Source organism: Virgibacillus sp. LDC1, assembly GCF_025792345.1.
In the GTDB taxonomy this organism is placed as follows: domain Bacteria; phylum Bacillota; class Bacilli; order Paenibacillales; family Paenibacillaceae; genus Paenibacillus_AQ; species Paenibacillus_AQ lautus.
This window is the reverse complement of the sequence record NZ_JAOXLZ010000005.1, coordinates 461371-519041: the sequence shown is the minus strand read 5'-3', so window position 1 is coordinate 519041 and position 57671 is coordinate 461371. Positions and strand designations below refer to the sequence as shown.

Annotated in this window: 43 protein-coding genes and 1 riboswitch (1 of these 44 running past the window's edge); of the genes, 12 read left to right on the top strand and 31 right to left on the bottom strand. The window is 50.8% G+C overall.

What is annotated here, in order from left to right; all coding sequences use genetic code 11:
* Positions 1–118: 118 nt before the first annotated feature.
* From OHJ21_RS26880 to rlmD, 5 genes are all read right to left on the bottom strand, one after another.
* Complete coding sequence (locus tag OHJ21_RS26880; protein WP_394058559.1) at positions 119–244, bottom strand: hypothetical protein; 126 nt, start codon at positions 242–244, stop codon at positions 119–121.
* A 13-nt stretch (positions 245–257) separates the two neighbouring features.
* A complete protein-coding gene (locus OHJ21_RS26875; protein ID WP_100540657.1) occupies positions 258–962 on the bottom strand; it encodes a DNA alkylation repair protein in 705 nt (234 codons plus the stop codon).
* Between the two features lie 205 nt (positions 963–1167).
* Positions 1168–1743, bottom strand: a complete 576-nt coding sequence (locus OHJ21_RS26870; RefSeq protein WP_486021618.1) for a 50S ribosomal protein L25 — start codon at positions 1741–1743, stop codon at positions 1168–1170.
* Positions 1744–2347: 604 nt separating this feature from the next.
* Positions 2348–2905 (bottom strand): DUF4256 domain-containing protein, encoded by a 558-nt coding sequence (locus OHJ21_RS26865; RefSeq protein ID WP_100540853.1) that lies wholly within the window; start codon positions 2903–2905, stop codon positions 2348–2350.
* Between the two features lie 225 nt (positions 2906–3130).
* On the bottom strand, positions 3131–4729 hold the full coding sequence (gene rlmD, locus OHJ21_RS26860; protein ID WP_486021617.1) for a 23S rRNA (uracil(1939)-C(5))-methyltransferase RlmD: 1599 nt from the start codon (positions 4727–4729) through the stop codon (positions 3131–3133).
* A 231-nt stretch (positions 4730–4960) separates the two neighbouring features.
* Between rlmD and OHJ21_RS26855 the strand changes: the two genes are divergently transcribed.
* Positions 4961–5734: a sporulation protein gene (locus OHJ21_RS26855; RefSeq protein ID WP_486021616.1), complete on the top strand. Its 774-nt coding sequence runs from the start codon at positions 4961–4963 to the stop codon at positions 5732–5734.
* A gap of 82 nt (positions 5735–5816) precedes the next feature.
* Here OHJ21_RS26855 and OHJ21_RS26850 read toward each other — a convergent pair whose 3' ends face one another.
* From OHJ21_RS26850 to OHJ21_RS26790, 13 genes are all read right to left on the bottom strand, one after another.
* Positions 5817–6491 carry a GntR family transcriptional regulator gene (locus OHJ21_RS26850; protein WP_100540654.1) on the bottom strand — a complete coding sequence of 225 codons (675 nt, stop codon included), beginning with the start codon at positions 6489–6491 and terminating at the stop codon, positions 5817–5819.
* Between the two features lie 120 nt (positions 6492–6611).
* The gene (locus OHJ21_RS26845) at positions 6612–7412 is read right to left on the bottom strand and encodes a Nif3-like dinuclear metal center hexameric protein (RefSeq protein WP_100540653.1); all 801 of its coding nucleotides are present in this window, start codon (positions 7410–7412) and stop codon (positions 6612–6614) included.
* Positions 7413–7518: 106 nt separating this feature from the next.
* Positions 7519–9144: an ABC transporter substrate-binding protein gene (locus OHJ21_RS26840; protein WP_486021615.1), complete on the bottom strand. Its 1626-nt coding sequence runs from the start codon at positions 9142–9144 to the stop codon at positions 7519–7521.
* Positions 9145–9193: 49 nt separating this feature from the next.
* Positions 9194–10066, bottom strand: a complete 873-nt coding sequence (locus tag OHJ21_RS26835; protein WP_486021614.1) for a carbohydrate ABC transporter permease — start codon at positions 10064–10066, stop codon at positions 9194–9196.
* A 13-nt stretch (positions 10067–10079) separates the two neighbouring features.
* On the bottom strand, positions 10080–11045 hold the full coding sequence (locus OHJ21_RS26830) for an ABC transporter permease (protein ID WP_326115490.1): 966 nt from the start codon (positions 11043–11045) through the stop codon (positions 10080–10082).
* 542 nt (positions 11046–11587) lie between these two features.
* Positions 11588–12589, bottom strand: coding sequence for a hypothetical protein (locus OHJ21_RS26825; protein ID WP_486021702.1), 1002 nt, complete (start codon positions 12587–12589; stop codon positions 11588–11590).
* Positions 12590–12651: 62 nt separating this feature from the next.
* A complete protein-coding gene (locus OHJ21_RS26820; RefSeq protein WP_326095453.1) occupies positions 12652–13194 on the bottom strand; it encodes a sigma-70 family RNA polymerase sigma factor in 543 nt (180 codons plus the stop codon).
* A gap of 207 nt (positions 13195–13401) precedes the next feature.
* Positions 13402–14382 carry a DMT family transporter gene (locus OHJ21_RS26815; RefSeq protein WP_326115492.1) on the bottom strand — a complete coding sequence of 327 codons (981 nt, stop codon included), beginning with the start codon at positions 14380–14382 and terminating at the stop codon, positions 13402–13404.
* A 135-nt stretch (positions 14383–14517) separates the two neighbouring features.
* A riboswitch (FMN riboswitch) is annotated at positions 14518–14684 on the bottom strand.
* 230 nt (positions 14685–14914) lie between these two features.
* The gene (locus tag OHJ21_RS26810; protein ID WP_486021613.1) at positions 14915–15286 is read right to left on the bottom strand and encodes a hypothetical protein; all 372 of its coding nucleotides are present in this window, start codon (positions 15284–15286) and stop codon (positions 14915–14917) included.
* Between the two features lie 163 nt (positions 15287–15449).
* On the bottom strand, positions 15450–20564 hold the full coding sequence (locus tag OHJ21_RS26805; RefSeq protein WP_486021612.1) for a choice-of-anchor I family protein: 5115 nt from the start codon (positions 20562–20564) through the stop codon (positions 15450–15452).
* A 608-nt stretch (positions 20565–21172) separates the two neighbouring features.
* Positions 21173–22792: an extracellular solute-binding protein gene (locus OHJ21_RS26800; RefSeq protein WP_100540643.1), complete on the bottom strand. Its 1620-nt coding sequence runs from the start codon at positions 22790–22792 to the stop codon at positions 21173–21175.
* A 33-nt stretch (positions 22793–22825) separates the two neighbouring features.
* Positions 22826–23707, bottom strand: a complete 882-nt coding sequence (locus OHJ21_RS26795; protein ID WP_100540642.1) for a carbohydrate ABC transporter permease — start codon at positions 23705–23707, stop codon at positions 22826–22828.
* Between the two features lie 16 nt (positions 23708–23723).
* On the bottom strand, positions 23724–24614 hold the full coding sequence (locus OHJ21_RS26790) for an ABC transporter permease (protein WP_243390952.1): 891 nt from the start codon (positions 24612–24614) through the stop codon (positions 23724–23726).
* A 362-nt stretch (positions 24615–24976) separates the two neighbouring features.
* On the opposite strand from OHJ21_RS26790, the gene OHJ21_RS26785 reads away from it, so the two are divergent.
* Complete coding sequence (locus tag OHJ21_RS26785) at positions 24977–27244, top strand: helix-turn-helix domain-containing protein (RefSeq protein WP_326115496.1); 2268 nt, start codon at positions 24977–24979, stop codon at positions 27242–27244.
* Between the two features lie 136 nt (positions 27245–27380).
* Here OHJ21_RS26785 and OHJ21_RS26780 read toward each other — a convergent pair whose 3' ends face one another.
* On the bottom strand, positions 27381–28583 hold the full coding sequence (locus tag OHJ21_RS26780; RefSeq protein WP_486021611.1) for an acyltransferase family protein: 1203 nt from the start codon (positions 28581–28583) through the stop codon (positions 27381–27383).
* 182 nt (positions 28584–28765) lie between these two features.
* Between OHJ21_RS26780 and OHJ21_RS26775 the strand changes: the two genes are divergently transcribed.
* The 5 genes from OHJ21_RS26775 to cpaA all read left to right on the top strand — a co-directional run bounded on the left by OHJ21_RS26775 (position 28766) and on the right by cpaA (position 33714).
* A complete protein-coding gene (locus tag OHJ21_RS26775; RefSeq protein ID WP_100540638.1) occupies positions 28766–29698 on the top strand; it encodes an AraC family transcriptional regulator in 933 nt (310 codons plus the stop codon).
* Positions 29699–29899: 201 nt separating this feature from the next.
* Positions 29900–31210: an ABC transporter substrate-binding protein gene (locus tag OHJ21_RS26770; RefSeq protein ID WP_100540637.1), complete on the top strand. Its 1311-nt coding sequence runs from the start codon at positions 29900–29902 to the stop codon at positions 31208–31210.
* A gap of 89 nt (positions 31211–31299) precedes the next feature.
* Positions 31300–32253: a carbohydrate ABC transporter permease gene (locus tag OHJ21_RS26765; RefSeq protein ID WP_394058587.1), complete on the top strand. Its 954-nt coding sequence runs from the start codon at positions 31300–31302 to the stop codon at positions 32251–32253.
* Between the two features lies 1 nt (position 32254).
* Positions 32255–33079 (top strand): carbohydrate ABC transporter permease, encoded by an 825-nt coding sequence (locus OHJ21_RS26760; RefSeq protein WP_326117216.1) that lies wholly within the window; start codon positions 32255–32257, stop codon positions 33077–33079.
* Positions 33080–33228: 149 nt separating this feature from the next.
* Positions 33229–33714: a capreomycin N-acetyltransferase CpaA gene (gene cpaA / locus OHJ21_RS26755; protein WP_486021700.1), complete on the top strand. Its 486-nt coding sequence runs from the start codon at positions 33229–33231 to the stop codon at positions 33712–33714.
* A gap of 139 nt (positions 33715–33853) precedes the next feature.
* On the opposite strand, the gene OHJ21_RS26750 is transcribed toward cpaA, so the two are convergent.
* Both OHJ21_RS26750 and OHJ21_RS26745 read right to left on the bottom strand, forming a co-directional pair.
* Complete coding sequence (locus OHJ21_RS26750; RefSeq protein WP_486021610.1) at positions 33854–34363, bottom strand: GyrI-like domain-containing protein; 510 nt, start codon at positions 34361–34363, stop codon at positions 33854–33856.
* Between the two features lie 54 nt (positions 34364–34417).
* Positions 34418–35368, bottom strand: coding sequence for a helix-turn-helix transcriptional regulator (locus OHJ21_RS26745; RefSeq protein WP_326115505.1), 951 nt, complete (start codon positions 35366–35368; stop codon positions 34418–34420).
* A 240-nt stretch (positions 35369–35608) separates the two neighbouring features.
* Between OHJ21_RS26745 and OHJ21_RS26740 the strand changes: the two genes are divergently transcribed.
* Both OHJ21_RS26740 and OHJ21_RS26735 read left to right on the top strand, forming a co-directional pair.
* On the top strand, positions 35609–36091 hold the full coding sequence (locus OHJ21_RS26740; RefSeq protein ID WP_076322918.1) for a PH domain-containing protein: 483 nt from the start codon (positions 35609–35611) through the stop codon (positions 36089–36091).
* Positions 36084–37757 carry a PH domain-containing protein gene (locus OHJ21_RS26735; RefSeq protein ID WP_486021609.1) on the top strand — a complete coding sequence of 558 codons (1674 nt, stop codon included), beginning with the start codon at positions 36084–36086 and terminating at the stop codon, positions 37755–37757. Before OHJ21_RS26740 ends, OHJ21_RS26735 begins: the two co-directional genes overlap by 8 nt.
* Here the strand turns inward: OHJ21_RS26735 and OHJ21_RS26730 are convergent.
* The 6 genes from OHJ21_RS26730 to OHJ21_RS26705 form a co-directional block, all read right to left on the bottom strand.
* Positions 37752–38390, bottom strand: a complete 639-nt coding sequence (locus tag OHJ21_RS26730) for a TVP38/TMEM64 family protein (protein WP_486021608.1) — start codon at positions 38388–38390, stop codon at positions 37752–37754. The genes OHJ21_RS26735 and OHJ21_RS26730 overlap by 6 nt on opposite strands.
* 207 nt (positions 38391–38597) lie before the next feature.
* Positions 38598–41537: a family 10 glycosylhydrolase gene (locus OHJ21_RS26725; RefSeq protein ID WP_486021607.1), complete on the bottom strand. Its 2940-nt coding sequence runs from the start codon at positions 41535–41537 to the stop codon at positions 38598–38600.
* Positions 41538–41871: 334 nt separating this feature from the next.
* Positions 41872–42867, bottom strand: a complete 996-nt coding sequence (locus tag OHJ21_RS26720; RefSeq protein ID WP_100540628.1) for a Gfo/Idh/MocA family protein — start codon at positions 42865–42867, stop codon at positions 41872–41874.
* A gap of 39 nt (positions 42868–42906) precedes the next feature.
* Positions 42907–43233 (bottom strand): antibiotic biosynthesis monooxygenase family protein, encoded by a 327-nt coding sequence (locus OHJ21_RS26715; RefSeq protein WP_326117225.1) that lies wholly within the window; start codon positions 43231–43233, stop codon positions 42907–42909.
* Positions 43234–43407: 174 nt separating this feature from the next.
* On the bottom strand, positions 43408–49494 hold the full coding sequence (locus OHJ21_RS26710) for a phosphodiester glycosidase family protein (protein WP_486021606.1): 6087 nt from the start codon (positions 49492–49494) through the stop codon (positions 43408–43410).
* 475 nt (positions 49495–49969) lie between these two features.
* The gene (locus tag OHJ21_RS26705; protein WP_486021605.1) at positions 49970–51064 is read right to left on the bottom strand and encodes a CapA family protein; all 1095 of its coding nucleotides are present in this window, start codon (positions 51062–51064) and stop codon (positions 49970–49972) included.
* A gap of 414 nt (positions 51065–51478) precedes the next feature.
* On the opposite strand from OHJ21_RS26705, the gene chrS reads away from it, so the two are divergent.
* Genes chrS through chrA form a run of 3 tightly spaced genes read left to right on the top strand, consistent with a single transcriptional unit; the run spans position 51479 to position 53124 of the window.
* Positions 51479–51961, top strand: a complete 483-nt coding sequence (chrS, locus tag OHJ21_RS26700) for a chromate efflux transcriptional regulator ChrS (RefSeq protein WP_216534678.1) — start codon at positions 51479–51481, stop codon at positions 51959–51961.
* Between the two features lie 51 nt (positions 51962–52012).
* Positions 52013–52582, top strand: coding sequence for a chromate efflux transporter ChrB (chrB, locus tag OHJ21_RS26695; RefSeq protein ID WP_326115516.1), 570 nt, complete (start codon positions 52013–52015; stop codon positions 52580–52582).
* Complete coding sequence (chrA, locus tag OHJ21_RS26690) at positions 52582–53124, top strand: chromate efflux transporter ChrA (RefSeq protein ID WP_100540624.1); 543 nt, start codon at positions 52582–52584, stop codon at positions 53122–53124. Before chrB ends, chrA begins: the two co-directional genes overlap by 1 nt.
* Positions 53125–53733: 609 nt before the next feature.
* Here the strand turns inward: chrA and OHJ21_RS26685 are convergent.
* The 4 genes from OHJ21_RS26685 to OHJ21_RS26670 all read right to left on the bottom strand — a co-directional run.
* Positions 53734–54105, bottom strand: coding sequence for a Rieske (2Fe-2S) protein (locus tag OHJ21_RS26685; protein ID WP_394058606.1), 372 nt, complete (start codon positions 54103–54105; stop codon positions 53734–53736).
* A gap of 482 nt (positions 54106–54587) precedes the next feature.
* Complete coding sequence (locus OHJ21_RS26680) at positions 54588–55643, bottom strand: amidohydrolase family protein (RefSeq protein WP_326117230.1); 1056 nt, start codon at positions 55641–55643, stop codon at positions 54588–54590.
* A gap of 28 nt (positions 55644–55671) precedes the next feature.
* The gene (locus OHJ21_RS26675) at positions 55672–57222 is read right to left on the bottom strand and encodes an ABC transporter substrate-binding protein (protein WP_486021604.1); all 1551 of its coding nucleotides are present in this window, start codon (positions 57220–57222) and stop codon (positions 55672–55674) included.
* A gap of 59 nt (positions 57223–57281) precedes the next feature.
* Positions 57282–57671: the 3' portion of a carbohydrate ABC transporter permease gene (locus tag OHJ21_RS26670; protein ID WP_486021603.1), read on the bottom strand. The gene runs 471 nt beyond the window's last position; the window shows 390 of its 861 coding nt (coding positions 472–861); the start codon falls outside the window, past its right edge — the gene reads right to left on this strand; the stop codon is at positions 57282–57284.

The following is a 57671-nucleotide window of genomic DNA, read 5'->3' as shown; positions in this document are numbered from 1 at the left end:
TCCCTTAAATGAAACGGATAAAATAACAACCACAGTATAACATGGGCGCCTGTCTGGTTCACGGGAGCGTTCTCGTTAAAGGGTTCTTTACCAAAAAAGGAACTTTAAAAGAAGGCAGTTAAAAACCGCCTTCTCTGCTCTTCCCTATCAGCGCCCCAATCGAAACATTCCGATCCTCTTCGGATGCAAGCTCGGATCGAACCAATTCGTCCACGTCTTCGTCGGGATGGGCTCGATAATTCAAACTAACGAATGGTTTAACACCTTACATACTTACGTTTGAAACCAAGCTTCCCTCTCTCGACTTCTTTTCTAATATTTTCGGAAGCGTTGAGGAACTTGCTCTTTTTGTCCCGTTTCATTTCTACCGGCCCTACGGCATTTGCGGTCTCAACCGCCTTATCATGGAGCGGTAAATAGGATACGGCTGCGGTGTACATGAAATTATTCATCGCGGATTTCGTTCGGTCCGGAGACTCGTGAATGGTCTTTTCCACCAGTTCGAGCATGGCCGAGATTTTGCTTTCCGGGAACTCCCGATCCGGTCTGCTGCCGAGCAGCCAGCAGTAACAGCTCCACCCCGCCGACATTCTAAGCTCCTCGCCGCTTGCGATCCATTGATCGGCAACCTGCTGCGCAATATCCGCCTCTGCCAAGGTTACGGCAACCACATAATCGGACAGCATATAAAAATAGGCCGCATCCATCCAACGATCAAAATCCGCTGCCGTCATCGCTTTAGGGTCTGCAATGATGCCGGCAAAGTACATGGCGTCGTAGTTCCCGGTGGCGTAAAGCTGCTCAGCCAGAGGCTGATTGATTTTAATTTTCTTGGCCATCGGCTTCATGGCGCCTGTCGCCACGCCAAAGAGCGGTTCATGCGCCCCATTGGACAGGTACATTTTCTTGAGCCGTTCCTTGCCGAGTACTTCAAGCTCCGACATAACGGATTCTAGATTCATGGTTCGACACTTCCTTCATTGGCTTAGTATATAACTGCCGGATAATCGGCAGGCCGCACTTCATATGACTTGAGTGTACAATAACAATGACGGCCAAGCCTAGTCTCTCTTGATGGAAAGTTCCGGATTCTGTTCAAGGTTATACGCCAAAAGCCGGCGATCGCGTCCCGATGAATATCGGGTAGGCAATCGCCGGCAGCAGAAGTTACATAGCCTCTGGTTGTTCCGACTGGACTTTCGGTGTCACCACCGACACGAGCAGTTCGTTTGCCGAAGAGATCGGCACGACCCCTTCTGGCAGTTTAAGATCCCCAACATGTAAAGAATTCCCGATCTCCAGTTCGCTGATTTCGACGGGAATGGTGGCGGGAATACGGTCCGGAAAGGACTCAATTTCGATGAACGTGCTTTGGATTTGGACGACGCCTCCAAGTTTGGCTCCCTTGGCGGTGCCGACGTAATCGAGATTCACTCTCGTGCGTACAACTTCATTTATATTGATGCGTAAAAAGTCGATATGAATGTATTCACGAGTGATTGGATCACGCTGAACGGACTCCAGCAAAACCGGAAGCGGCTCCCGATCGTCAAAACGAAGCTCAAGGATTCCGCCTTTGCCGTTCCTTGCCCATTTGCCGAACTCTTTGGCGGACAGTTGAATCATCATATTATCTTCCCTTGTGCCAAATACAATTGCCGGAATTCGTCCCGAAAGACGGAGCTGCTTCAGTCCGGTTTTGTTCATGGCAGCGCGCGTTTCTACTCGTAAATTTACTCTCATCTCAACAACACTCCTCAGATTATCGTTATTTGGGTGCACTCTCCATCGATCGTCCATTATGAACTACGGATTTCTCCCCCCGCAGCGGGGAAATCAGGAGCACCATTGCATCACCTCCAGATAGACATTTAATGTAAAAAGCTTTTATATATGCGAGAAGGCACCTCGTCCCACGGGGAACGAAATGCCTAATTACTTGCTACCATATCATAGAAAAGGGGTGTTGTCGACCGAGTTGTCTAGATCACCTATCCCGTTGCTCGATCGACCAGTTTGGCTTTATCCATCAAACTTGCACCTTCGATTTGCCATCTGAACTTTACATCCGAAGCATCTGAGACTACGCCTTCTTGTTCAAGCTTAATAGTAAATTGCTTCAAATACTCGTACGTAGGTGGTATTGGCATCGCGATCTGTAACTTGGAGGCAATTTCGCTCGAACCGTGTTACAATTGTTAAACAATGATATTACAGAAAACCTCCCGTCAGGTAGGTTATTTTGTTTTTATACGAAAAAGAGGAGCTTTCCGCTCCTCTGTGTTATTTCCCTCAAAACTTCTCATCTATTTGTCCTTCCGTGCTCTATCTAAAACCCCTTTAAAATTCAGACCCTTAGCGAGCCACGGAATCCCCTCGCAGCATAGTATGATTCCGCTCCATTGTGGTACACAAAGACAGTGTCGTAGCGGCGATCACAGAAGATTGCCCCGCCGAGGTTTCTAATACTGGCAGGTGTTACCACCCAGCTCGATGTTTTCACATCGAAATTTCCAAACTTCTGCAGGTCCCGGTATTGTTCTTCCGTTAGAAGCTCAATGCCCATGGCGGCTGCCATTTCAACAGCACTATTCTTCGGTTTATGTTCTTTCCTTGATTCCAGCGCTTCACGGTCGTAACAAATACTTCTGCGGCCTTTTGGACTCTCAGCTGAACAATCATAAAAAATGTATTCGCCCGTCTGGTTGCCATGGCCAATAACATCCGGCTCCCCACCAGTTATCTCCATTTCATGAAGTGACCACAGTTTTTCAGGATTTGCTTCAAGCTTTGCTTGTACGTCAGCCCATTCCAGACCTTGATGGCGGTTCATATTTTTCTCAAAACGAGCTTTCAATGTATGGAGCAGCCCTTCACGTTGTTCTGTTGACAATTCTTTAGCCATGTTAGATTCCCCCTCATACCATTACAAACTTAGTTTTAACTTATTAAATAATAAATTGACTGGGCGTTTGTTATATCCTCCATTAATTCTGAGCCTTGAACAGCACCGCACGTTCCCTTCTTTATCATCAACACACAGCACTTTACGTCTACGGGTGCATTTCATTTAATACTAATGATTCTGTGTAACTCTGCTTTTCGCTTTAGCGACACTGACACATCTCATCTATTCTTTCCTCACCAACAACGTTACCGCCTCCACATGGCTTGTCTGGGGAAACATGTCGACCGGCTGCACCCAATCGAGCTCATAACCGCCGTCAAGCAGCACCTTGCAATCTTTCGCCAAGGTCGAAGGGTTGCAGGATACGTACACAAACCGCTTCGGTTTGGTGCGGAGCACCGTCTCCAGGAAGCGCGGATCCAGGCCGGTACGCGGCGGGTCGGCAATGATGACGTCCGGCTTCATGCCTTCCTTGACCCAGCGCGGCAGCAGTTCCTCTGCCTGGCCGACATGAAAGCTTGCGTTGGCCCGTCCGTTTCGCTGCGCATTGGCCTTGGCATCCTCGACGGCTTCAGGGATCGTCTCGATCCCACGCACTTCTTGGGCATAAGGAGCGAGCCACAGCCCGATCGTGCCGGTTCCGCAGTAGGCGTCGATGACGGTTTCCTTCCCCGTCAATCCGGCTGCCGCCCGGACCGACTCGTACAGCTTGACCGTCTGCTGCGGATTCAGTTGGAAGAAGGCTCTTGGCGACAGCGAGAATTGCAGGTCGCTCAGCGATTCCTGCATGCTCTCGGCTCCCCACAGCGAGATCGTCCGGTCTCCGAAGATGAGCGAGGTTTTCTTCGGATTGATATTGAGTGAAATCCCGCTCACCTCCGGAATGGTAAGGCGCAGCATGCGAACGAGATCGTCCTGCCTCGGCAGCTTGCTTCCGGCCGTGACCAGCGTCACCTGAAGTTCCCCGGATTGAAAGCCGTGACGGACCACAATTGTCCGTACGCCGTCCTTGTTTCCATTCTCTTTGTGAAGCGGAATCCGTAATTCTTCGAGGACGGATTTGACCTTCTCCACGGCTTCATTTACCTTCGGATGCTGAATCGGGCAGCCGCTAATGTCCACGATCGTATGGCTGTCCGCTTCATAGAGCCCTGCGATTACTTCATGGCCCTTCCGTTTCAGCTGCAGCTGCGCTTTATTCCGGTAATCCCATGGGTGCTCCATCCCGAGGATCGGCTTAAACTTCACATCATCACGTCCCGCATACCGGCTGAATGCCTCACGCACAATATCCGTCTTGGCCTCCAGTTGTCCCTCATAGGAGATATGCTGAATTTGGCAGCCGCCGCAAATGCCGAATACCGGGCAAGGGGGTTCAATCCGGTTAGGCGAACGCTTCTCCACTTCCAGAAGCTGTGCCTTGATAAATTTAGGCTGAACCTCTTTTACCTCGGCTTTGACCACTTCATTCGTGATCGCTCCGTCAATAAACACCGCCTTACGGCGGTAATAACCGACTCCCTCTCCGTTAATCCCAAGCCGTTTGATTGTAACGACAATCATGTCGCCGGCTTGCAGTTCATCCGCGTGCTCACGTCCGGATGTTGGCCTTGGCCCATGCACTTCTCGCTTATATTTATCAGACGGTTTCGACTTAGAATACGATGAAGCCGATAATGGATCCCTGTTCTTCCTATGTTCACGCTTAAACGCCGGCTTGGCCCCAGCTTGGCTGGCTGCCGCCCGTTCACCCGGCTTCTTTCCGTATGCAGTTGATTTGTTGTTTTTGGTTCCTTGTCCGGAACGTCGTTGTTCACTCATGCCTTGATTTCTCCATCCTTCATGGTATCGTGTCCAATATACCATGCCGAACCTGCGAATGCTAACGAGCCGTGTTCTTTTTCCCGATGTCATCGGTGATCCTCTGCTTCCTTGACGTCAATATCTTCGCCGCGTAAAACCGCAAAAAAATATTTTTGCAATTCGGAAACCAGAGGTGATCTTCCAGCGTATAATTCCATTATCATACATTCACATATGGAGGTATCTTTTATGTCGTTTTTTAACAAAATGCTAGCCAGTGTAGGAATTGGAGCTGCCCAGATCGATACGCATCTCGAAAAATCCTCCTATTATCCGGGTGAAGAAGTACGCGGCGTCATTCACATTAAGGGAGGGAACGTAGAACAGACGGTTGACCGCATTTACTTGAAATTGATGACGGAATATACCAGGGAAAGCGACGACAAGAAGTACATAGAATCCTATACCCTTGCCAAAATCAATGTCTCCAGCCGCCTCACGTTAAAGCCTGGCGATCAGCAGGAAATCCCCTTCTCTTTTCCTCTGCCGCTGGAAACACCGCTCACCATTTCGCGGCAGCCGGTATGGATCCATACCGGCCTCGATATCGATAATGCCATCGATCCGAAGGACCGTGATTTTATCGACGTTGAACCGAATGCAGGCGCATCCGTTGTCTTTGACGCCGTGGAAGGACTTGGCTTCAGCTTCAAAATGGCAACATGCGAATATCACCCGAGATCAGGCCAGGGCGTTCCTTTTGTGCAAGAAATCGAATTTTATCCTGGCTCCTCTTATGCCGGCCATATCAAAGAGCTGGAATTGATCCTCTATCCGGAGCAAGACGGGATTTCGATTCTGGTCGAAGTCGACCGCAGAGGCAGAGGGGTATCAGGCTGGCTCCAGCGATCCCTTGATATGGATGAACAACACTCCTGGGTTACCCTGGATCAGCAGGATCTGGAGCAAGGTCCATCCCATGTGGCCCAAATTATTGACCGTGTCATCCGCAGATCGATCTAATGAAAAATGGCCCGCAAGGCAGGTCGCTTGATCCCAAGTGACTCTCCTGCGGGTCATTGTTTTAGATACATGATATCGCTTGTCAAATAAAATAATGCGGGTACTTCTCGCGTAAAATATCCTGCTCCACAACGACAAGGCGCAGATGACGCTCCATCACTTTCATGGCCTGCTCCGCTTGTTTATTGACGATCAGCTGATACATTTCCTTATGCTGCGAGATGATATGCTCCCAGTTTGAATCCTTGGACAGGCGAAGCAGCCGCAGACGGTTGAAATGAATGTTCAATTGCTGCAGCATCTTCCAGGTCCGTTCTTTGCCCGTACCCTCAAACAGAATTTGATGGAACTCCTCATCCAGCTCAAACAGCTTATAGAAATTATGGTTTCCCGCGCATACGTCCTGGAGCGCAATATTGGTTTCCAGACGGAAACGGAACTCTTCGGGGAAAATTTCGCAGGCAAGCGCCACAATTTCCTTCTCGATCTTCTCCCTGATAAATCGGCCTTCCTCAACATGCCTGAGATTAATACGGGATACGATTGTCCCGCTTTGCGGAATGATGTCGAGCAGTTCCTCCTCGGCAAGCTTCATGAACGCTTCCCGGACCGGCGTTCGGCTGACGTTTAATTCATCCGCAATTTCCTTTTCCGAGATTTTCGTACCCGGTTCCAGCTCCAGATGGAATATCCGGTCTTTCAGCAGCTGATATGAATACTCCCTGGTAGAGCCTTTAATCTTTTGCTCTGTTGACATATATCGTTACCTCTTTCTCCTATGCTCTATGTTCTCTTTGCTTACGTTATAAGCATCGGCTGATATCACCGCTTCATATGCGGATGGCTCTTCCGATCACTGTTGAAGTGATTCCTCACTCTATATTACCTGAATCAATGGCACGGGCGGTATATAATGTACGGGAATCCTCGGAAAAAGCTTGCGGAGCAGCTCGGCCGTGCAGGTCATGCCGGGCTCCTCGCTGGCGGCATGGCCAATCAGGAGCATGGACGGGTTCCGGCCTTGGGTCGCTGCATCGCCGATGTATTCGGGCGTCTCCCATTCCGGGCCTTCGCCGGCGATAAGAAGATCCAGCCGCTCATTCACGCAGAGGGGAATGGCATGCGACCCGCCGCCCCGGTAGCCGACGGCAATGCCGACTTTGGAGCATGTTCCGCTTCGATTCCCGACATAACGAAGATACGGAAGATTCAGCTTTCTTTTTATATCTTCTGCAATATCCTGAACCGTCATTTCTCCGGGCAGCGTGGCAATAGCCGCTGTCGGAAGGTACTTATCGATATATGGTTCCCAGTCCAGCGCCTGAACCAATCCCTGTGTAATCATATCGGGAACATACCTGTGAGGCCCATCATGAAACCGGTAAATCGTCAGATGGCCGGATTCGATCAGGCCTATTTTATCCTGGTATACAGGGCTCGCCTGTATTCCTTCCACCCCATCCTCATGATGGCTGTAAAAGACCCCCTCATGGGTGATCACAAGATTTGCTCCCGCTTGTATGGCTCTCTGCAAAACCGAATGTGAAGCGGCGAACGTGACAGCAATGCCGTGAACGACGGCATCGGCGCTTCCGGCTACAATCCTGTCCACCGTGGATTCAAGGCGTCCCGCTGGTTCTGTTAATCGGTTGATTACGTCTTGAACGATCACGCTCAATTTAGAACAACCTCCTTGTCGTCAACATGGCTGGATCATCGCGACCGTCCGAATCTACAAACAGGCTGCCTTTCCATAAAGAAACGGCAGCCTGTCGATCCGTTGGTTATTGTTGCTCTTTATAATTTTTATACGTTTTATTTGCAATCTCCAGGTATTGTCCCACGCCCTGGCTATCCAGCTCTTTCACGAACTTGTCATACTCTGCGAGATCCCGGTCGCCCAGAATGAACTTCAGCGTGTTCTGATCCGTGTAGTCCTTCAGCGGCGTGCTCAAAAGCGTGACTCGCTCGCGTTCTTCAACCGAATACGGAATCGGCGGCTCCGGCTTCACGACCGTTTTTGTTTCGCTCATGCTCTTCTGGAACTGCTGCTCTTCCTCGCTGAACATGGATTGAAGCAGCTCGGTCGTACCGCCGTAAGCGAACACCCCGCCCGAGAATCCATGCTCGATCCGCAGATCCTTTGTACCCTTCGGATTCAGTCCGTTGTAGTTAATGTCGTCCATCAGCTTGCGTACGCCGCCTTCCTTGGTATACGTCACGCCTTCGACGCCCCACTTCGCGAATTCCTGTCCCTCGTCGCTGTAATAGAGCCAGTCGATAAACTGCAGGATGGCTTTAAAGTGCTCGCTCTCTTTCACTTTGGAAGAGATCATGACCCCGTTCTCAAGTCGGCTGCCGGACATCAACTGGCCTGCCGGGCCGCCGGGAACCGTGATTTTGCTGATCGCATACTTTCCTTCGCCCAGCGTTTTGTCCATATCATTGCGGTGCTGGACCACGGTCTGGGAGTTACCGTTAATGATGAAGGATTTGCCGGTCACGAACTTTTGCACGGCCTGGTCGTCATCTTGGGTAAAGCTCTCTTTGTCCAGCAGTCCTTCGTCCACCAGCTTATGGAAGTAAGCCAGCATGTCCTTATATTCATCCGTTGCCGCTGTATACACAAATTCGTCCGAATCTTCCTTATACGTAAGCCCGCTGCCGAAGCCCCATCCGCCTTTGGTGCCAAACCCCGTAGCCGCGATGTTCAGCGTACTGTTGAATTTGAAGCGATCGGAGAACGGCGTAACGTCCGGGTACTCCTGCTTCAACTGCTTCATGGCCGTGTACAGCTCATCCCAAGTAGTCGGAATCGCGATGTTATGCTTCTCGAAAATATCCGTGCGCACGATCAGCGTATAGTCCGGCCATACCGCCTCATGCAGGCCTGGAAGCACATAATATTTCTTGTCCTCCTGGCGAAGTCCCTCCAGTTCGCTTTCCATATCCCATTTTTCGATCTTGTCCTTGAAATTCGGCATCAGATCAATATAATCGCTAATCGGCAGAATCGCGCCGGAAGCCACGAACGCGGATTCTTCCCCGGGATAAGTCTTCGGAATGACCAGCGGCGCATCGCCGGAGCTGATCAGCAGGCTGCGCTTTTGACTGTAATCGCTCATCGGCACGATCGTCGGCTTCAAGGTCACGTTTGTCATTTCTTTTAGTTTAACAAAAAGCATCCAGTCCTGCTTGTAAGGATAAGCCGGCTGGTCACTGTAGAGGATGGACAGATCGAACGGCTCCGTTGCCTTGAACGTATCGCCTACCGCGTAAGTTTCCATGGCGCCTTTATCCTGAATCTCGGCCTCTTTACCGCCTGTTTTATCGGTACACGCCGCTAATACCGCAACAATCAATGATATCAATAAAGCTTTGCCAGCAAACGAACGAGGACTTTTTTTCATGTTCCTATTCCTCCCAAAATTTCAATAATGGCCAATCGGATGATCCTTCCTATTGCTTGACGGAGCCCAGCATGATGCCGGTTACGAAATAACGCTGCACGAACGGGTAAATCGTCAATATCGGCAAAATGGTCAGCACCATGGTCACCGATTTGATATTGGCGGATATCTGCGTCAGATTATCGGCCGAGGTGGCACCGGCGGAAGTCACGCCTGTCGCGCCCGCTATCATGTTCCGCAAATAGATCGTGACCGGGAAGAGCTCCTTCTGATCCAGGTACAGAAAGGCCGGAAACCAGGAGTTCCAGTGCCCGACGGCATAGAAGAGGATCATGGTCGCGATGACCGCTTTGCTTAAGGGCAGCACGATCCGGAACAGCATGCCGTAGGTGTTCAGGCCGTCAATGGCCGCGGCTTCCTCCAGCTCTTCCGGCATATTTTCAAAAAAGGATTTCATGATGAGCATGTTGTAGATGCTGATGGCTCCCGGGATTACGATGGCCCAGATCGAGTTGCTGAAGCCTAAGCTGTTAATGAGTACATAGTTCGGGATCAGCCCACCGTTAAAGAACATCGTGAATACGGCAAACATCGTTAGAAACTTGCGGCCGACCAGCCTTTTCTTGGATAAGGCATACGCAAAAATCGTCGTTAAGAACATGGAGATCGCGGTGCCGACCACGCTGTAAACGACGGTGTTTTTGTAATTCGTCCAGAACATGGCGTCTTTGGTCACGGTTTTGTAGGTATCGATATTAAAGCCCCTGGGAATCAGGTTGACCTTCCCTGAGTTGATATACGACTCGCTGCTGAAGGATTGAGCGACTACGTTCAGGAAGGGGTACAGCGTGATAAAGACAACGAACAGCAGGATGATGGCATTACACACTTTGAACACCTTATAGGATCTTGATTCCTTCATATACGCTCCCTCCTTACCATAAGCTTCGATCCGTCAGTCTTCGCGAGATCGCATTCACGGAGAAGACCAATATAAGTCCGATCACGGACTCGAACAGTCCGATGGCTGTGGCATAACTGAAGTTGTTGGATACGAGACCGACCCGGTACAAGTAAGTCGAGATAACGTCGGCCGTCTCATAGATGACCGGATTGTACAGCAGCAATATTTTCTCGAACCCTACCGCCAGGAACGCTCCCATATTCAGAATCAGCAGCGTCACAATTGTCGGGAGGATGCCCGGAATCGTGACAAACAGCGTTTGCTTCCAGCGGTTGGCCCCGTCAATCCTGGCCGCCTCGTACAGGGATTCATCAATCGTCGTTAAGGCGGCCAGATACAGAATCGCGCCCCAGCCCATGCCCTGCCAGATTTCCGAAGAGATATAAATCGTCCGGAACCACTCGGCCCGCTGCATGAAATTGATTCGCTCTCCGTTAAAAAACTCCAGCAGCGAGTTAACGGAGCCATTGACCGACGTTAATTGCAGGATCATCCCGGCAACGATAACGATGGACAGAAAGTGCGGGAGATAAGAAGCCGTCTGGACGAATTTCTTGAATCGCTTGCTCTTCACCTCATTCAGCAGCAGTGCAAAGATGATGGGGACCGGGAACGTAAAGAGCAGGGATAACGCACCGAGCAGCAGGGTGTTCTTGAACACATTCCAGAACGCAGGGTCATGGATAAACATGTTGAAATAATGTACTCCTACCCATTTCTCCCCATAGATACTGCCTCCGGGCATAAATCGCCGGAAAGCAATCACATTGCCAATCATCGGTCCGTATTTAAAAATGAGCAGGTACATCACCGGTAATATCAATAGGGAATACAACTGCCAATCCTTCCGGACGAGGACAGCAACGGTTTTAAGTCTGGGTGGTTTCTTGGCCGCTTTGACGGCTGGCAAGGAATGATTTGCAACTTTTGGCTCCATCGACGTTATTCACTCCAATCCGTATGACCTCTTCTCATACCTCTTCATTCTTGGAATACGGCCGTGTTTCATGATCCACTTTCATTCAATAAACCCAGGAAATCGCTTTCATTTATTGTAGCTATAAGCAGGCTGTAACCGTTACGGCAGGGTAATGTCCCGCCTTCTATTAATCCCCCCTCCAATATTAAGCGCTTACAATGTTCGTTTAAAAAATAGACTCCCGTATCTTGAACGTTAGACTAACAAAGTGATCCAGCTGCTTCTCTCACCTATGTAGAGAGTCATATTTCACCATACTAGTATAACTAGTATGGTAGTTGGTTTTATTTTAATGGACGTTTTCCACAATTTCAATACATTTTTCTCTCATTTATAAAATTCCCATCCCAAGCCTCAAAAAAAAGCCGAGAGGGCATTCAGGCTTTGGCCTACTGCTCTCACGGCTTTCGGATTCCTTTCCTACTGAGGTATTTCATCATGCATAAAGGGCAGAAGTCTTCGCTTCTGCCCCTTGAGGTTTCCCCCTGCCACCTCTATATTTACTTCAGCTCCGTCACGTTGCCGTCAATGCTGATGCTTTTGATGTCCATATCTCCCAGAAAAACGAGGTTATTCTTGCTGTCCAAATTATACAGCCACTGAAACCCGCTCTTTGTCGTACTGGTCGAACTAACACGAAGCATCATTTCGGATCCGTCCGCAGCGATCACCTTAACCTCCGGCGTATATTCCGGTAGTTTATCCAGCTCACCGTCGGTACGCTTGCCTTCGATAGCCACACCGATGGAAGAAACACTAATGGTGCTGAGAGATAGTGCCTCCTCATTCTCATTGATCGCCAGATTCAGGCTTTGCTCTCTTTGCTTGCCAGGAGAAATGGTGAATTGAACATCCCATGGCCCTTCAACAGCTTGGGTGTCGTCCGCCGCTGTGATTTGATCGGCTGTGATCCGTGCTTTTAGCCCGTCGAGATCATTCGCCGCATCCATCTCAAATACGCCGACAAGCTTTTTGTTATCGTCAAGAAGCTGCTGTCCCACCATATAACTCACATCATGTTCCATTTTCAACTCAAGTCCGGGTATCGAAACACCCGCGGGGAATGGCGTACCATCCTCTTTCGTAAAGCTGACCACCAAATAACCGCTGTTGCCGACATAAACTCCTTCTTCAACATTCATGGTCACCCCGGATACAGTATCCGTTCCTTGTATAGGTGATCGTTCATCTTCCGCGATGGACGCGGATTGACCGAAGAACTGCTTCAAGCTATCCACATATCGGCTCGCAAAAGCCGTCGTACTAAGTATCATGATCATCGCGGCAGCGATAACAATACTGGCTTTATATTTTTTCACTTTCCTGTTTTTATACACCATAGGTTCCTCCTCTTGAATCTTGCTCATCGCATTGCTCTTGATTCGTTCCATATCGATCCTCTGCGTCAACTCGCGTTCCTCTTCCTCCGTAAGGAGGAGATCCTCCAGCTCCTGATTGTCGATATTGGCCATAATATCTACAATTCGCCGCTTCACTTGCATCCATCCCCTTTCGCTATCGATTTGAAGCTTCATTCCTATAGACACGGTCCATATAGAAAATCCTACGGGTTCTCGGTTTCATAATGAATGCGCAGTCTGTCCCTTGCCCGGCGGATCCGGGCGGTGACGGCTTTCTCCTGCATATTCAGCCTGCTTGCAATATCGCGGACTTTCTCCAAATAGAAGTACCTGCGGATGAAGATTTCACGATCCGGTTCGCCCATCCCCTGCACCATGCCGCTTATCGTTTCCTTCTCCTGACGGAGAATGGCCAATGCCTCCGCAGAGGGACAAGAAACGGCATCATCCTCCAATTCGGATTCAATGACCCGCTGTCTTTTGCGCAAGGCATTCAAGGTATGATTACGCGCGGATATGGCCAAATAAGGCTTGAGACTATCTCCGCGCAGGATGATTTTGTGCCCGTCTGTCCACAGCTTAACGAGGACATCACCGGCTATTTCCTCCACATCGTAGGAATTAAACCGCCCGCCTGCCACCTTAGCGACCACCGCGGCTATGTAGCGTGAATAGCGGTCAACCAATGCTTCAAAACATCGCGGATCTTTCTTCGCAAGCCCATCCAGCAATGTTCGATCCTCCATGGATCCTCCCCCCCCCTTAATAACCGTCTCCTCTGGTTGAACCAAGCCATAGATCAGGCGCTACTATATAAGACACCTATAATTTCGAAAACCCTACACATCTTTCGAAAAAATGATCCTTTCGCCAGGCAGGCCCATTGGAATAACTTTGTAACGACAAAAAAACCGATCCAATTCGGATCGGCTTTTCTGCAAGCACTAATGAAATTACTGTAATTGTGGAGAAGCTTCCGATTGCTGTCTGGATATGATAAACAGCACGATCCAGATCAGCAGGAATCCCAGAAGCTGAGGACCTGTCACGATTTGCTGGAATACAATCCAGTTGATGAGCACGCCAACCATAGGAAAACTCAATTCCGCAAGTGTTGCCACAGAGGCTTTGGTCGTGGTTAATCCTTTATAATAAACCAGCAGGCTCAGGAGACCGGGCAGCAATGCCTGGCCGATCAGGTTCAGCGATACCAAGGCAAATGCCCCGGTATTCCAGGCTGGCATATTCCATGTTGCCCCCTCGCTCCATGTAATGACGGTCAGGAGCGGCAGTGCCAGCACGAAACGCAGTGAGGTTACCGTCTCGTATTTCAGTTTGCCTACCATCAGGCGCCCCATGACGGTTGAACCGCCCCACAGCGCTGCTGCGCCTAAGGACAAGAGGCTGCCAACTTGAATAAACTCGTTCCAATGCCCAATCGGCAAGGTTAAACCGAAGGTCAGTAAATACGTGCCCGCCAAAGCGATGATGAGCAGAATCCCAAAATGGCGCGGAAGCTTCTCTTTCAGAAGCAAGCTGGCCAGAATGATGGCAAACAGCGGCTGCAGCTTCTGAAGCAGCAGGACGGCATTTAGATTGCCGCTCGACAGCCCCATCGTAAACAATACGGTAGCCAATGCCGAGCCGCCCCAGGATATAAACAGCAGCGCGCCGACATGATTCCAGCCAAGGCCTTTTAGTTCCTCGCGGTTCTTCCACAATACAGGGATTGCGATCAGAGAAATGATGATATGTTCCAGCAAAACGATCTGAGCCGAAGTCAGATTTTTAAGCAGAATGACCCGGAATAACGGGTCCACGCCCCACAGGGCGGCTCCCAATACGACGAGCCAAAACCCTCCTTTAAAACGTCGACTTGCCTGTGCGTCGGAACCAAAGGGTTTCACCTTGACTCCAGTATTCATATTACTCATCTTGCCCTCTCCTGTCTTGAATACGGAGGTCTTACTAGCAGAAAGCCCCCGTCATCGACATATGTCGACGTTACGGGGGCTGATCAAATAAGCCTGCGCCCGAATGGAAAATTTCGCATCCACGGCAAACTCATCTTTGATCTTCTCCCATCCGGACTTTACCGTCGGCCTTGGATTTGCACCAAGTCAGTCGCTGCATACTTGTTCGTGCCAGCATGCAGCGAGTCGCGGGCTGAGTTTCGTTCACGCCGGAACGAACCATCACCGCCGGTTAGGAATTTCACCTTACCCCGAAGATCCATATTCATGTTTTATTTTTGTCATGCAATATTCTGATTGACCGATAATTCCTATAAGCTTAGTTGATGTATTGAAATTATAGCATGAATCCTTTCATGTAAATACATCTATTTTCAAAATAATTGAAATTAGACTGGAATACAATGAAAAATCTCACGTTCAACCAAGACTTACTGAGAATTATACGGCAAGTATCAATTTGTTACCAGTATGTTTTTCTGCCATTTTCATTTTAGGTTATATCAAATACCTTGTAGTTAGAACGGGGACCGACCACCCCAGCTTGAAGGCAGAGCAGATCAAGGGCGTCCTTGGTGTTAAGGCCCATTCCTCCGCCTGCCCGAGGCAACGACAACGATAGGTTTGATGAACTGGCTGCAGATTCACTCTCGTACTGCTTCGTCTCGCTTAATAACATTTTGCTTCCATCCGGCCGAACCATATACTGACGCAAATAACCGCCTTCCCTTACGGTTATCAGCTTTCCCTTGCCCTCTTCTTCCTTCTTGCTCTTCTGGAGCAGCTGTTCAAATCCTCCTTGGGCTGATTCAGCGTTCAACCGTTTCACAGGACTCCAGTATGTATATGCAGACTCAATGCGCATGAACTCACATCCTTCTCAATCGTTATTCTATCACTTACAGATATTATCGGGTACCAGAGCACTTCGCTTTAATCGCTCGCCATTTACATTGGTATAAAAAACGCCCTTAAGGTTTTAGCAACCTTAAGGACGGTCTTTTACTTCTAATGGATTCCTGTTTCGCTTAGTTCATAAACTTCAATGCAGCCAAAGTACGTTTCAGAACAAGTGCCGCTTGGGCGCGGGTAACCGAATCGAGTGCTCCGAAATGACCATGATTGTCGCCCTGCACGATGCCTTGCTCCGTAAGACTGGCTACATGGGGAGCCGCCCAGGCAGGGATGGATGCCTGATCCTTGAATCCGGTAGCGGCATTTGCACCCTGATTCGGCAGGTCTGTCGGACTTACCGCCTCCATAGCACGGGTGATCATCACAGCCATTTCTGCCCGCGTCATGCCAGCATTTGGCGAGAAGTCACCGCCGGTGCCACCCTCGACCAAGCCGTAACGCGACGCTGCGCCGATCTCGCCGGCATACGCGGCGTCATCCTGGACATCCTTGAATGCTCCGCTCTCGATGATTGGACTAAGTCCCATTGCGCGGACCAGCATAGCCGTAAACTCGGCGCGTGTGATCACCTTGCCCGGTGCATACGAGTTAGCGTTGACTCCGTTCACGAGCAGCTTGGAGGCCATGGATTCAATTTCCGCTTTCGCCCAGTGGCCGTTCAGATCCGTAAAGGTTTTCTTGTACTGCAGGAGTGCATAAATGGCGTTTCCGGCATGCTTCACTTCGATGGCCGGTTTACCGTTCCATGTCGTCGCGGCAGCCGGTACAAATCGGAAGGTTCCCGCCTCTGCGTCATAGATTACAGCAGTGACCGAATTCGGAGCTTTCCCTGCCGGCAGCGGCAGGATACGGCTGATGACACGCTTCCCGAAATCCTTCAGTTCTTGCTCTGCGCCTGGTGCTCCAACCGCTACGCCAAACTGAATCGCTCCATTCGCTGCCATCGAGGCACCCATGGAAGCTGCCTTGCTGGTCATAGCATCCACCACCCTGCTGCCAACCGGGGTCATGGATATTTTCACTTGGATGCTGCCGGAGCCCTGCGCCGGCTCCAAAGCCTCATCCAAATGTAGAGCCGTTATCGGAAGACGGAAGGCACCAAGTGCAGTCTCCAGCACCAGGGTCGCATTCGAATTCCGCTCCATGGCCTGCTTCAGACCTGCTGCCGAAAGGGATAGCTCGGCGGCACGGTTCAACTCCGGAGCCCGAATAATCAGTTCCTGCTGCCCGTTCGCAGACAATCCGGCAACTGCCTTCTGCCATGCCTCTTCCTTCACCGTAATGTGGTCCACAGCTCCGCCTGCAGCGCCTATCATCAGATCCTTGCCTGTCATTACGTTTGGCAATGATGTGTCTCCGCCCGAGGAAGGAGGGTTAGGCTGAGATACCGGCGGTGTTACAGAACCGCCTCCCGAACCACCTGATCCTGAACCTGATCCCGGTGAGGAGCCGTCGCCAGGATTCGCCGGTTTCTTCTGCTCCGTAATTCTTCCCTCCACCTTCGGCGAAACCTTTCCGCCCAGCTTGGTCACATATTCCATGAAGATTTCATAATCCGGATAACCCAGATCCTCGTTATATTTCCCTTCGGCAATCGCTTCGGCAAAGGATTTATATCCGTCTCCGCCCTTGGCCAAAAAGCTGTTTGTTGCCATCCGGTACGATTCGGTCAATACCAAAGGTTTGTAGCTTCCATCCTTCATAATCTGTACATCGAACACTTTATCACCAGCCGGAGCGTTTGGATCCCATTTAAATTTCATCCCGGCGATTTGCGGGAATTTTCCTGGCAGATCCGCCAATTTGGCACCGCTAATTCCGTTTTCCAGTCCGTCTTTCAACTGCTGTCCTGTGACGTCCATGACAAACAGCGTATTTCCAAAAGGCATCACCGTACGCAGCTCGCCCATCGTGATTTCACCTTCATCAATGGCTGCGCGAATACCTCCTCCATTGGTGAGAGCAATATCGGCGTTTTTCAGCTCTTTGGCTTTTGCCAGCATGCCATCCGAAATCAGATTGCCCAGGTTTGTCTCCTTGGAGCGGACATTCTCGCGTTTCCCATCAAGCGCCACTTCTGCAGTACCGATAACCTGCTTCATTAGCTCTTCCAATTCCGCTTTATAAGGAGCCAGCATATCTTTAGCCTGCGTGTCTTCCGCGACCGTTTGGTCTACCGGAATCAGCTTGCCGCCGAGTTCGCCTTCCCCGACGAGGACATTGCCTTCCTTGTCAAACTGCAAGTCGACTCGGCCGAGATATTTCCCCCATTCATTCGCTTGCACGATGACGGTTGGTGTACCGTGTTCATTGTCCGTCACCACTTCCGGTGCATTGAGCGTTGTGTGGGTATGGCCTCCAACAATGAGGTCGATGCCTTCAACTGCTTCGGCAAGCGCCTGATCTTTGGCGTACCCAAGATGCGACAGACCGATGATGATGTTTAGCCCTTCCTGCTCCATCGCCTCCACGGTTGCACGAGCTGAGGTCACCGCTTCACGGAACACCACATCTTTACCCGGGCTCGACGTCTCTGCCGTATCCTCGGTCGTTAATCCGAATACCCCGACCTTTTGACCGTCCACCAGAAGCGTGACGTAAGGATAAACCCCGTTATTTGCCGTCGTCTTTGGCTGATCGGTATCGATCACCTCCGGCTTACGAATCAGGTGCGAAATGTTAGCATCCTGACTCAGATCCACATTCGCGCTGACAAGCGGGAATTGCGCCTTGCTCACGAAATTTGCAAGCGTCTTGGTGCCTTGATCGAATTCGTGATTACCGAACGTCATCGCGTCATAACCCATATAGTTCATGAAGGCCAGATCGGCCAATCCAAACCATTTGGTAAAATACAGATCGCCTGAGAAGACATCCCCTGCATCCAGCAGCAGGCTGTTTCCGCCCTCGCTGCGGACCTCCTGAACCAGCGTGGCTCGTCTGGCCACTTCCGCCAGATGTGCATGCGTATCGTTGGTATGCATCACCGTTAACTTCCATGGTTCGCCTTCCGACGAACCATCCGTTACCTTAACCTGTACTACCGCCGACCCATAACCATCCTTGCTCAAGACGGTGATCACGGCCTCACCTGCGGAGACTGGCGTGACCTGACCGGTTGGATCCACGGAAGCCACCATTTCATTGGAGGAACTCCAAGTCAGCTCGGTTGAGCCGCCTTGGATCGGCTCCACGCTTGCCTGCAATAGTTCCGGTGCGCCGCCTGGACTCAGCTTCAGCGATGTCTTGTCCAGCGTAATTTTGGTTACCTGGAGCTCCAGCAGGGCCACCGTCCCACTGACCTCATTAGCGACCAGCAGCAGCGGCCGTCCTGTCTTGCTGTCCGCGGCCGGAATAAAGTCCAATCCCTCAGGCCCGGAATCCGACTCAATTCCGCCGTTAAAATCCCGTGTATTGATGTAGTTCAGAAACGCAGGGTCGGATGGATTCGTTACATCATACGTCATAACCCCGCCAATGCGTTCTAAGCCGACAAAAGCCAGCGTCTTCTGTCCTACCTTACCTACCGTTACATATTCGGGTTCTGGACCTTTCTTGGCGCTGCGGCTGTCCAGATCGGTTTTATCATTGCTGGCATTGAAATGATTCGGTAAGCGCTCGGCCGTAATCTTCTCAAAATCACTGCCGCTGTCGTACACCTGGGACATGTCGGCTGCATTCCATATGGAGAATGAACGACCTCCGTACAGATACAATTCCTCATTGCCCATATCGCTGGCAACCTCAACCTTGTCGTAGGCGGTTCCCTTGTCTGCTAGAAATTGAGCAGCCGGAGACAACGGATCCAGATTAGGCTTCATTTTGCCAATGTCGCTTTCATTGCTTCGCTCATCCCAGCCTGTTGCATCGCCTTCGTTCGCAGACAGAATATACTGCTGTCCGTTCACGCTGTAGGTCGCGATTCCGTCCGGCATATACATTCCGTAAAAAGGAACGTTCTCAAACTTGATTTGTCCGTCCTTTAGGAGGTCGAGCTGATTCTCCGGTTGATTGAAGTCCTTATACCCGAGTCCCTTGACCGATTGAATACGCTTCGCGGCGATATCGACCACGGCGACTGCATTATTCTCCTGCAAAGCAACGTAAGCCGTCAACTCGTCCTCGGACAAGGAGATGTATTCGGGCTCCAGATCATGAACAGCATCACCCTTAGTTCCGGTGCTGCGAATTTGCCCGTCCGCTTCCACAGGTCCGCGAATATGTACCTGATCGTCAATGATCGACGGATCATCAAACTTCAAATGACTTACTTCGCCTGATAAGGTGTCGATAATCGTAATGCTTCCTTCTGGATCAGGAGCGATCTCCGTACGAGGCTCGCCTTCATCCGCTGTCAGGATATAACGGCCATCGGACGTATACTTGACCATATCCGGCTGAATGCCGGTTTCATAAGATCTGATCAAGCCGCCGTCATAGTCGAGTACCAGAACCTTGCCTGCTTTTGCATGATCCTGCTCCTGCACAGCGACCACAACCTGCTTCGTCTTGGTGTTGATATCCACGCTGGTGAGGTCCCCATACAGAAAACCGCCCGTGCTTGCCAACGCTTCCACATCGATCTGCTTATCCTTCAGCAAGCTGCCGTCAGCGTCAATAGACACGATTTCGAGACTTGCCGGCTGGGTTGAACCATTGACTAGATAGAGCTTCCCGTTATCTTTGTTGTATTTTACAATTTCCGCAACGCCGCCATCCTTATTGGAGGTACCTACGGAATAATGCCCGATCATTTTCATGGCCAGCTTGTCAGCCACCGGATCAGTGCGTTTTCCCAATACTTGCAATTTCACAAGCGACTGAGCCGTTGCAGGTACGGCTGCACTATCTTGTACCGTTACCTCAACCGTATATTCGCCCTCTTGTCCAGCAGCAGGCGTGCCCGTAATGGATCCTGTATCGGATGTAATGTCCAAGCCTGCCGGTAAACCCGTTGCCGAGAAGGTATACGGTGCTTGTCCGCCATATACATCAACGGTTACTGTATATGTTTCTTCTGCATGTGCATCCGGAAGGATCTTATCGGTAATGCCGAAATCAACGGCAGCGATAGCTGTGTCTTGCGATGCTGTCTCCATGCTGGCCGTCTGAAGTATCTCTTGTCCCTCTTCAGCCATCACGGTGCCTGCCGAAAATAGGGAGGCCATCGTGATTTCCGCCGCCATCAACAGCGAGACTACTTTCATGCTTTTATGCTTCAACTCCATATCCCCTCTTCTATCCTTATTTAATTTCAAGTGTAAGGAAGAAGTGTTAACGCATCCTCAATAAAGCTCGCGGTTTGTGTAAAATGGACGCCAAACAGCAAAAAAGCCGCGACAGCCATGCCGGGCTTCTATAAGCGGCAGCTGTATACTAGCTGCCTGCCAACCTTGAAATCACCTTCATATGTATTGTGATACTCCACTTATCAGAACAAGTACCAGCATCCTCATCGCCTTTAATCAATGATTCCAAAATGCCTCATTGTTGCTATGCTGATCAAAATAACCCAACGTATGAACAGGATGGCCCACATGATCAAAAAGCCCTGAATCAACCGTTCAACCATCCATTCAACCTTGTTATTGGAAGTATATCTCCGTCTCGGCTTCAAAAACCAATGAGTTAACCCTTTAAAGACACCCAATACGATAAACGCGATTCTCACCCGTTTGACACTCCCTCCTCTCAGTGATGTAATTCCCCAAAATTGGTTGTCATTTAATATGATCTTATCACTCATTTTGGGATATTTCACCAATGATTTGGAGTGATTAAAAAACGCGATACGGGATCATCCCCGCACCGCGTCTTTTGACTTTCTTATATCTGTTTACTCCGCCTGGTAGCGCTCATAAGCGGCCTGGTAAACCTCCATGTATCGGTCCAGTCCCATCTTGTTGAGTGTATTCACATACTCATCCCATTGGCTGAACGAGGCCGAGCCGTTCACGAATTTCGCTTCCATTTCCTTAACGTAATCCTCAATATCTTTACCGATCGAGGACATGACGTCCGTCTCTTCCAATGTAAAGTTAAAATTGTAAAGAATCTCTTTTACAGCATACGGCTTTGCTTTTTCGGCAGCGGCCATTGCGTTAGGGCGTGTCTCCGAGGCTTTGAACCATTGCTCCCGCACAAAGCCCGGATAGCTGCCCCCGAGCCAAGTGAAATTTTTGGCCAACGCCTGATCCTGCGTTAATCCGTTTGGATTCTCCGTAATCTCTTTCACATATTCGAGCTGACCGTCAGCGTTTTTCGTATAAGTCTCGCCTTCTTTACCCATGAAATAGAACTGGGCTCCTTCATCCCCATAGAAATAATCCATCCAGCGGATCGTGGCTTCCGGATTCGGGTTCTTATCGGTAATCGCAAATGCACCCACGTGAACCATCGGCACTTTGACGTGAGAATAGAGCTGATCTCCGTGCGGTCCCTTAAGCGCCCCTAGCCCGATGTATTCTTTGCGTCCCATCACCATCTCCGGATTCGGCACAATCGTGGAGCCGAGCAGGCCCTCCTGCCCTTTCGCATTCAATGCTCCGCCTTCAATCGTGAAGATTTCTTTATCGAGCAGTCCTTCTTGATGCAGCTTGTTCACGAACTGCAGCATTTCCTTGTACTCCGGCAAAGCCTTTGTGAAGCGCAGTTTCCCTGTGTCCGGATCTATGTCCACCAATTTATGGCCAAGTCCACTTGTACCAAGTCCCCAAGAGCCTTTCAAGTGATCGATGATCCCGGTAATGCCTGTTGAAGCGAATGGAATCTCATCATGCTGTCCGTTACCGTTCAGATCGGTTTCCTTGACGGCCTTCAAATACGCATAGAATTCTTCGGTCGTCTGCGGTTCTTTCATCCCGAGCTGATCCAGCCATTCCTGATTAATCCATATCGGTGTACCAATCAACATGGAGAGCAGCTCAGGATCGTAGAAAGAAGGCAGGGAATAAATATTGCCGTCCGGCATCGTAAGCCCTTTTCGAATATCCGGGTACTGTTCCATCATTTTTTTGAAATTCGGTGCATATTGATCGATCAGATCGTTCAGCGGTATAAATACCCCTTGCCCCCCATAGCGGGTCAATTCTGCGGAGCTCACCCTTGCCGAGTAGAATACATCCGGATAATCACCGCCTGCCAGCGCCAGGTTCCGTTTCTCGGTCAGTGTATCGAATGGAATGAGGTTCCATGTTACATTCACATTCGACATCTCTTGATAGGTTTTCCATACGAGGGTGTCCTCGAATTTGCTTCCGTTCGATGGCGACTTGCCCGTGAAGAATGTCAGGTTGAGGGGCTCGTTCACAATCGGCATCCCCGTTTCGTTAAAATTAGCCTGAGGCGTTTCCCCCTTATCCGTTGCACCTTCCCCGCTTTTACTACCACAGCCTGCCAGCAATCCGGCTGCCAGCACGGCTGCCAATGTAAGTGAAGCCCATTTTCTCATCACCATAAATTTCATTTCCTCCTCATAAAATATCCGTAATCAACCTTTAATTGCACCAATCATAACACCCTTCACAAAATACTTTTGCAGGAACGGATACAACAGCAGCATCGGCAGATTCGTCACAATGACCGCCGCATATTTGATCGCTTCCGCATCCATTAGACTTCGTGCCAGTGAATCATCACTGATATCCACCATCTCCTGCATTTGTCCCTGAACCAAAATTTCACGCAGGAACAGCTGCATCGGATAATTCGCACGATCTGACAAATAGATCAGCGCACTAAAATACGAGTTCCAGTGGCCCACGGCGTAGAACAGCACCATCACGGCCAGTATCGGACCGGATAACGGCAGGACAATGCGCCAAAGCACCCGCATGTTGGAAGCTCCGTCAATAAACGCCGCCTCCTGCATCTCCTTCGGAATGGAGCTTTGAAAGAAGGTCCGCATGATGATGATGTTCCACACGGATACGGCCGAAGGGATAATGATGGCCCAAATCGTATCCAGCATCCCCAGTTCCTTCACCAGCAAGTAATTGGGGATCATCCCCCCGCTGAAGAACATGGTGAATACAATAATTGCCGTGAAAATGCCGCGACCGTTGAAATCGGCTCTGGAAAGCGGATAAGCAGCTGCGATCGTCATCAGCACATTCAGCGCGGTTCCCGTCGTGGTATAAAGCAGCGTGTTCAGGAATCCCTGCATAAGATCCGAATTGGCAAATAATCGTTCGTAACCGACAAACGACAATTCCTTCGGCCATAACCATACTTCCCCCCGCATCACCGTTTCCGGAGCGCTGATGGAAGCAATCAGAACAAAAAATAAAGGATACAGTACAAGGAGCGTAATAAAAGATAGTATAATGTAAATAAATACGCCGGCTATTCGTTCACTGCGGCTTTGCGGCATATGCCATCATTCCTCCTTACCATAGGCTGTTCTCGCTGACTTTTCGGGCAATCCGGTTTACGGTAATCAGCATGATAAAGTTAACGATGGAGTTAAACAGGCCGACCGCAGCCGAAAAGCTGTACTGGGCACCCAATATACCGCTCCGGTATACGTTCGTGGCGATGACGTCGGACGCTTCCATATTGAGTGAATTTTGCATCAGGAAGATCTTCTCGAAACCGACGCCAAGAACGGAACCGATGTTCAGAATGAGCAGAATCGTCATCGTGGGCGCGATCCCCGGCAGATTAATATGCCAGATTCGCCGGAGCCAGCCCGCACCATCCACCTTGGCCGCCTCATGCAGCTGCGGATCGATCCCGGCGAGCGCCGCCAAATAGATAATGGAGCTCCAGCCCATGCCCTGCCATACGCCAGACCATACGTAGATGCTCTTGAACCAGGAGGGCTCCGTCATGAATGCAATCGGCTCTCCGCCGAAGGAGGTGATAATGTAATTGACTAGGCCGCTTACTGGCGACAGGAACATCATGATCATGCCAACGACGACGACCGTGGACAAGAAATGAGGTGCATAAGTTACCGTTTGTACGAATCGGCGAAACCGGCCCGATCTGGCTTCATTGATCATCAAGGCCAGAATAATCGGAATCGGAAATCCGACCGCCAACTCATATAACCCGATACCCATCGTATTTTTAATAATGCGCCAAAAATAAAAGCTGTCAAAAAAGCGCTCAAAATGTTTGAAGCCCACCCATGGGCTATCCACGATCCCTTTGTTAGCCATAAAATCCTTAAATGCAATTTGGACGCCATACATGGGTACATAATGAAATACAATGAAGTATAACAGAACCGGTGCAAATAAAGCGTATAGCTGCCAGTTTCTGCGCATCTGCATCATTGATCTCCGCCAGACACTTTTCTTTTGAATTTTTGAATGCGCTTCCACATTGCTTAGCTGACGTTGCAAAATCGGCAATCCCCTCTCTTTCGTCTATGCATCTTCGTGTGTCCCAAGGTCCACGTTTGCATCATAAACGACCCGAACGCATAAGGGGTATTGACCATTTTAATGATGTCTTGCCTTTCATTGGATGGATGGGCGAAAGCGCCATTTTCCTAAAGCAATGCTTAAAATCTAAAATATTGACTATCCATTTTTTACGAACGATTAACACGAATCGGGCACAATCCTTAACACTTGTCCTATATAATGTTGTGAAACCTTGGACGTCAGAAAAATACAAAGGGGGGAAGGCTGTGAATTGGATCAGACATAAAAGCCGCAGTGTATTCTTTAAGATTTTTCTGAGCTTTCTAGCCATCATCGTGTTATTCGGATTTTTCTATACGGTCATCTTCCAGCTTTTTAAGACCAGCCTGCAGAAAGAAATCATCGATACCAGCCAGCAGGCGGTTCACGATACGGCAGAGCGGTTCAACAACCAATTCAGCAGACTGCAGGTATTAATGTTCGATATATACAATCAATCCGAATTAATCGGCTTCAATAATCAGCTTCGCCACCAGGCCGGAAACGAAGTCAATTACTTGAAGGCACGTGATGTGATGATGCAGATGCGGAGCGATATCTATAATCCTCTGTTCTTTCTGGAGGACACCCTGATTTATCTCCGGGAGTTTGATTTTGTCCTCAGCAAATCCGGTAGCGGCGATGCTTCCTATATGTTGGGCCGATCCTACATGAGCGCTGAGTATCCCTATACATTCTGGAAAAACTATACCGACCATCATGAATCCTTCAAACTTCTCCCTGCAGCAACCTACCGGATAAACAACGATTGGTCCGAGAAAAAACTGATGCCCTATATCTATAAACAACCGAACAGCCGCTATGAGATCATTGCTCTCATTGATATCGATAAGGCCGCTCAATCCTTCTTCGGCGAGTCGGACGATCGTGCCCTGGCGATTCTGAACGCTGAAGGAAAAGTATTGTACGCATCGAACTCCATTAATCAAGATCAGCTTCCGACGTTTGAAGCTGGACAAAAAGCGGTGCTGAAGGATGGAACCTACTATTTTGCGGAAGCCGGATCCGACGGACTGGCTTATGTCTCGGCCGTACCTTATAGCCATGTCTATTCTCAGTTGAGCCGGTTAACCGGCGGTTTGCTGCTCATCTTCTGCCTGTCGCTTGGCGTGGCTCTCGCCGCTTCCTATTTCCTCAGCCGCAGATTGCACAAGCCGGTAAAGCAGATTCTAACCACCGTTCTGAACAGAGCCAGCAGTTCATCGATGCCGGAACCCGGAAGCATCACGGAATACGATCTGATTCAGAACCGGATCCAGGAGCTGTTCAGGGAAAAGGAAGAAATACGGGATCGCATGAACAAGCATAAATCCGTTCTAACCAGTTACTCTTATATCAGTCAGCTGAAGAGCATCAATACCGATATTAGCGAGTGGGAGGATTTCCTGTCGGATGACGGAAGTTTCATCGTGGTTCTGTATCACATCCGTTTCCGGATGAATCCGGTTTATGAGCTCCCCCTCCAGACCGATCAGGCTGTCCGCCATATGCTGGAGCATATTCATCTGATCACGGCTGAACGCTACCCGGGATCCCATACGTTCCAGATCGAAAAAAATGAGATCGTATCCATCTTCAAACGGGAGGAGGCTGCCCGCCTGGAGGAACTGCTGCTGGAAATCAAGGACATGTTAAATGAAGAAAAGGAATTGTTCCTGGTCACGATTGCAGTCAGTTCCCAGGTGAGCCATTCGTCCGAATTCAATCAAGCCTACCATCAAGTCAAAGGACTGACCGCGCAGGCACAACTCATGGAGGAATCACAGATGGTAACCAAGCAGCGGGTGCTTCCAACCACCGTCAACCTGAGCCCGTCACAGGAAAAAGGACTGCTGGACGCGCTGCAATCCGGCAGCGACAGCCGCTCCCTGCAGATCATCGATCAGGCGCTCGAAGCGATGCAGCGTAAGGAGGCGGGCATTGCGCAATTTCGTTTCTTTGCCGATTCGGTCGCTTCCAAGATTCTAAGTTATATGGAGATGGCCCAGGTTGATAAAACTTCCGTCCAATCCTTGAAGCAATGGAGCGCAAGATTGGCAGAATGCCATTGTTTATCTGATTACCAGGGGGTATTCCGTCAGCTCGTTGAAGCCTCCTGCGCCCTCATTCGCAAGAAAAAGGATACCGGCGAAGAGCCGCTCATCGCCATGTTCATGAACATTATCCATAACCAGTATGCCGATGATCTGTCTCTCGACTATTTGTCAGCCAAGCTTAACCTGTCGAGTGCCTACCTCTCCGTCTATATCAAGGAGAAGACCGGTCTTAACTTCAGTGAACATCTGCTCGGCATCCGTATGAACAAAGCGAAGGAACTACTGGCGTGCACGGACTTAACCGTCAATGAGATCAGCCAACGCGTCGGGTATCTCAACATCACCTCCTTCAACCGGACGTTTAAGAAGGCCACTGGCATGACGCCGGGCGCGTACCGCAGGCAGCATGTGGTGCAGACCCATGCGAGCGGATCATGAATTGCGGCTGTGACATAAGAAAACCTTCTCTTTCCTGGAAGGCCCGGGCATATCCCCGGCCCTCCAGGCGGAAGAGAAGGTTTTTTCGTTTTATTTCGCTCACACGCTGACGGTAAACAAACGGATCTGTTTCGCTCTAATCAGCCTTCATTGTCTTTTCCGTTTGTACTTGCCCACGATGTCCCCGATGTCCCCTTAAATTCTCTGCAGGGAACAACCGCTTGCTCCAGCGTGCCAGCAGGATCAGGATCCGGGCATCCACGAACCTGTAGAACCCATGGGCAATAACAGCGATAACCAAGAACGTAATGATGGTGGTAAACAGTACGTTCAACCCATAGTTCAGGAATTGATTGAGATACAGAAATATAAAGCTCCCTAGGGAACAAATAACGGTAAAGTGCACAAGGTACAACGAAAAAGAGACTTTACCCAAATAAGCAAAAAACCTGCGGCTAAATATCGATTGCATTCGGTTCGAATTCAACAGCACCCCTAGGATCAGGAATGATCCGATAACATGATAGAACACAAAGAAGTCGAAATCGGAAGCCCCCCATTGAAGAAGCGAATATATCGTTCCTTGCGGTGCGACATAGGGATAGGAGCCTGCGTAAATACCGATACAGAGAAGCAGAATATGAATCCAGGGCCGACGGATATAAGCCAGCCAGTCCCTCCCGCTATTCTTTACATCGCTTAACAGCATCCCTAATATAAATCCCAGGTAATAGGAATCGATGAATACGCAGATAAGGACGGCATAAACGGCATAACGAATCCCATGACGGCCACAAGTGACTAGAAAAACAAAAATCAGAAACGATCCAAACAGCTCGTATGTCATCGTCCAGAGCACGGGATTGTATTGCGATCCATACGTGAAAAAGGTATGAACCAAGCTTTCCTTCAGCATGATTAGCAGATTGGCGTCAGCCATAAACGGATCGGGCATCGAAGATAACGTCATTCCACGTATTTTGTCGTAGGCTCCGAGATCCAACACGATGATCAGATAAGCAAGGAAGACGGATAACAAGGCGGGTACGGCCAAACGAAAATAGCGGCGAATGGCAGACGAATAAATGATGCGCCTGTCTCCGGTTTGAAAAAATCGATAGCTGAGCACATATCCGCTCAACACAAAAAACAGACAGACCGAGAAGTTGCCGTTAAACAGCAGATTGAACGGTGTGCGCGCGGCAATCTCCTCAAAAGCGAAATGCTCGATCTCCTTCCTCCCCTCAAAAACCGACGGTGCAAACACCTGGAAAAAATGAGATACGACCACAATCAAGGCAGCTAAACCTCTCAAGCCATCCAAATATACAATTTTCATAACAACCCCACGTTCCCCTAGAAATAGGATGTTTGCGAATGCGAAACATATTTCACAGGGCAGGAAGAGGAATGCTGTACACGATTCGTTTTTCAGGGATAATCATCTTTAAGAAAATGGCTGACTCAGGAAATGAAAGCGTTTTCTTAATCTGAAGGAATTCAATAGGGGAGGGTAAAACATTGAGTATTTATTGGAGTCAGGTTGATATTGAAGAACTAACTGGATCAGGTGTCGTTTATTTTAACTCAAAGATGGAAATGTTGGAAGGTCTTCCGTGCAAAATGTATAAATTGACCTATCAACAGAGCTTATGGACGCATTGTCACGATTATTTTCAGATTTGGTATGTGGCGAAAGGAACATTCCAACACACCGTTAATCAACAGGCGTACGAGATCTCCAAGGGTGATATTTTTGTTATACCACCGTTTACCTTGCACAGCGTCAGCATTTCACCCGATGAGGACATCGAGATTTACGGATGCGAATTTATGCCAGCTTTCGTGAACGAGAGATTTCAGGAAATGCCAGCAGATCATGCTTTTTTCGATGTGGGGTTTCTGGAATACTTTCTGCGCCAGGAAATGAACGCCCAGTCCAAAATAACGCTGGACAGCGTTACCGACGTAACGGTCCAGAATGTCTTGAAGGACATGCTGATCGAATACGAGAGACGAACCCCTTTTTTTCAAATCTCGCTCAAAGCGAAGCTCCTTGTCCTCCTCTCGATTCTGGTACGGCAGGTCAACGGTGAACTGCTCCGGGAAGGATTCGAGAAATCCGAGAAATACCGGGGAATCATGACGAGAGTCGTTGATCACATCCATAACCACTATCAGGAAGATATGAATCTGAATGATCTATGCACCCTATCGAATTTATCAAGGTCCACGTTCTGCATCCTCTTCAAAGAATGGACAGGCAAAACGTTCAACCGGTATCTCACCGACCTGCGGATTCTACAAGCCATGATGATGCTGAAGCAGCCGGAGTTATCCGTGACGGATGTTTGCTACTCCACCGGTTTTAATGAACTCTCCTACTTCTGCAGAATCTTTAAAAAGTACACGGGCATCTCTCCCACCGACTTTCGTAAACAAGCGATCAAATAGAACGTTCATTACCATACGATAATCCTATTTTTGAACACGATAGTGAAATGAAATGATATTTTTACATGCTACGATATCCATAATTCTTACAAATAACTGGATCAGGGCCGGTTGTTTAGTCAACTGTTTTGGGGAGGGAAATTGATAGAACTTCGATTGCGTTACACGATTGTACACGAATGCTCAAGGGGAGGAAGAGGAATGAAGAGGAAGAAGAAATCTTTGATCTGGAGCCTTATTCTATTGATCTCTATCGTAACAGGATGCACAGGCGGCAATCCGCCGCAATCTGGCAGTGATGGTGACAAGCCATCCGAAAACCCGCCTGCGCAGGATGCCGTAACACTCGACTTCTGGTACGGCTGGACCGGACCGGAAGCGGAAGCGCTGGAACGATTGATTGCCAAGTGGAACTCGGCCAATCCCGACATTCAAGTGAAGGGTCTATCCCAAAGCGACTATCAGAAACAGCTTACCGCGATTACGGGGGGCAATCCTCCGGACATCGCATCTCAATTCGGACAAAATGTCGTGCCGTGGGGGCTGCGCGGCGCCATGATGCCGCTTGATGATTATATAGCGGAGGACGGCGTGGATCTTAAGGACTTCGTGCCCGCTGCCTTAAGCTCTTCCCAGCATGAAGGGAAGACGTATGCGATCCCGACGGCCATGCACGTGTCCATGCTGTTCTACAACAAGGATATTTTGCAGGAAGCCGGCTATGACGGTCCACCGGAAACGATAAGCGAGTTAAAAGAATATATCAAGAAGCTGAGCATCGTGGAGGATGGAGGGCGCCTCCAGCGGCTCGGATTGTGGCCCGGAATGGATGCGTATACGTTCAGCTATGCCTTTAACGGATCGTTTTATGATGAAGCAACCCAGCAGGTGACGCCGGACCATCCGGGGATCCAATCGGCCATTAAGCTCTCGAAGGAAATCTGGGATCAATACGGTTCCGATAATCTGGACCGATTCTCATCCGGGCTCGGCCAATACATGTCGGCACAGAATCCGTTCTTCTCGGGCAAGTATGCGATGACGATTGACGGAGAGTGGCTGCCCACCTTCATCAAACAATACGCGCCTGATCTGAATTATGGCATTGCGCCGATTCCTTATGATGAGAACAACCCGGAATTGAAAAACTCCGGAAATGTGTCTACCAGCGTATTCTATATTCCGAAGGGCGTCAAAAACCCGGACGCGTCCTGGAAGTTCATCAAATGGATGACCGAGCCGGAGCAAATGGCCGAATTCACGGCTGCCCTCGGGAATCTCCCAACGAGAAACTCTGCCTTCTCCAATCCACTCTATGAGGATGTGCCAGGGTTCAAGGAATTTCTGGACTACTCGGCAAGCGAAAACCTGAAGTCCTTCCCGGCTTCTTCCTACGCGAACGAGTACATGACGGAATTCAGCGCACAATATGACGCGATTCTCCGAGGCACCGTCAGCATGGAGGAAGGCTTGAACAAGGTGAAGGCCAAGATTCAGCCGCTGGTGAAATGATGACTGAACGAAGCAGGCTCTGTCCAATACAGCGATGTATCGGACAGGGCTGCATACTAAAAACTTAAAGCGGAAGGAGAAGCGCGAAGATGAGAGTCTCTACAGCAGTGAATCAACAGAAACCCGTATCAGGCTGGTCCAGGAAGGAGCGTCATTATGTATATCTTGGCCTGGCGTTCGCCTCTCCTTGGATTATCGGCTTTCTGGCTTTTACGGTCTACCCGTTCTTCGGTTCGCTCTACCTGAGTCTGACCGAATACGATTTATTCAGCCCTCCCAAATGGGTGGGGCTACAGAATTACGAGCAGATCTTTGCGGATGACCGCTTCTATAAGTCGCTCGGCAACACCTTTTTCATGGCGTTCATATCCGTGCCGATCACGCTGGCCGTCTCTTTGCTGATTGCCGTAATGCTCAATTTCAAAGTGAAGGGGATCAATTATTACCGCACGATCTTCTATCTTCCGTCGGTCATACCGATCGTCGCAAGCGCTCTGTTGTGGACATGGATGCTGAACCCCGACTTCGGTTTGGTTAACATGGCACTTCGCACTCTCGGTTTAACGGACCCGGCGTGGCTGCTGGATCCCCGTTATACGAAACCGTCTCTTATCCTGATGAGCCTGTGGGGCTCGGGTGCAGGCGCATTAATCTTTCTCGCCGCTCTCCAAGGCGTGCCGAGACAATATTATGAAGCGGCTCAAGTCGACGGAGCGAACTGGTGGTACCGGTTCTGGAAGATCACGGTTCCCGCCCTGTCCCCCATCATTCTTTTTCAGCTCATCATGGGGTTAATCGGAGCCTTTCAAATCTTTACGGAATCTTACATTTTAGCTGGCGGCAAGGTGGATGGAAGCGGCTCTCTGGGCGGTCCGGAACAGTCTCTGCTGTTCTATGCGGTCAATCTGTATCAGGAAGCATTTGTCTTTCTGAAGATGGGTTATGCCTCGGCGCTTGCCTGGATTCTATTTATCATCGTATTGCTGATTACGTTCATCCTGTTAAAAACGTCAGGCCGTTGGGTCTATTACGGAGGTGAGTAACATGGCTGTCAAATTGCGAGTGATCTTACCGCACTTGGTCCTTATTCTATTCGCAGTGATCTTCCTGTTTCCATTTGTATGGCTGGTGATGACCTCGTTGAAGACGCCGGAAGAAATACTCATGTTTCCGCCGAGTATCCTGCCTGAAACGTTCCAATGGTCGAATTATAAAGAAGCGCTTCAAGCCATTCCTTTTACACGCTATATGATGAACACGTTTCTGATCTGTATAGTGAATATCATCGGTCAGCTTTTCTCTGCACCGCTGGTAGCCTACTCGATTTCCCGCATTCCTTGGAGGGGCCGAAACATTATCTTTACCATCGTGGTGGCGACCATGATTCTGCCGGCTCAAGTGCAGATGATCCCGCAGTACATCATCTTCACCAAGCTCGGCTGGGTCAATACGATCATGCCGCTGACCATCGGCGCATTCTTCGGGGCACCGTTCTTCATCTTTTTGCTTCGGCAGTTCCTGCTTGGCGTACCGACCGAGTTGTCCGAGGCTGCAAAGATTGATGGGGCTTCGGAGCTGCGAATTTATGTGAAGATCATCATGCCGATCCTGAAGCCGGCTCTGGCCACCGTCGCTTTATTTTCTTTTGTATGGTCGTACGTGGATTTCATGGGACCGCTCATTTATTTGAACGATTCGGCAAAATGGACCATCACCGTTGGCCTGCAAAGCTTTCAGCAGGACCACGGGGCGCAGTGGGAGAAACTGATGGCGGCTTCCACCATCATGGCGATTCCCATGATTCTGATCTATTTCTTCGGACAGAAATATTTCATGAAATCGGGATCGGCGTTGACTGGGTTTAAATAAGCGGGACCTTCGGATTGGATGCCTTCTCTTCCATAGTGGCTCGGTCCTGCTACCGGCTATGAACACGGAAGAGAAGGTTTTTTACGTTTCCAAATCGAAATAAAGGGATATGGAAGAAACCCATATCAACAACCCAAAGGATGAGAATCATGCCTCCTCGTATCACGACCATGACCGAATCGTTCGCCGATCAAATTATGGAATGGAACTATGAACCTCCCTATGACTTCTACAACAGCGAGCCGGATGAGGAGTTTCGGAAAGAACTCCTTGAGTGTTCCTATTACGCCATACTCGATGAGGAAGGGCAGCTCTTCGGCTTTTGCTGCACAGGCTCATCTGCCCAAATTCCGATTGCGATCCCGTTAGGTGCATATGACGAGGATCTGCTGGATTTCGGTCTCGGCATGAAACCGGAATCGACCGGACAAGGCCGGGGAAAAGAGTTCCTCTCGTTCGTGCTGTCATCCATCGCTGAAATTCACAATCGCACATCGTATCGGCTGACCGTTGCCAAATTCAACAAACGAGCCATTCGCTTGTATACCCAGCTGGGCTTCTCGGAAGTAACATCGTTTGATTATCGCGGCACTACGTTCATTACGATGGTCAAGATGCCGGTCTCTGAATTGTGAAAAAAAGAGGGTGATCCCGCTGCGGGATCACCCTCTAGTTCATTATTGGCAAATATCGCGAATTCCCGGATTGGGTCATATCACCCGAGGAATAGTCGTTTCCACTCCAAGCAATGGAGCTGTAGCCGATTCTTAACCGCTATTCAATAGCGATGTAAACGTCCACCATGGTATGGGCAGGATCAAACTGCCGCATGTCATACCGTTCGTAATCGCCTGTATACGTCCTTTTTTCGGCTGAATGCTGGAAGTAACTCCAAATTTCATACCACACCTCAGGGACAATTTCCATCAAAGGGCCACGTCTTGTCCGGAATACCATGTACTTGGCTGCTGGGACGGACGCCTGCTTCAATTCCTCCGAAGAAGCTGCAGCAGCCACGTCTTCCACTATCCTGTTGCCGATAATCAAGGTGTATTCCCCGGATGCGTCGCTTTCGTAATCGGTGTACAAAGCATATATGGCTTGATCCTTATCCGATAACCGTGCCTGCAAACCGCCTTGGAAATACTGGTCCCATAACTGCGGTATCTTACCTTGCGGTCCTGCCTCCGCTTCATTTGTCGTTCGAACGCCGACACCCTGAATGGACATGGCGGGTCTTACCTCTATAAATCGTTCACTCTGATTCTGATTGCTATCACGCATATGTATCCTCCTTAAAATGAATATGTCTCTATTCTAAAGAGGTAACGTGGACATCTATCTGTCCTGGTTATCGTAGCGCTGCATAATCCATTGTGCTCTTCGCTTCACTTCCTCGGCCGCTTCGCCCGGCTGCTCAACCAGCACCTGATTACCAAAGCTTAGAATCATGCCGTAAAACCACTCATCTAATTTGTATAACACGTGAACGCGTAAAGAGCCGTCCGGGTTGACGGTTACTTGTTCCGGCGGAAACATATCCGCCACCCGCTGACGCGCGGCTGCTTCGAATAACAGCACCGTCTCCTGCTCCAGCGCGCTCGACCAGGAGGAATCCCATTCCAATCGTTCCTCGCCGGGCCATAGCCTTGGCTCATACGTCTCGCTCAGCATCGTTATATCCTGCATGCGCGACAACCGGAAGAGGCGATGGTCTTCCCGCTCCAGACAAAAGGCTTGTACATACCAAATATTGCCCTTCAGAATCAGGGATGCCGGTTCAATGGTTCTTCGCTCCGCGCTGCCCTCCGCATCGATATACTCCATCACGACCCTGCGCTTTTCTTGAATAGCCTTTTTGAGCAAGCTCACAGCGGATTTCAGTCCTTGACGCTGTCCCCAAGGCTGAAAGTCCATGATCACAGGTTCCCTCCGATATTCATCGTCAAGCCCCTGCTCTACCCTATGCAGCAGCGCTTTTACCTTCTCAAGCAGGATGCCCATCTGCTGATCATCCAGTGCGCTGCTCATCCCTTTGACGGCTGTAACCAGCGCACTCATCTCCTCAGCGGACAGCCAGTACTTGTCGATCATATAATGCTCCATAATTTCAAATCCGCCGGATATTCCCTGGTGGGCAACAATCGGAATCCCGGCTTGGCATAGCGTATCCATATCGCGATATATGGTTTTGCTCGATACTTCAAACCGATCAGCCAACTCTTTGGCGCTCAGTCTCCCCCGGTTCAGAAGCAGGACGGTTATGGCTAATAGCCGGTCTATTTTCATTGCATGCGATCCTTTCGTTCTCGATCATCTTATGTTCTTCCTTAACTCAAGCTTAACAGATTCGGCATGTGTTCATGCAACCGTTAGGTCAGGTTCAGATGCTCGTTAGCCTGTTATGCTACAATGAGAGGCACGGCAATCAAGTCAAAGGACGGGATGAAACGATCCATCCCCAAGAACGTAGACATACATAAAAGATGCAAAATGTACGAATCTGTAACATCAAGGAGGAACATACATATGGACAATCGACTTGACGCCATGCGCAGGTGTCACCCGGACTCCGTAACGATCTCCCGCATAACGGGTTTCATTACGGATGGGGTTATTCTACTCGCTGCAGCAGCCTATCTAATTATGGCTGCTATATTCGGGTGGACTCTGATACCAGGCTGGATCACCATCGGACTTCTGGTACTCGGAGCCTGGTTTACTTGGGCCGTGCCCTCTTTCACCTACAAACAATTCGGCTTCAAGGTAAGCGAGGAAGAATTGGAGCTTCGCTCCGGCTGGATCTGGCTCAGTGACACTCTTGTCCCGATGACGCGGGTACAGCATGTCGAGCTGGAACGGGGACCGCTCCTTCGTAAATATGGCTTAGCCAAGGTTAAGGTCGTTACCGCCGCAACGACACATGTCATCCAGGCGCTCAAGCTGGAAGAAGCAGAGGAACTGAAGAAACAGATCGGCGAGCTGGCCAAAGTGGTGGATCACGATGAATGAACCGACAAGACTTCACCGCCTGTTCATCCTGTTCCCGCTCGTAGGCAGTGTAAAATCACTCATTCCCATCGCCGCTCTGGTATCCATCAAATTCCTTAACGGAAAATCGCTGCGCGACATCCCCTGGTACTGGCTGTCCGCCGCCATCGTCATCCTGGTCTCGCTTCTGCTTCTGTACGGGTATCTGAAGTGGAAACGCTTCGTTTATACGCTGGAAGAAGACAAAATCCTCATCCGTCGCGGCGTTCTGTTCCGTGAGGAACTATCCATCTATACGGGCCGCATTCATTCCATGAATATGGAGCAGCCCTTGCTGCAGCGTATATTGGGGCTTACCCAGGTCCGAATCGAAACGCCGGGCAAAACGGAAGGCGGGGGCATACTGCCTGCCATCACCAATAGCGAAGGCGAACGACTGCAGCGCTGGCTGCGCGAGCAAACCCGAACAAGGCAGACGCAGCGTGAGGTTCACCAATCCCATGAAAGCCCCGACCCATCCGATCAGAGCCTTCCCGTTCAGACGGAGGGGCCATCTGTTCAACCGCCGGAAACCCGAGAGAATTACGAATCCGTTCAACCGTCGAATCATAACATGGGATACGGAAGCGATCTTTTGGAGGATTCCGATTCGGGCGTCGTTGGCAGAAAGAATACAAGCGCTGCAATCACGGCAGAAGAGGAACGCAGCACGCTGCTCCAGCTATCCTCCGGACGCCTGCTCATAGCCGCTCTCTCCTCGCCAAACCTGTCACTGGCTTTAGCCTTTGTAGGTGGTATTTTATCATTTGCCGATGACCTGCTTCCGGATCAAATGTACCAATCGCTGTTTCAGTCGGCAGGGAAGCTGCTGCCCGGCAGTTGGATCAGCATTGCCGCTGTGGCGCTTATCGTATCCTGGCTGCTCTCCGCCGTGCTCTACACGATTAAATATGCGGGATTTACCGTCGAGCGGATCGGGAAACAAATCTCGGTCAGCTGCGGTCTGCTGGAGAGAAAAAGACTGCTCTTCTCTCCCGAGCGAGTGCTGGCCATTACCGTTAAAGAAGGCGTATTCCGGCGCTGGTTCGGTTACGCTGAAGTGAAGGTTCATGTGCTTACTTCTGAGTCCGACAAGCATTTCATGCTTCATCCTCTACTGAAGACCAGAGATATTCCGGCGCTGCTGAATCGGGTTACGCCTCAATTCAGCGCTCAGGCCATTACCGCTTCGCCGCCGCCCCGCGCAAAATGGATGTACCTGCGGTGGAAGCTGGCTTTTGCCGTGGTAGTCAGTGCTGCGTGCATTTGGTATTTTGACAGGCTCGGTTTGTTATCGCTTCTGCTGCTTCCGCTCTCGTTAGCTTGGGGACTCCTTTCGCACCGGGATTCCGGAGTTAATGTCACGGACAAACAGCTTACGATCCGCAGCCGTTTCATTGCAATGTCCACCAGGTATATACGCCGGCCGCAGATTATGGCCATGGAGGTTAGCGGTACCCGCAGACAGCGAAGAAGAGGGCTTCTATCCCTTCAAGTGAAGATGATATTCAGCGAGATCAACGAAAGTTTAAGTGGAATGGATCAGCGAGAGATCGAGGCTGTTCGAGCTTGGTTCCAAAAGAAAAAAGGCGAGAACTCCGCACCTGCAGAACGAAGTGGTCCCGCCTCACCGACCGAACGCTTATAAGCGTTCGGTCTCCGTTCTTCCTGAACGGCCAAAGCCCGACAATCGGTAAACCATAAGGGTTATCGCAAGAAATACGCCATATACGCCGATGGTGATGATGATGTGGGAAGGGTCTGTCATGAGATGATCCCCTACCATCGAGAACAGCAGCATGGCAGGGATTTTGCCTAACGCGGACGCGATGCTGTATGATGCGAACGTTACCTTGCTGAGAGCCGCGTACACATTGATGACAATGGAAGGAATAAACGGGATCAACCGGGTAAACAGGATGGTCAAAAAGGCGTTCCGCTCGAACATCGTTGTCACTTTTCCCAGCCTGTTATAACGGTAAAGCACCCGGTCGCCACATTCCTGATAGCCGTATCGGATGAACATAAACATCAGGATGGAAGCGGCGGTGGAGCCGACCCAAGTGACGATTCCGCCGATGACCGGCCCCAGGGCGGCACCGATAACGCCTCCAACCACCGGATAAGGGATCACCGGAAACAGGGCCATGACGACGGCCATGAGCATCATCAGCATGATACTGTCTGTCGATCGAATCCATACCAATATGACATCGCCATAAAAGTAAACAAGACCACCTACGGCGGCGTAAACCAATGCCATTCCTAATTTCTTGAACATGCACCACACTCCAGGTCATAATGCACCTATTGTACCATGCAGCATGTCCATTGGAACAAGCAGCAAAAGGGACATCCCAAGGCAATAAGCCGGGGATGTCCCTTTTTTCTTGAAGCGGACCGTCCGTTCACTAAAGCGACATCTTGCTAGGGAAGAAGACCCGCCGTTAACCGGTACGGATTATATCCTATCGCTATCATGTAAAACTCACGGTTTGCTCGGTTTCCCCGGAGGGTTCACCGGGGGCTTTCCAGGCTTACCGCTTTGTTTCACTTTCACCGTGACCGGTTTGCTTGCGGTACTCTCGTTATGCAGACGATCGACGGCCGTCACAACATAAGTGTAGGTTTGTCCCTTTACGACGGTATGATCAACAAAGGACTGCGTCGTACCGGCGGTTTTTCGGAGAGTCCCTAACAAATGCGACGGATCTTGAACACTGCCGGTTCCTCTGCCATCAAAACGATAAACCGCATAATACGTCTCATCATCTGTCGACCTCCAGCTTAGCTTCACGCCAACCTGCTCGTGATCAGCCTTTGGCTTCTTGGGCGCAGTCGGCGCTTCCGAATCGATCCAAGGCATCGCCGGGATCAAGGCCGGATATCGATACAGATCGTTCTTCAGTCTGTCCGTAAACCCGAGCGCGTTATCCTTAAACCATTTGGAGCTGAAGTACATGCTGCCCCGGACTTCCTCAAAGTTGCGGTTGTAATGGATCTGGTTTGGCATCTCTTCGGGGTTGGACCAATCGGTATTCGACCCGATTTTGTATACGGCTTGTCCGCTGTATAGATGAACGTTCTTGCCGGACACGATCCCGCTCCACCAATCGATCAGCTTATCGTAAGCGGCAGCGGAATAACCGATATTCCAATAAATCTGAGGCGTGATATAATCGATCCACTCTTCTTCAACCCATTTCTTCGAGTCGGCATAGATGGCATTGTAACTCTCTAGGCCATTGGTTTCAGAGCCGGTCGGATCGCTGGATTTATTTTTCCAGATACCAAACGGGCTGATGCCGAATTTCACGTAGCTCTTCTCTGCCTTGATGGCTTCGTTCACGTTCTGAATGAATTGATTGACGTTATTTCTTCTCCAGTCTCCCTTATTCGTAAAGGAGCCTTTGTATTGGTTAAATGTGTCCGTATCCGGGAAATCCACGCCGGTTACGGGATACGGGTAGAAGTAATCGTCAAAATGCACGGCGTCGATGTCGTAATTCCGAACGACCTCCATGATGCCGTCGATAATAAACTGCTGTGCCTCCGGTATCCCTGGGTTGAAATACAGCTTGCCGCCATATTCTTCGACCCACTCCGGATGCTGCCTCGCCGGGTGGGTGGCTACAAGTTTGTTAACGTCCCCTTGAAGACTGATGCGGTATGGATTAAACCAGGCATGAAACTCCATGTTCCGCTTATGGACTTCCTCCAGCAGGAATGCCAGCGGATCGTACCCCGGATCCTTACCCTGAACTCCCGTCAGCCATTCGGACCATGGCCCGTAATTGGACGGGTAGAATGCATCCGCCGTCGGCTTGATCTGCATAATGACCGCGTTCATCCCCGCATCCTCCAGCTGATCAAGCAGGCTGATAAACTGCTGTTTCTGCTGATCCGGATCGGTGACTCCTTTGGCTGGCCAGTCAATATTGTCGACGGTTGCAATCCAGGCCGCTCTCAGCTCGGCTTTTGGATGCTCAGAAGCTTTATTCACCGTGATGTAGAGGGAACTGGTCTTTCCTTGGAATGTGGCTGTTACTCTAGCGGAACCTATCTTCAAGCCGGATACCACTCCTTTATCATCAACAGCGGCTACATCCGGATGACTGCTGGTAAACGTAACGCCTTCCGTTATGATCACCGGCTCTTCCATCCAGGAGTAGGTTGCGGACACCGCCGTCTCGAAGGAGTCTCCAACCGTAACCGCTGTAAGACCTTGAAGTTCGATGCTCTGCAGAACAGGAACCGGATCCGTCACCGTAATGGCGTGCTGTGCGGTTATTCCGCGGTACGAAGCCGTAATGTCTGCCGTTCCTGCGGAAACTGCGGTCAATTGACCGGCTTGGTCTACCGATACAACGCCCGGTTGATCACTTACATAGCTAATTCCTTCAGTCAGCCATACCGGATCCGTCTGGTTTCCGTATACGGAGTAAACCACACTGGTTCTCATGCTGCCGGTAAGACTGGTTTCCATATGAAGCGGCCCGGATAACAGCAATTCTTCAGGGGCTGGCGCATCCTGCGTAATATGAAGCTCATACTGAGATTTTGGTGCATCTCCGTATTCCGCCGTTATGGTTACCGTTCCCGGCGCCAATGCTTCAATGGTGTCGTATGTAGCGCCCGTGACAGTAGCGATGTTATCGTCACTGCTGGTGAGTTTCACGCCGGTTGTTAATAATGCAGGTTCCGTATGTCCTTCATAGGTTGCATATACTTGGGGTTTCACCGTTTCTCCAACGCCCATGGGCGTCAGCCCGCCAATGTCGAGCCCGTACACCTGGGAAGCCGTATAGAATGCGGACAGCCTGTCGAAGTATACGGTACCTTTGTTTTTATTCGTATCCTTTAATTCGGTGATATAGATTTGATTCACTTTGAGAGGAGCCTTGATGGTAGAGGGAACGTTAAATTTGACGTATTTCCAGCCCTTCCAGCTAAATCCGGAGGTCGACGTTAAATCAACGGCATGCTTGCCGCCGGAAGAATCCTGAAGCTGGGCCCGGAGCCAGTGGTTCCCGCCATCGCCGTAAACCCACAAACCGAGTGCAGTCGGTGAACCAGAAACGCTTCTGCCGGTAGAACCGTCCGAGCCTTTGAGGTTGAGGTAAGCCGCCGAGGTGCCGGATTCGCTGCCCACAAAATCATAAGTTAGCGCTGCAGCATGATGACCGTAATAGATTGGCTCCGGCCTCCCTACTACATCCAGCTGGGCCTTTCCCCTTGCGGAAGACGCGGACAAATTTGTTATCGATTCAAAATCTTCGATGACGACAGCCCCTGGCTCTCCGGTGCTTGCGTACGCATCAAATGAATTACCCCAAGCGGAAACAGCCGAGCTGAACATCACGGCTAACGCCAGCGTCATGGATAGAATCGACTTGCTGCTACGATAGACACGCCTTTTGATTATCATTCACGAATTCACTCCCTTTAGTATGAGTGCTTGCTATCCAAACTGAAGTCCAATTCCAAGCGAAATCGGCTGCCGCTCACCTCCTATCGATCTGCTAGAATAGATGATCGTGATGGTCTTACACACATGTTCATCTCTATCTCTATCATATTGAAATTTTATTTCAAATTTCAATAGTTTTAATAAAATATAATTTTATAAATCAGGCAGGAATTTCAGCTGTCCATGACGTAGGGAATCACAAAAAAGAAGCCAACACGGGACAATTCCCCGTATTGGCTTCTTCATTCATTCAGTTCACGTATTCAAGAAGTCCGATTATCAGCTTCACGGCTTAACCTTCCGAAGGATACCTCAATCCCCACTGCCCCCGGATTTGATCCAGCAGCCTCATAATCGCAAGCGACTCGTCCAGCGGCATCACATCGCTCTCGAGCCGTCCTTCCAGCAGGCAACGTCCCACTTCGTAAGCCTCGAAGCTATACCCTTTTTCCTGACGGTCATCTGTAACAACCAGCGGTTCCTCGCCATCTACATGAAGCGAAGCGGAGGTTGCATTCAGGAAAGAAGGTATGTGAATATACCCGTTGGTGCCATAAATATAAGCTTCATTCGTCAGTCCCAGCCGGATCGCCCCGTTTAACGAAGCGGTCTTGCCGGATTCATAAGATAGAATAACCGAGAACTGCTCATCTACGCCCGTCTCGCCGATATGCGCGGTACTCCATATCTTCTCCGGCTCGGTTCCAAAAATCATGGAGGCAAACGACACCGGATAAATACCCGCATCCAGCAGCGCGCCGCCGCCAAGTTCCAGGTTCAGCAAACGGCCCTGCGGATTCCAGCCGCTCCGAAACCCAAAATCGGCCTTCAGCAGCCGAACATCGCCGATAAGCCCTTCGTTCAGCCATTCGCGCACCTGCCGGATCGGCGGAAGGAAACGCGTCCACATGGCCTCCATCAGGAACAGCTTCTGCTCCCGTGCAGCCGCCACTACTTCCTCCAGTTCATCCCCGTTAATCGTGATGGGTTTCTCGCACAGGACGGCTTTGCCGGCATGAAGACACAGTAAGGCATGCTCCCGGTGCAGCGGATGCGGAGTCGCTATGTACACAACGTCGACGTCGGGATCCCCTACGAGCTCTTCGTAACTGCCATAAGCCCGCGGGATATCATATTTCGACGCAAACTCACCTGCACTGCTTGCCGTACGTGAGCCCACGGCCACAAACTGAGCATTCTCCACATACGCCAGATCGGCTGCAAACTGCTCCGCAATCCAGCCCGTCCCCATAATTCCCCATCTGATCTTACCCGGATTCTGCATCATCATTTACTCCTCCTCATCCTCTTCCTTGATTGGCCTTGCCTAAAGCTTGTAGAAGCTATCCCTCTCCACCTTGCAAATTCGCAAGCCAAAGCTTTCATACCACTCGTTCTTGCCCCTTTCCTGCGCTACCTGATGTGCGGCATTCTCCTTCCATAAACGAATGGCCTCCAGGGAATCCCAGTACGATACCGTGATCCCGAGACCCTCATCCCGGGCAGACTCCACCCCCAAATAGCCAGGCTGCTGCGCCGCAAGCTCTGCCATTTTATCGGCCATCACCCCATAACCCCGGTCACCCTGTGTACGCTTGGACACAAAAATGCAGGCATAATACGGCGGCTTCGGCGTGTTCGCGTATTCCGTCATCCTCTTCCCCCTCTTCCCGGTGACCAGATTAGCCATTACTTCGATTTACATTCACTCATTGACCATGTAATCATTATATCGAACTTTCGTCATTCTTTAACCTAAAAAAGAAACCGCCTCTCTCCTCTGTGATCATCTACAGGAGAAGAGAAGCGGTATTCTGCCTTCTAGCCTTTACTTCAGTTTGTGCAACAGATTATAGATGACCTGCGCGCTTTCCGCACGCGTGGTCAGGCCTTCCGGTTCAAAGCGGCTCGGTGTATGGCCCTGAACAAAACCGAGGGCATGCGCAGTTTCTACCGCTACCCGAACCCAGTCCGGGGATGAAGCAAGGTCGGCAAAATCGCTGCCCGCGCTGATGTTCTCCTGCTGCTGTTTCATTGCGTGGGCATAAGCGCGCACCAGCATCGCCGCCATTTCCTGACGTTTAATCGGGGCGTCCGGATCAAAACGGTCTTTGCTAGTTCCATTCACGATGCCTGACTCGGCAGCTGCGGCCACAGCCTCTGCGTACCATTTGCTTGAAGCTACATCGGCGAACGGCGCAGAGCTCTCTGCCTGAAGATCAAGCAGACGAACCAGCATCGCCGCAAATTCGGCCCGGGTCACTTGCTGAGCCGGTGCGAAGCGGTCCGCGCTTACGCCTTCGATGAGCTGCTTCGCGGCCAAATCGGCAATCACTTCCGCGGCCCAGAATGAAGATGGCACATCGGCAAAGGTTTTCTCGTAATCCAGCAAACCGTAAGCGCTGAAATGGCGGATTCCCGCGGCCATGCGGCCGTCTTTGTTTACACCGCCAATATACTCCAGCTCACCATTGTCGGACAAATAGTATATGGCAATTCTTTTGCCGTTAGCTGCATTAGATAATGGCAGTTCCAGCGTGATCGGATGATCGAATTCCGTTAAGCTGTGGACTTTGCCATCCGCTGTCGTTAATTGAAGCTGGAACTTCAGCATGGCTCCCGCTGAAGTCAGCTTCGCACCGGAAGCGCGGGCAGCTTGCTCGATAAGCTCCTTCTTCTCCGCATCCGATAACGTGTCGGCACTCAGTTTCATCGTGCTCTTCTCAAGCTGCCCTGCATCTGCAAGGGCGCCCAGTTGGCGAAGCACTTCGGCCGGGATCGTTAGGGACAAATTCTTCGCTTCAAGGTGGATCGAACCATCCTTGAGGATGTCTGCTGCATTCCCTGGCAGCGTAATATCCGTAAAGCTTCCATCCATCGTTATTACAACTTGCCCGTTCGAGAGCTTGGCAGCCAGCTCGCTCACGGATAACGTGACACTGCCTGACGGCGGCGTTACCGGCGGCGTTACTGGTGGTGTAACTGGTGGTGTTACCGGCGGCTGCACGGGCGGGTCTACCGGCGGGTCTACTGGCGGCTCCGGTCCCGGATCGGGATTCCCCCCACCCCGGGTAATTACCTTCAAATCATATTCCGACCTGAAGCCTTCATAGGTTGCTGAAATGACGGTCGCCCCTTCTGACAAAGCCCGTACCGAGCCCTGTTCATCAATGGAAGCTACGTCCGGCTTACTGCTCGCATAGGTAACACCTTCGATTAAACGGATGCGGCTGCCGTCGGTATAAACGGCCTCCGTTACGGTCTGATCGGCGTCCCCGATCTTCAGCTCGGATTTGCCGCTTAAGCGTATCGATTCGATGCTGCCGTTCGGGATTCGGTCTACCGTAATCTTCACGTCTGCATAAACATCCGGCGCTGCCGTGCTGGTCGCTCTTACGACCGCGCTGCCCAGACCTTGAGCCGTCACGACGCCGTCTGCGGATACGTTGACGACATCATTCGACGGTTCGGAATGGTATACGGACCATACCACGGTTCGTTCCGCTCGGCTCGGCTTCACCGCAGCCTGCAATTCGTGACTTTCGCCAGCGGCGAGCGTCAGCTCGTCAGAATTTACAACAATCTGTTCCGGATTAGGCTTCGTCAGCGTAAACTCGTCCACGACGCGTCCCCCAACCGTTTTAGTTACGAAATGAAGCTCGTCTCCCTTCACTTCCACGGAGGCATACATTTGAGTCTTCTCTTCGTCGACCACCTCATGCCAGCCCCGCTCCGTGTGGGGGTAGAATTTAGGACCTGACGATCCAGCCACGACGTAGGTCGTGCCCTTGCCGTCCGCAACAATCTGGTTATCCATCATCGGGTAGGAACGAATATAAATATGATCATGGCCGTTTAACACGAGATCCACGCCGGATTCCTCCAGCACCAGCGCCCACAGGCTGCGTACCTCGGCGGAGTCGTAAATGCTGCCGTAAGGCCCCCGATGGAACATCGCGACGGTCCATTTCTTATCATTATTAGCCAGATCTTGCTGAAGCCACTTCTTCTGCTCCTCCAGCTGATACTCACTGTTCAGCATAATGAAATGAACGTCCTTGTAATCAAATGAGAAGTTGGTTCCCTTCAGGCTGTCCAAGCCATTGCCCGGCTGGTTAAAGTGAGCCAGGAAGTCTCCGTTTTCCTTGGTCCCCATCACTTCATGGTTGCCGATGGCCGACACTAACGTCGTATTCAGGAAATGCTTCTGGGCTTCATCGAACCAATAGTTCCACTGCTCCCCCAGGAATCCCTTGTCCACCATATCCCCGGCATGGACCATGAATTCGGCGTCCGGATGCTCGGCTGCCGCCTTGTCGATTGTATTCCCCCACAGCTCGAACTCTTTCGAGGTGGAAGCCTGGGAATCGGCAAAATACAAAAATTTCGTTGTGTCTCCCGCAAGCTCCGTTGTTTTAAAGGAGCCTTGTGCACTGTAATGGCCTTGGCCGTCACCGACTCTGTACACATACTCTGTGCCCGGCTCAAGTCCGGCCGCTGTCGCTTTATGGACACGGACGGTGCCGAGATCCAAGGTATGGTACAACTCGCTGGCACCATTGAATTTCTGGACGTTCGGCGCATCGAAATCCGTAAATTCGGACCGCTTGACCAGTTCCACGACGGTCTCATCCGTCGCCGGGTCCGTGTGCCAGTTCAGCATCCGCGACGTGGTCGGATCTTCTCCCATGCCCACGCTGATGTTGAACGGAGTAGGACTTCCAGCCAGCGGCGAAACCTTAAACTCCAATGCCGGGCTATATTGATTGCCTTTGACGGCCTGCACGGTATACGTCTTGACCTGGGACGTCAGCGCCCCCGTCTTCAGGATACCCACTGCATCCGTTGTGCCAACCGCTGCAGCGTCAGCCATGATCTGGACGCCTTCCACAGGCTGACCTTGGGCATCGGTCACTTCAAATACGGTTTCGTATCCCTGTACCGCTCCTTCCTCATTCCAGCTCAGCGCATAATGCGTTGCGATCTGCGATTCGATCGGAAGACCGTAGAACGAGAATTCGGTACTGCCCGTATCGGTGAAGGATACCGCTCCGGACGTGAGCGATATGATGCTGCTGCCGGTTGCGTTCTTTTTCACGTCGTACCGGATTTGGCCGATCCAATCCGTATCCTGCAGGGATGCGGTATGGATGTCCTTCCAAGTCACTTTCACCACTCCTGTTGTAGCGTCAATGTTCGCACTAACCTGGGATGAGCTCAGCTTGTCCCCCGGTATGAGCTCCAGATTCTCCACTTTGGTGGGATCGAATTGGAAATCGACATGGCCGCTGCGGATTTGGGATGTCTTCACACCGCCGATATCCAGCGTGTAACTGCCGCCAACATAGATCGTATTCGGCGTATCGTACACCACCTTGGCTGAACCGGTATTTACGTTGAAGTTCCATTCCTTGGTCGTTTGGTTGCCCGACAGATCACGGACGGTGACTTTTGCTTGATGAACGCCATCGGCGAGCGGAACGCTCGGCGTGTAATGGATTCTTCCTTCCGGCGGATACAGGGTATGCTGCACCAGACTTCCATCTAGATAGAATCGGATTTTGTCCGGATCGATCAGCGTCGTTCCCGGGTGTGCGACAGGATCATAGCCGGCATCCTCGGCATACACGGTAATGGTCGGCGTGTTCTCTGTAATCTCCGCACCGTCGGCCGGCGAGAATTTCTTCAGAACCGGCGGATCGATATCGTCATTGGCCGGACCGTACAATGCGCGAATTTCGTCCACGTAGATGGCACCGGCGTCTTTTTTCGCGGCCTGTGTTTCCATATATCGAACCGGCATGTCCATCACCAGCGGAAGCGTTCTTCCTTTGGGCACGGACGCTTCGAGATACTTCCATCCCTTGAAATCGACGCCGACCGTCTGATCGGTAAAATCGAGCGGGATCGCACCCTTGCTGTCACGAATTTGGGCACGGAGCCAGTGCGCGTTGCCGTCTCCGTAGACCCACATGCTGATTTTCTCCGGATAGCCCGGAATTTCGATATTGTCCGCGGTGCCGTTCGTCTGCAGATAAGCACCGGAGGTACCGGTCATTCCGGTAAAATCGTACTCCAGCTTCAAGGCACCATTCCCGGAACGAATATAGGTCTCATCGGTTTCAATGGATACCTGGGTCGACTTGAACTGCGCACCGGCGCTTGGTTTATAACGGCTAAGGCCGTTCTCGAAATCCTCGAGCATGACCGGCGGAAGACCGACGTTCACTTCGATTGAGGTCTCGATTTGACCGTACTTCACGAAGATTTTGCCGCTGACGTCCTGCTTATCCGTAGCGGTAAACGTTCCGCTTCCGTCAATCGTCCCGATATCGCCTTCGGTACGCCACTCCAAACGGCTATTGTCGGCCTGTACCACTTGACCATTGCGAAGCGCCGTGACCTTGAGCGTCTCGGTCGAGCCGGAGGAGAAGGTCTTCACGGCGTCGGAGAACTTGAGCTCAGTCAGCTCATCAACGACTTCCAATGCGGCTTTACCCGTCAGAATACCGGATTGTACGGATACCTCGGTCAATCCAGATTGGTTGCCTGCCGTAAACGTACCGCTGGCGTCGATCGCCCCATAGGCTGGGTCAACGCCCCAAACCGCGGCCTCCGTCATTTTAGCCGGATGCAGATTCTGGTCTACCGCCGCCGTTTTGAAGGTAGCGGATGAACCGGTCAGCACTCTTTCCAGCGTGGGCGCCACAACAAGTTTATTCGCTGCTCCTTCAGGCGCCTTGTTCACCAGCAAAATGCCGTTGGCCGTTTTGCGTTCCCCGCCGTCCGACGGCGAGTTGAGCACCTTGCGCTCCGTTTCTCCCGGCAGGCGGGCAACGAAGGTGGCCGAACCGCCTCCGTCCAGATTTAGTGCGTTCACTACACCAAGCTCTTGCAGCATTTCGCCAAGCTCGATGTAGTTAAGCCCTTCACTGAACCCCGGCTGGCGGCCATCAACCTCGAACAGCACGACGGAGCCGTCCGCTTTGGTGCCCACCACCGTTCTCGGGTGTACAGCCGGATCGGTATGCTGCTGCACGACGCCATCCTTGACCAGCATCACGGTGCCGCCAATCGCCATCGTGACGTCCTGCCACTCGTTATCCAGCTGAAAACCAGCCGTCACTTCATCCCCTGCCTTCAGCCCGGCAAGCTTGCTCCGCTGCGAGCCCGAAGCGGACAATACCACTTGACCTTGGCCGATCGGCAAATTCCCCTGATCCTTAACAACGGAGACCACCCTCATCGTCAAGGTCTCCCCGCTGGCGACCCTGCCGCTCACGATATCCAGAATCACTTCGTCTCCCAGATTATTGGTCATCGTGGTGGCATTGAATTTTTCGGTATAAAGAACAAGTGCGTCCGTCCCTCTTAGACGGTTGATAGAGGACAGGCTGCTGACCGTTCCGCCTATCGTCACATTTTTCGTTAATTTCGGACTGCCGTAGAGGCTCGTTCCGTCCTGTTTAATGCCAAAGGCGTTCCTGCCGCTGGGCGGATCCGTCAATAGCTCTCCGTCCCCCATGAACAATCCGAGCGGAATTCCGGTGGACATATCGTAGAAATCTCCGTTCACCGCCGCGATGACGCGATTGCCTGCCTTGTCGGCATCGGACGCCATTTTGCTGACTCCCTGCATGCCGTATACCTTGCCATCGGTGAGACCCGGCTGAAGCTCCAGATTTCCCTGCGATGGATCAAATTCCACCATATGGACCTTCTGCTCGCCGCTGCCTTTTTGCATATTCGCCCACGTGTATGTAGCCCCCGGCCCGATCTCCATCTGCCGCATATCAATGACCGATGCAGCGGCAGCCATTGGGTCGGCAGCAGCAGCTTGTCCTGCGGGAAACAGCAGCGATAGAAACATCACACCGCTGAGCAGCGATGATATTCTCTTTTTGCTCCTTAACATGTACATGAATTCCTCCTTCTCTATGCTTGGACTCTGGTTCCTCTCGGTTGTAAGTCCGCTCATGAACGAAAGACCTACTCGGGAGTATAGCGCTCGCTTGTTAATTCCACCTCCAATCTGTGTTAAGACGAAGTTAACTCTGCCGCTATCGGCTTTACATTCAGTCATTAGCTGGAAGGGCTGCAAAAAAGTATGTTACCGCTTCGTATTCACCGCTTCCAACGGCCCAAGTTAACTCGACTTTTCTCCCTTTATCATATTGAAATAATATTTCAATTTACAATACATTTTGTAAAATTTTATTTTATTTTTACAGCAGGAATTTCCGGCTGAATGGCGTAAAAGCAGTTTTTGTCGGATACGGGGAATGAAAAAAAACGCCTTGCCGCCAGTTTCCGACTTATTTTTACGGCGAGCTTCCCCAGGAAACAAAAAAACAACCGCCGCCTATGGCCGCAGTTGTTTTAACTTCCTATTATTTTTTGGTGACGTTACCGTTGGCATCAATTTTTGCATTGTAGGAGAGTTTGTTCAGTTTCGCGATGATGTCTTTGTTGTACTTCTTGTCCATCAGATTCGGTTGACCTTGAATAATCTTCACCGGCGTAATCCGGCTTGTGATCTTGGAGCCCTGGATTTCAAAATGGACCATCATCGACAACAAGGTATTGTCACCGCCCCGGGTCGAGCGATTAAACACGAAGTTGCCAAGCGAATAATAAATCGGCTTGTTCTTATAATATTCGATGCCCATCAACGTATGGCTATGAGAACCAATAATGATGTCGGCACCGGCGTCGATCATCTTCTTCGCCATCGTGCGAGCATACTCTTCCGGATAGTCGGCGAATTCCTGGTTCCAGTGGATGTACACGATCGTATAATCGTTGGTCTTTGCCGATTTCTTAATATGGGTCAGCATCGGCTCCATGGTGTAGGCGGAAGCTGCGCCCGGATGGTTCTTGCCCGCGATCCAAGAATTGTCCGACAGCACCCGGCTGACGCCCAGCACCGCAATTTTCTTGCCATCAATGGTCTGCACGTAAGGCTTATAGGCCTCGTCCATATTGCGCCCGGCTCCCGTGTACCCGATCTTCTGGCGCTTCAGATGGGTAATTGTATCCAGCATCGCCTGCTGCCCATAGTCCAGAATGTGGTTGTTAGCCAGCGTTACGCCGTCGATTCCCGCATAGACCAAGCCCTGGAGCGTATCCGGCTTCGAACGGAAGGCAAACGTTTTGTCCGCAGCTTTGCCCCGAATGGAGACCGGCGTCTCCAAATTGGCAAACGCCATATCCGCTTTTTTCAAGATGGGAGCCACCTTCTTAAACGGGTATAGGTTCCCGAATCTATCAATCTGGTTCCCCACGTAGCCGTCCAACAGAATGTCGCCTGCAAAAACAAGATCTATCGGCTTGTTCTTCGACTTGGCTTGAGTGGTTGCGCCCGCTGTATCCTTGGTTTCCTGGGCCTTGCTCTGAGTCTGTTTCCCATCCATGCCCGCTGCCGAAACAATGCTGACCGGGAGAAGCATAACGATAACCAGAATGAGGCAAAATAATTTCTTCATATCCATGCCGCCCTTTCCAAATAAAAACTCTAAGAAGCTAGTCATTTACCACGTTTATCCTATCATAAAATGATATAAAAGGGGAATTATATCAAATGATCCATTTAATAGAATTAAGAATGGCCTCTAACCAGTTAGCCTTTCAGGACTACGCATGCGGATCATTCTTCGGATCCCTGTCGCCCCAGATTTTTCAAACGGATGACGAGTGGGGAAAAATCTATCTTTTTCTATCCATAGTCTTAGACTTAAAAAGCGGGCAAAAAGTTTCAACCATCGCATATCATGTTGAAAACTTCATAAATTGCTTATATATTTATACGTATCGTAATTAAATAAGATTTTCTGATTACGTTTTGTAATATCTATACGAGGTATTTCTTACATATAAGTAATCTAAAGGAGCTGAAGCCCATGAATATTCATTCTTCCGGTGAGAACGCGCCTCTCCTGATTGATGATACGGACCGCAAAATCATTGCAATCCTCGGCAAGAACGGGCGAATCTCGTACACGGATTTGGCCAAAGAGATTGGATTGTCCCGCGTTGCGGCACAGGCCAGGGTCAATGCCCTGATCGATGACGGCGTTATTGAACGGTTCGCGGCGGTCATTAATCCGGAGAAAGTGGGGATTTCGGTATCTGCTTTTTTCAATGTGGAGGTCGAACCCAAACATTTACAGCAGGTCGCGGACACATTGGAGAACGAGCCGTATGTAACAAGTCTTTATCATATGACCGGTCCCAGCAAGCTGCATATGCACGGACTGTTTACCGATCATAAGGAAATGGAAATGTTTTTAAATGAGAAGCTTTACCCGCTCCCGGGCATTACGAGTGTGGACACGCAGATCTTAATCAAGCGTTATAAAAGCCGAATGGGCATTCGACTCTAACTCTCGACAGAAAGGACTCATACCTTGCCTGATAAAACTAGCAACCCATACATGGAATTATCGTTCGGCATGTTCCGAACCGGAATACTCGGCTACGGCGGCGGTCCTTCGGTTATTCCGTTGATCCGTCACGAGGCCGTCGTTCGTTACAACTGGCTCAGCGATGATGAATTCGGAGAGGTGCTCGCACTCGCCAACGCGCTTCCTGGACCCATCGCCACGAAGATGGCCGCCTATCTCGGTTACCGGGAAAAAGGGGTTCTTGGCGCCATCGTTGCCGTTCTCGCGCATATCCTTCCGACCTGTATCGCGATGATCGCGCTGCTGTCGGCCGTGACGTTCCTCAGCAGCTCCAAAGTGGTGGCGGGCATGATTGCCGGCGTTACGCCGGTCATTGCCGTCATGCTGGGCACGATGGCTTACGAATTTGGCGAGAAGGCTGTGAAGGGGCTCGGCATCTACGCCGGGATCGGATTTTTCGTGGTGTCGTTTCTTCTGCTGGAAAGCATCCAGATCCATCCGGCCCTCGTCATTATGCTGTTCCTTGCCTATGGCACCGTGCATTTTAGAACCGTAGCCAAACTCAAAAAACAAAGACGGGATAAGGAGGGGTCCGCCTGATGGAAGAATGGCTTCAGCTGCTGATCAGCTTTTTTGTCTCCAACGTGCTCGGCTATGGCGGCGGCCCTGCTTCGATCCCGCTCATGTACAAGGAAATCGTCACGAATCACGGCTGGCTGACCGATCCGGAATTCTCCAACATGCTTGCGCTTGGCAACGCGCTTCCCGGCCCGATCGCCACCAAAATCGCCGCTTTTGTCGGGTACGACGTATCCGGTTGGATGGGCATGACCCTCGCCCTCGCTGCTACGGTCATCCCTTCCGCGGTAGCGCTCATCTGGCTGCTGAATCTGCTGCAGAAATATCGCACGTCGCCGGTGGTCAAAGGCATGACCCTGCTGGTTCAGCCGGTCATCGCGATCATGATGCTGACCCTGACCTGGCAGATCGGCAAAAGCTCCGTCATCTCCATCGGCCTCCTGCAATCCCTCGGTATCGCCGCCGTCGCCTTCTGGGCCATGAACATCCGCAAAATCCACCCGGCTTTGGTGATCCTGGCCGCGTTTGCTTACGGGGGATTGGTGTTGTCTCAGGTGGTGTGAGGGGGATTGTAGAAAACAACTATAACCCGTTCGGGCAAGTCGCTGTAACTAAAAGAGCGAGTTTGAGGGGCACTTGCCCATCAATACTCGCTCTTTTTTCTAATCAAGAGCCATCCAAGCATACCCCGGACTACGCACCACGCACCACGCATCCTACGTATCCCCCGATTAGACCAACGGGGCAATGAGCAGAAATCACATGTGAACCGGACATCCAAAAATATGATCGCCATATCATTTAATTTGTCCCGAAAGTCCTCTTGCTCTATGGTCGAAAGGATTTTCTAACGGACACAGAGGACTTAGCGGACTCAGAGTACCTTATTTCATACAAAACAGCCCCTTTGGTAACTTTAGCGGACTCTGAGGACCTTATTTCATACGAAACAGCCCCTTTGGTAACTTTAGCGGACCCTGAGGACCTTATTTGCTGTTTTAATCGGTATTTGCACCCATAATTCGCACAATAGCGGATCTGGAGTCCGGTACATTGTAAAAAATCGAGTTATGATCTTAAATAACGGATCTAGGGTCCGTTAAAAGCTGACACAAGTGACTTGAGTGCCCATGGCTAGTAATGATACCTGCAGCCCCATTAATTACATCCCTTCAACTCCCCGCCTGCTTCCTCCCCATCACCACCCCGATCTTGCCCTCTTGGACCTCCACCTTATACTTCTTCACCCGGATGCGGTCGCTGAACAGCGACTTGCCGGTCTGCAGGTCGAACTCCCAGCCATGCCAGGGACAGCGGACGATCTCGCCCGCCCGACCGTATTCGTAATCATACACCTCCGAAGGAAGCGTCGTACCGGAGACCAGTCCTGCGCAGATTGGCGCCCCCTGATGCGGGCAGTAGTTCAGAATCGCATGATACTCGCCGTTGACCCGATAGATGCCGATTTCGCGTCCCTCTATGTTCACGACCGCGTGCCCGCCCTCCGGAACGTCCTCCTCCGCCAGCACGTAATGTACCGCCATACATGCCACCTCCTTGCCTATGCGCCCAGCTTTGAAGGGTTTTGCTTTGCTTTGACTTTGGTTCAACTTTGGTTCGACTTTGGTTCGACTTTCTTTCGCCTTTGTTTTCTACTTTCTTTCGCCTTTGTTTTCTACTTTCTTTCGACTTTGATTTCGACTTTCTTTCAACTTTGTTTTCGACTTTCTTTCAACTTTGTTTTCGACTATGTTTTCTACTTTGTTTTCTACTTTCTTTCGACTTTGATTTCGACCTTCCAACTTTGTTTTCGCCTTTCTTTCGCCTTTGGTTTATCTTTCGTTTGTCTTTGGCTCGTCTTTGGTTCGTCTTTGGTCTGACTTTGGTTTGCCCATAGCCCCAGCTTCAATTATTCGTGCTAGGTTCATACGGATACCGTTCATCCATTTATCCATTTATCCATTTATCCATTTATCCATTCATCCATTCATCCATTTATCCATTCATCCATCCATCACCCATTCCCTCAATCCAACCGGTACAGCTGCCTCGCGTTCTCGTAAAAAATCTTCCGCCGCGCCTCCGGCTTCAGCCCCCGCAAAATATGGCTCGGCGAGTCGAAGTCCCAATGCGGATAGTCGCTGGAATAGAGCAGCATGTTCTCTGCGTCGATCATGTTGAACAGATCGATGAGATGCTGCGGATTGTCGGGCTCCTCAATCGGCTGCGTCGATAAGTAGCAGTGATCCCGGATGTACTCGCTTGGCATTCTCGTCAGCCAGGGCACGGTTGCGCGCAGTGCCTTGTAGTTTTTGTCCAGCCGCCACATCAGGGCCGGCAGCCAAGCCACTCCGCCTTCAACCAGAACGACCTTCAGGTTCGGGTATTTCACGAATACGCCCTCGCATACCATGCTCACCAGATGCGCCATGAACATCTGGGAGAGGCAGGTGTGCCACTCAATGTAGCGGGTCGGGTAGCCGGCCGCGGTGGGAGCCGTCGAGCTCCCGCCGCCTTCCGCTCCCGGGTGGATTGCGAGCGGAAGGCCGTTTCGCTCCGCTGCTTCATAGATCGGGTGATAGTGGCGCTGACCCAGCGGCGAACGCGCCGCACTGGAGATCATCACTTCCACGATATCCGGATGGCCGCCGATCCGGTCGATCTCGCGTGCCGCCAGCAGCGGGTCCTGGGTGGCTACCGCCATTGCGCCTTTGAACGCTTTATGTTTGCCGAGCCACTCAGCAATCAGATAATCGTTATAAGCCGAGCATATCGCCGCCGCATAATCCGGATCATGCGTGGAGGAGATATTGTAGACGACGCCAGTCAACACGGCGTAGTCCAGATTGTAGCCTTCGATCAGCTGCTTGATCATATAATCGGGATCGGAGCCGGCTTTTCCTCCCCCCGGAGGGATCGAGTCTTTTTTCATCACGCCGATCGGCGAGTAATACCCTGATCCTGCATATCCGATGCCGGATGCCGCTACCCGGGAGCGCCAGGGCTCCTGCAGATATGGCAGCAGCGCCCTGTCGTCCTGCTCGTTATGAACGTCGACATCGATGATTTTCATATCGTCCATTGCCTGATTCCTCCATCTCCATCGCGGATTACTTGCCGCCGTATGTGCGAGTATAGGCGGTGTTGTACATGGTAAGGAGTTCGTCGGAGCCGAGTTTCTTGGCCTGGTCAATAAACTGCTGATAGGTGGAATCGTTAATCGGGGTTTTGCCGGTTACGAACTCCGTCACCTTCTGTTCAAGGAATTTGTTCAGATTGTTCAGCTTCGATTTCTCGAGCTCCAGTTCCTCTTCCGTCTTGACGATCTGTTTCGGTGCCGGCACGATGTACTGCTCATATCGGGCGTTAATATCCTTGCTCTTCTCACTCAATCCGCGCTCCCACACCTCACGGGATTTGGCGTTATTCAGCGTAATCAGGTCATACCATACGCCCCAGTCCTTGCGCAGCGCATTAAACGGAGACTCGCCGAACTCCTTGTTATATACCGCTTTGCCGTCCTCCATCGTATACGTTTTGCCTTCGATTCCTAGGGACAGATAATTCGTTCCCTCTTCGCTGACCAAATAATCGAGGAATTGGACGGCGCGCTCCTTATCCTTGACTTTAGCCGAGATCGCTCGACCGACGGTGCCAACGACCGGACGGGAGAACTGATAGTTCTTGATCCCTTCGGCGGCAAAGGAAGAAATCGCATCCAGCTCATACTCGGCCGTACCAGCCCCCCTCGCCTTCGCGACAAGCGACTCCAGATCGGCCTTCCAGAAAAACGTCACCAGGGATTTGCCCGTTAATATCCGCTCCTCCCACTGCGCTTGCGTCAGCAGCGAGAATTCCGGATCCAGCAATTTTTCCGCATACAGTTTATTCAGATAGACCAGCATATCCTGATAGTTTTCATGGTATGGGGCGAATGCGTATTGGTCGGTGGTCGGATCCAGATTATAGAAGCCGCTGATGCCCGTGAAGATACGCCCGAAGGTCGTATACAGCCCCGTATCGCCAACGATCGCGTTCGATATGAGCGGATAGGAGTCCGGCACCTTTTCTTTCAACGTTTTCAGATATTGATAAAATTCATCCACGGTGGTCGGGGCCTGTATCCCGTGCTGATCCATAATGTCCTTGCGGGCATACCAGATAAAGTTGAAGCCCTTGCCCTCCGCATCCCCTTCCAGGACAGGTACGGTATACAAGCCTCCGTCCGTGCCGGTTGCCAGCGCCTTGGCTTCAGGATATTTTTCGTAAAATGCTTTAAGATTCGGTGCCCGATCCAAATAATCATTAAGATTCAGAAACACCTTCTCCGGCCCATGCTCCCTGCCGTCCTGCGTCGGCACCTGGATAAAATCCGTAGCCGTATTCGTGGCAATCATGATCTGCCTTTTCTCCTCAAGCCCTTCCTGGCTTACGATCTGGAACTTCACTTTGACGCCCGTCTTGGCCTCGATCTCTTTGAAAATCTCCCAGTCATCCCGAACCTTGCCCTCCACCCGGTCGTATACGAGCCATGAAAAAGTAACCGGTTTGTCAGGACTTAACGTCCCCGAATCGTCCTTGCCCCCGCTGGTGCATCCCGTAACCAGCATCGCGCAGAGCAGGATCATGGCAAGCGCTGTTCTGAACCCCTTTCGCCGCATTCCCTAACCTCCTTTTTATCATCACAACGTATAGAGATGGATTTACTTGAAATCCATGACTATCCTTTAATGCCGCCAATCATCGTGCCCTGTACAAAATATTTTTGGATAAACGGATAAACGCATAGGATCGGCAGCGTACCGATCATGATCATGGCATATTTCAACGTCTCCAGATGCGTCAGGTCGCCCTCGCCCTGCACATTCGTACCAGCGATCAGGATGTTGCGCATCATGATTTGCAGCGGGTACATCTCCCGGTCATTCAGATAGATCAAAGCGCTGAAAAAAGAGTTCCATTGATTCACGGCCGTGAACAGGCCGATCGTGACCATCACCGGTACGGATAGCGGCAGCACGATCCGCACCAGAATCTGTATGGATCCGCAACCATCGATGGCAGCCGCGTCCTCAAGCTCCTCCGGCAGCGCCTCGAAGAATGTCCGCAT

Coding starts and splice junctions, on each gene's coding strand:
- OHJ21_RS26765 (WP_394058587.1), top strand. CDS start 31,300: ATGAGAGTCTCTACAGCAGTGAATCAACAGAAACCCGTATCAGGCTGG.
- rlmD (WP_486021617.1), bottom strand. CDS start 4,729: ATGAGTGAACAACGACGTTCCGGACAAGGAACCAAAAACAACAAATCA.
- OHJ21_RS26795 (WP_100540642.1), bottom strand. CDS start 23,707: ATGCCGCAAAGCCGCAGTGAACGAATAGCCGGCGTATTTATTTACATT.
- OHJ21_RS26770 (WP_100540637.1), top strand. CDS start 29,900: ATGAAGAGGAAGAAGAAATCTTTGATCTGGAGCCTTATTCTATTGATC.
- OHJ21_RS26740 (WP_076322918.1), top strand. CDS start 35,609: ATGGACAATCGACTTGACGCCATGCGCAGGTGTCACCCGGACTCCGTA.
- OHJ21_RS26810 (WP_486021613.1), bottom strand. CDS start 15,286: ATGCGCATTGAGTCTGCATATACATACTGGAGTCCTGTGAAACGGTTG.
- OHJ21_RS26715 (WP_326117225.1), bottom strand. CDS start 43,233: ATGACGGAATACGCGAACACGCCGAAGCCGCCGTATTATGCCTGCATT.
- OHJ21_RS26675 (WP_486021604.1), bottom strand. CDS start 57,222: ATGCGGCGAAAGGGGTTCAGAACAGCGCTTGCCATGATCCTGCTCTGC.
- OHJ21_RS26685 (WP_394058606.1), bottom strand. CDS start 54,105: ATGGCGGTACATTACGTGCTGGCGGAGGAGGACGTTCCGGAGGGCGGG.
- OHJ21_RS26725 (WP_486021607.1), bottom strand. CDS start 41,537: ATGATAATCAAAAGGCGTGTCTATCGTAGCAGCAAGTCGATTCTATCC.
- OHJ21_RS26805 (WP_486021612.1), bottom strand. CDS start 20,564: ATGGAGTTGAAGCATAAAAGCATGAAAGTAGTCTCGCTGTTGATGGCG.
- OHJ21_RS26850 (WP_100540654.1), bottom strand. CDS start 6,491: ATGTCAACAGAGCAAAAGATTAAAGGCTCTACCAGGGAGTATTCATAT.
- chrS (WP_216534678.1), top strand. CDS start 51,479: ATGAATATTCATTCTTCCGGTGAGAACGCGCCTCTCCTGATTGATGAT.
- OHJ21_RS26680 (WP_326117230.1), bottom strand. CDS start 55,643: ATGGACGATATGAAAATCATCGATGTCGACGTTCATAACGAGCAGGAC.
- OHJ21_RS26800 (WP_100540643.1), bottom strand. CDS start 22,792: ATGGTGATGAGAAAATGGGCTTCACTTACATTGGCAGCCGTGCTGGCA.
- OHJ21_RS26870 (WP_486021618.1), bottom strand. CDS start 1,743: ATGAGAGTAAATTTACGAGTAGAAACGCGCGCTGCCATGAACAAAACC.
- OHJ21_RS26825 (WP_486021702.1), bottom strand. CDS start 12,589: ATGCAAGTGAAGCGGCGAATTGTAGATATTATGGCCAATATCGACAAT.
- OHJ21_RS26735 (WP_486021609.1), top strand. CDS start 36,084: ATGAATGAACCGACAAGACTTCACCGCCTGTTCATCCTGTTCCCGCTC.
- OHJ21_RS26760 (WP_326117216.1), top strand. CDS start 32,255: ATGGCTGTCAAATTGCGAGTGATCTTACCGCACTTGGTCCTTATTCTA.
- cpaA (WP_486021700.1), top strand. CDS start 33,229: ATGCCTCCTCGTATCACGACCATGACCGAATCGTTCGCCGATCAAATT.
- OHJ21_RS26705 (WP_486021605.1), bottom strand. CDS start 51,064: ATGAAGAAATTATTTTGCCTCATTCTGGTTATCGTTATGCTTCTCCCG.
- chrA (WP_100540624.1), top strand. CDS start 52,582: ATGGAAGAATGGCTTCAGCTGCTGATCAGCTTTTTTGTCTCCAACGTG.
- OHJ21_RS26855 (WP_486021616.1), top strand. CDS start 4,961: ATGTCGTTTTTTAACAAAATGCTAGCCAGTGTAGGAATTGGAGCTGCC.
- OHJ21_RS26730 (WP_486021608.1), bottom strand. CDS start 38,390: ATGTTCAAGAAATTAGGAATGGCATTGGTTTACGCCGCCGTAGGTGGT.
- OHJ21_RS26745 (WP_326115505.1), bottom strand. CDS start 35,368: ATGAAAATAGACCGGCTATTAGCCATAACCGTCCTGCTTCTGAACCGG.
- chrB (WP_326115516.1), top strand. CDS start 52,013: ATGGAATTATCGTTCGGCATGTTCCGAACCGGAATACTCGGCTACGGC.
- OHJ21_RS26720 (WP_100540628.1), bottom strand. CDS start 42,867: ATGATGCAGAATCCGGGTAAGATCAGATGGGGAATTATGGGGACGGGC.
- OHJ21_RS26820 (WP_326095453.1), bottom strand. CDS start 13,194: ATGGAGGATCGAACATTGCTGGATGGGCTTGCGAAGAAAGATCCGCGA.
- OHJ21_RS26875 (WP_100540657.1), bottom strand. CDS start 962: ATGAATCTAGAATCCGTTATGTCGGAGCTTGAAGTACTCGGCAAGGAA.
- OHJ21_RS26780 (WP_486021611.1), bottom strand. CDS start 28,583: ATGAAAATTGTATATTTGGATGGCTTGAGAGGTTTAGCTGCCTTGATT.
- OHJ21_RS26710 (WP_486021606.1), bottom strand. CDS start 49,494: ATGTTAAGGAGCAAAAAGAGAATATCATCGCTGCTCAGCGGTGTGATG.
- OHJ21_RS26865 (WP_100540853.1), bottom strand. CDS start 2,905: ATGGCTAAAGAATTGTCAACAGAACAACGTGAAGGGCTGCTCCATACA.
- OHJ21_RS26835 (WP_486021614.1), bottom strand. CDS start 10,066: ATGAAGGAATCAAGATCCTATAAGGTGTTCAAAGTGTGTAATGCCATC.
- OHJ21_RS26750 (WP_486021610.1), bottom strand. CDS start 34,363: ATGCGTGATAGCAATCAGAATCAGAGTGAACGATTTATAGAGGTAAGA.
- OHJ21_RS26815 (WP_326115492.1), bottom strand. CDS start 14,382: ATGAGTAATATGAATACTGGAGTCAAGGTGAAACCCTTTGGTTCCGAC.
- OHJ21_RS26830 (WP_326115490.1), bottom strand. CDS start 11,045: ATGGAGCCAAAAGTTGCAAATCATTCCTTGCCAGCCGTCAAAGCGGCC.
- OHJ21_RS26790 (WP_243390952.1), bottom strand. CDS start 24,614: ATGCAGATGCGCAGAAACTGGCAGCTATACGCTTTATTTGCACCGGTT.
- OHJ21_RS26840 (WP_486021615.1), bottom strand. CDS start 9,144: ATGAAAAAAAGTCCTCGTTCGTTTGCTGGCAAAGCTTTATTGATATCA.